The following is a 57671-nucleotide window of genomic DNA, read 5'->3' as shown; positions in this document are numbered from 1 at the left end:
TTACCTACATGCAAGCCAAACAACAGGTGGGCGATGGGCGCTGTTTTACCCTGGAAACCAACTGGCGCTCAGAGCCTGGCATGGTGGAAGCCGTCAATCAGCTGTTCAGTCAAAGCCCACAAGGCTTTTTATACAACCAGGAGATCCCGTTTTTACCGGTACGCTCGGGTCAGAGAAGCAAGCAATTATTGCTAGACGGCGAGCCGCAGACCGGCCTGGTCTTCCAACATTTAAGCAGTGACAAACCACTGGGCTTTAGCGTCGCTCAACAACCCCTGGCGGAACATTTTGCCGCGCAGATTGCTGATATGTTGGCATGGGGGCAGCAAGGTCGGGCGCAGATAAAACAAGGCAGCGAACATCGCGCTGTTCGCCCGGCTGATTGCGCGCTGTTGGTCAGAGACAGATTCGAAGCGCAACTGATGCGCGATGCTTTGGCGAAGTTGCAGATTGCGTCAGTGTTTCTGGTCAGAAAAAGTGTCTTTTCCACGCAAACCGCCGCTGATTTGTTACTCATATTACAGGCAATCCATGCGCCCAGTGAAGAAGCGCTGGTCAAATCTGCCATGCTGACCGAGTTGGTGGGACTGAGCAGTGCGGAGTTTGAAGGCTGGCTGGCAGATGATAGCCGCTGGCAGGAATTGCTTGGGCAATTTTATCATTGGCAACGCTTGTGGCAACGCCAGGGCATTGCCAGTGCTTTGGCGCAAATGCAGCAACAGCTGGGGCTGATGTCATCACTGCAGGCACGTTTTGATGATGGTCTACGACGCATCACCGATTTGCGCCATTTGTTTGAACTTTTACAACAGCAAAGCCAGATTTTACAGGGCGAAAGCCAGTTATTGCATTGGTTTGCCCAGACCTTGCTTGAACCCGATGATAATCATGAAGGTCAGCAGTTGCGCCTGGAGACAGATGACAACCTGGTGCAGATAGTCACTATGCACGCCTCCAAAGGGCTGGAATACCCGCTGGTATTTATGCCCTTTGCCTGTCGTTACCAGAAGCGGCTGGATCCCTTGTATCACGATGACGAGCGTCGTTTGTGGGTGGATTTTCTGGGCCGTGAAGACAGCCTGGCAAAAGCTAGCCGGGAAAAGCTCGCTGAAGACATACGTTTGCTGTATGTGGCCCTGACCCGGGCCGAGCATTGGTGCAGTGTGGGGGTGTTCGACACCACGGCCGGTGGCCAGAGTCGAGGCTCGGCGCTGACCTCAACTGCCTTGGGTGCCTTATTGTTCGGGCCTGGCACTGAACTGGCTGCAGGTGAATTAGGCAACCGCCTGACCAATCTGGCGGATGGAAACTATGTGCATTATCAGCCTATGGGGCAGGCCGAGCCTGAACTTTATAAAAATCTGGCGACAGCGCCTCAGCCACTGGACTGTGCCAGAGTGGGGCGAAGCTTACGTCAAAGCTGGCGGTTAACCAGTTACTCCGCCATCAGTCAGCAGCAGGATCATTTGCCCGCACCGGGTCATGATGAAGGGATGGCGCCGCTTTCTGCGGTGCTGGATAGCCAGCCAACAGAGGATCGCTTCGGTTTTATCAAGGGCGCTAAAGCAGGCTCATTCTTACATGGGGTGCTGGAACTGCTGATGATGGATGATAATCCCCAGTCAGGGGACAAAGTCACGGAAGCACGCCTATTGGAGAGTGTTCAGCAGCAGGCTGAATTATATGGCGTTGAGCCGCGCTGGCATGAGGTGGTGACGGAGTGGTTGTGGGATGTGTTGCATACCCCACTGATGCTCGATTCACCGCTCAGATTGGCGGATATTCATCAGGCGCGAGTAGAACTAGAGTTCCATCTGCCATTGCATCAAGTGCAGGCGCATAAATTTAACCATATTTTGCAAGCGCATATGCCGCAGATGTCAGCGCGTTACGACTTTGAGACCTTGAGCGGGATGCTCAAGGGCTTTGTGGATCTGATTTTTATTCATGACGGTAAGCTGTATGTGGCGGACTATAAATCCAACCATCTGGGTAATGATTTTCACCACTACGATCAAGACAGCATGCGACAGGCGATGCTTGAGCATGATTACCAGTTACAGGCGGTGCTGTATTGCCTGGCCTTACATCGCTGGCTACAAAGCCGCTTGAGTGAGTATGACTACGATAAACATGTGGGTGGCGCTTGCTATTGGTTTTTACGTGGCATGAGTCAGCACCAGCCTGGACAGGGAATTTTCCAGTTGCGGCCGGATAAAGCCATGATCCTGGCGCTGGATGCCTTGTTTGCTGGTAAGCAAACAACCCAGGGGGAAATGGAGCAGCTTAGTTTATGTTGAATTCGACCTCCTATCTTAAACCTCTGTTGGATCCCAGCCTCAGCCCCCTGGCATTTACCGGGCTGGATTTGGGCCTTGGGGATTTTATCGCCGAACGCGAGCAGCAGGTTGGTGAGCAACATGCCAGACAAATGGGGCTTTTGGCCGCCATCCTAAGTCAGCAGCTAAGCGCTCAGCATGTGTGTGTGCAACTGGACGAGCTGGTACGCCTGTACAACCTTTGTGTGCCGGTGCTGGCTGAGCCTTTACCTATGCTATTTACCTCACAGCTACAGGAACTGCTCGAAGAGGCGGTAACCCTTGGGAAGGTTGAACAGGGGATTTCTCAGCAAGCTTTGCCCCTGATCCTGGATGGTCAGGCCCTGTACCTGCAACGTTATTGGCACTATGAAGTGACCTTGGCCGAACAGCTCAAACAGTTGGCGTCGGGTCAGTTTAGTTTCGATCTGACTAGCGGTAAGCAGCTGCTGGCACAGCTTTTCAGCGAGGAAACGCAGGGCACGGACTGGCAGAAATTGGCGGTGATCTTGGCAGCCAGCAAACAGTTTTGTGTTATCACCGGTGGGCCTGGAACAGGCAAAACTACCACAGTGACGCGTCTTATGGCGCTTATTCAGGGGCTATGCGAACAAGCCGGTCAGCGTCCGCTACGCATAGTTTTGGCCGCACCCACGGGTAAGGCGGCAGCCAGGCTGAGCGAGTCCATTACCCTGGCGAAGGCGCGATTACCGCAAAACTTGCGACAGCATTTACCTAACGAGGCGGCAACCTTGCACAGGTTGCTGGGTTATCAGGTGGGTAAAAGCACATTCCGACATCATCAGGACAATCCGTTATCACTGGATATGCTGATCCTGGATGAAGCCTCCATGGTGGACTTACCCATGATGGCCAAACTGCTGGCGGCCATGCCTGCTCACGCGCGTTTGGTGATGCTTGGCGATCGCCAGCAGTTGGCATCGGTTGAGGTGGGGTCAGTGCTGGGGGATATCTGCCAAAGTTTACCGGAGGGGCTGTGGCAAGCCGAACAGGGCCAATATGACGCGAACACCACCTCAATGTTAAATCAGCTTGGTGAGGTGAATCTGTTGGCAGCTGACGCGGCGCTGAGCCTGGTTCAGAACAATCTGGTGATGCTTAGAAAGAGTCACAGATTCACGGCGGGTAGTGGCGTTGGTCAATTGGCCCGCGCCATCAATAACGGACAAACCGGGGCGGTATTCAACTGCCTCCAAGACCCGGCATTAACCGATGTCAGCTGGTTCAATCGTGCCGATACTGCCCAGGTGGTGGATTTAATCTGTCGCTTGCTGCAGGACTATATGTCTGCGGTGGCTGAGAAAAATATTCAGGCGGCCTTTACGGCCCTGATGAATCAGCAATTGCTCTGTGCCACTCGTCGCGGGCCTTGGGGTGTTGAACAGTTTAATGCGCGTATAGAACTGGAACTTACGCGCCGCGGTATGATTAAACCCATTCAGGAGCTGTATCCGGGCTGCCCGTTGATGGTCAGTCAGAATGATTATCAGGTCAGGGTGTTTAATGGTGATATCGGTATCTGTATGCCGGATCAGGACGGTTTACTGAAAGTCTGGTTTATGCAGGCGGACAGCAGTGTCAGAGCGCTGTTACCCAGCCGTTTGCCAGCCTGGCAAAAGCTCTATGCCATGACCATTCATAAAAGTCAGGGCTCGGAATTTGAGCACGCCATTATCTGTTTACCTCAAGGTCAGTCCAGCCTGATCAGTCGTGAATTGTTGTATACCGGCATTACCCGGGCCAAACAGCAGGTTAGTGTGTTTGCCGATGAAGCTAACGTAAAAGCGGCGGTCACTGCACATTGTCAGCGTGGTTCTCGCCTGGCCGCCAGGTTATCCGTGAACGGATAACCTGCAACCGTTGTCGGTGAGGACTATGCTTAAGCGTGGGACTTACAGGCGGTGGGTCATATGGTTAAGTTTGCGCTGTTGGCGTTTTTTCCAGGCTTTATTAACCGAATAGCGCCATAACAGATTCATTCCAAAGTAGCCCAGTAAGCCGAATACCACGGCACAGATCCCACAACCAAGCAGAAAGGCCGGGCCAATGGTTTCCAAGCTTTGTACTACCCACTCCCAGCTTAGCTGAAAGGTAAATTCCTGGGCCGGCTGGCCCAGCACACTGACCCCCACCAGATAAGCACCATAAAAGATTGGTGGCATGGTAAAGGGATTGGTGATCCACACTGTGGCGACCGATAAGGGCAAATTGACGCGCAGCGGAATGGCACAGGCGGCCGAGAGCCACATTTGGAAAGGTACCGGCCAGAAAGCGAAAAATAACCCGAGGCCAAAAGCGCCGGAGGCGGATTTACGGTTCAGATGCCAGAGGTTAGCATCATGTAATAAGGTTCCGAAGACTTTAAGGGCTTTTTGTTCCTTAATGGACTCATGGCTTGGTAAAAAGCGCTTAATCATTTTCTTCGGCATAGACATCTCTGATTCGGGCGCAGCCCAGGTGTAAAGGCGACATAACTATGGATGGTTGGCTTTTCAGTTTTATGACAGCTAGCGCGCTAATGCTGCTGTTCCCTGCGCTTCCTGTCGCCTGGTCGTTACCTGTTCTGCTACTTGGCGCATTCTGGTTGGCTTACCAACGCCATTGGGTTTTGTCCGGTCTACTGACCGGCGTGGTCTGGATGGCGAGTGTAGGCCATTGGCAGCTTGCCTGGCAACTCCCAAACGACAAGATCCGACAAGTCGCTATTATCGAAGGGCAAGTGGAGACGTTACTGCAAGCGGAATCCAGTCCGCGCTTCACACTGCGTCTGACAAAGTTTGATGAGCAGTCGTTGTGGCGTAGTGTGCGCGTGAGACTAAGCTGGCGGGACGCTGACTGGCACCTCGAACAAGATCAGGTGGTGCGCTTGGCGGTTAGGCTTCGCCCACCGCATAGCATGCTGAATATGGGCGGATTTAACTATCAGCAGTGGCTGTTTGCCAGCGGGATCCGGGCGACGGGCTACGTAACAAAAGCGCCGCAAAATAAGTTACTGGCAGAGGGAAACAGCGTCCGACAATGGTGGTTGAGCCGCTTTGCAGAATTGGATATTGAGCACAGAGGCTGGCTGGCGGCCTTAAGCATGGGCTATCGAGGCTGGCTTGAGGCGGATGACTGGTCAATGGTACAGCGCACCGGTATTGCCCATCTGATTGCGATATCCGGTCTGCATCTGGGGATGGTGTCGGCATTTATCTACGCTCTGGTCGCTTTGTTATTGGGCCCCGTGCTTGGCAGAGTCCGGCAACGCATGAATCTGCATAAGTTGGCCCTAGTAACGGCTTTGCTGGCAACCTTAGGGTATGCTGCGCTGGCCGGTTTCAGTTTACCGACACTACGCGCCTGGCTGATGCTGGCGCTGTTTGTCATGCTGTTAAATAGCAATTTGCATTGGCGGCCAAGGCGGATTTTATTGGTCTGTCTGGCACTTTTTGTGCTGCTTTTTCCCTTGAGTCTTTTGACGGTCAGTTTCTGGCTGAGCTTTTCTGCAGTATTGATTTTATATCTGGTGTTTTGGCGCTGGCCAACGCGCGGACGTGGCTGGGCTATTGGTGCGGCATTATCTGTAATGCTACGGGTACAGCTAGCCTTGAGCCTGTTAATGCTGCCGCTGGTGGCCTGGCAGTTTGGGTTAGTGTCCTGGGTTTCGCCGCTGGTTAACCTATTTGCCGTGCCATTTGTGACTTTATTGCTGTTACCCCTTTGCTTGGTTGCATTACTGATACTGGGATTACACAGCGAAGCAGGGCAATGGCTTTTCGCTTTGGCGGATAAACTGGTCGACTTAGGTTTATCGGCCGTTGCCTGGCTGGAAGCACAGCTGCAAAGCGCCGTGCTGCTTCCTGCTATTTCGGCCTGGGTCTGGTTATCTGTGGCATTGGCCGCCATTTGGCTATTTATGCCGCGGGGTTTAGTGCCTCGCTCATTGGGATGGTTGCTGCTATTGCCTCTTGTCAGTACCTGGCTGCCTTCGCGCAGTGACGCCTGGCATATCGAAGTGCTGGATATTGGTCAGGGGCTGGCCGTGGTGGTACATCGTCATGGCCGGGCGTTATTGTACGATACCGGGCCGGCGTATTATTCCGGTAGCAGCGCCGCATCGGCGCATGTGCTACCGGCACTGCGGGCGCTGGGGATCCGACAGTTGGATTGGCTGTTTATCAGCCATCAGGATAATGATCACGCCGGTGGTCAGGCGGATATTTTGGAGGGAGTTGCCGTTTTACAATTGATGACCAATTTGGGACGTTGCCAGGCAGGCTGGCAACAAAAGTGGCAAGAATTGGATTTGCAGGTGCTCTGGCCCCAACTGGGCGAATACAGCAGTCAGAACAATCAATCCTGTGTGCTGAAAATCAGTGATGGGCAGAATATCTTGTTACTGCCTGGTGATATTGAAAAGAAGGTGGAAAGCAGACTGGTCGCCACGGAGGATCTTCGCGCTCAGATCTTAGTTGCACCGCATCATGGTAGCGCAACCTCATCGTCAACAGACTTTATTCACGCAGTAAGGCCAGAGCACGTGGTTTTCAGTCAGGCGCGTTTTAATCGCTGGGGGTTTCCGCGCCCAGAAGTGGTCACTGCCTACCAAGCAGCCGGGGTCATAACCCATGACACCGGCAGCAGTGGACAACTACGGTTTAAAATTGAAGCCGGGCAAATTCAGGTGCAGGGACTGCGCGCTACTCGCTACAATCAATGGTTTATGCAGTAGCAATAGGGTTAGGCACTGCTATAAATTTGTACAAAAAACTATTGATAGTTGGGGAATTATTAGCTGGCGGTTACAATAGCTCGATTCGGCCCGGTGAATGCGGGCGTTAATGGAAAAGTCCGTCCTGTCTCATGAGTAAAAAAATCAGCGCTTCCGTTTTTCCGCGCTTTCTTCGTTATCTGCGCGAGTTCAAGCTGGCCTTTGTGATGGCTATTGTCGGCATGATTGGCTATTCAGCGGTAGATGCCTTTGTGATTTTCCAAATGCAGCCGCTAATTGATGAAAGCCTGGTCAAAGGCAATGTGGATTATCTGCGCCTGGCCGCTTACCTGGTGTTGCCGCTGTTTATTCTGCGCGGTTTGTTTAACTTTATGGGCAGCTACAGTTTGTCCTGGGTGGGCAATCAGGTGGTGATGCGGATGCGTCAGCAACTCTTTAATCAATACATCCATCTGCCGGTGTCCTACCACGATCAGCATTCCTCCGGGCAGATGATTTCCAAGGTGATTTACGATACCGAACAGGTTGCCAATGCCGCTGGCAAAGCCTTGCTGACCCTAGTGCGTGAAGGGGCTCTGGTGGTGTATCTGCTGGCAATTATGTTTTATCACTCCTGGCAGTTGTCACTGGTTTTCCTGCTGATTGGCCCGGTGGTAGCGGTCATAGTGTCTGTGGTCAGTAAGCGTTTTCGCCAGGTCAGCCGCAATATTCAAAAGGCCATGGGCAGTGTGACTAATGTGGTGGAGCAGGTTATCAAAGGTCACAAAGTGGTGCTGATGTTCGGCGGCCAGAAACTCGAAGAAGAGCGTTTCGCCGAGCGCAATAACCATAACCGTCAGCAGAATATGAAACTGGTGGTGTCCAGACTACTGAGCGAGTCCAGCATCCAGATTATTGCCTCAGTGGCCTTGGCTGTTGTGCTGTATCTGGCCAGTACACCGGGCATGATTGAGAATCTGACCGCCGGGGTGTTTACCTCTGTGGTGGTAAGCATGACCATGTTGCTCAAACCCTTAAAACAGTTAACCACGGTAAACGCCGAATTCCAGCGTGGTATGGCAGCCTGTGCCAGCGTATTTGAAGTGCTGGATGAACAGCGCGAGCAGGATAACGGCCAAGTGCATTTGCATCGTGCGCGCGGTGAGATACGTTTTGACAATGTGGATTTTGCCTACCCAGGTAAAAACAGCAATGCCCTAAAAGGCATCAGCTTCCATGTGGCTCCCGGCAAGAGCCTGGCTTTGGTGGGGCGCTCAGGAAGCGGTAAATCCACCATATCCAGCCTGTTAACGCGTTTTTATCAGGTGGAGAATGGGGGGATCAGCCTGGATGGCTATGAGCTCAATGATATCAGCCTTAAGGACCTGCGGCGTCAGTTTGCCTTAGTGTCTCAGCACGTAACTTTGTTTAACGACAGTATTGCCAACAATATCGCCTATGGTGCAGATAACTCGGTAAGTCGCGCCAAAATAGAAGAGGCCGCGCGTATTGCCCATGTGATGGAGTTTGTTGAGCAATTACCCGACGGACTGGATACCAATATTGGGGAAAATGGCCTGATGCTCTCTGGTGGTCAGCGTCAGCGAATTGCCATCGCGCGGGCCATTTTACGGGATGCGCCCATCTTGATTTTAGATGAAGCTACATCGGCCCTGGATACCGAATCCGAGCGGCTGATTCAGGATGCGCTGGACAAACTCCAGCAAGACAGAACCAGCATTCTGGTGGCACACCGTTTATCGACTATTGAAAATGCCGATGAAATTCTGGTTATTGATAATGGTCGGATACTGGAGCAGGGCAATCACAAGGCCCTGTTGGAAAAAGACGGTGCCTATGCGCTTTTACATAAAATGCAGTTCAAGGAAGGAATGGGCGAATCGTGAGTTGGCTGGAAAAACGTTGGTACCAACCTGATGCCCTGATTTGGCTGTTGTTGCCGCTAACCATCTTATTCTGGCTGCTCTCAGCATTTCGCCGACTGCTATTCCGATTGGGGATTAAGCGCAGTATCCGGGTGGGGGCACCGGTGATTGTAGTGGGCAACATCTCGGTAGGGGGCAACGGTAAAACCCCCATGGTGATCCGTTTATGCCAACTGCTTAAGCAACAAGGGTTTCACCCTGGCGTAGTCAGTCGTGGTTATGGCGGCAAGTCGCCTTATTATCCTTATAGTCTGACCATGAACAGCGATCCTAAGCTGGTTGGGGATGAACCTGTGATGATGCGCCATCACATTGGCTGCCCTATGGTGGTGGATCCTGATCGGGTGCGCGGTGCCAAGTATCTAATTGCCGAACATAAATGCAATATCATTGTGTGTGATGACGGCCTGCAGCACTATCGTCTGGCGCGGGATATCGAAATCCTGGTGATGGATGGTGAGCGGCGCAACGGTAACGGCTACTTGTTACCTATGGGGCCGCTGCGCGAAGGACCGTGGCGAATGAAAACTGTGGATTTCGTCGTGGTTAATGGCGGCGTGGCGCAGGAAGGGGAATATCTGATGTCACTGGAGCCAGGCCAATTGGTGAATGTGAAATACCCCAGCCAGACCCAGTCCATTTCTGAATTAAAACGTCCGGCCATCGCCATGGCTGGTATCGGTAATCCTGAGCGTTTCTTCAAGCTGCTGGCGACCAGGCAGGTAAAACTTAAAGAGCGCCTGGTATTTGCTGATCATCATCCTTTTAAAGACGGCGATATACCGGATGATTTGGTTCTGATGACCGAAAAGGATGCGGTGAAGTGTCGTGACTTTGCCCGCTCTCAATGGTGGTACTTGCCGGTAAGTGCTAAGTTAACCGAACAATTCAAACAACGATTGCTGGAAAAAATTCATGGCATTTGACAAAAAATTATTGGACATACTTGCGTGTCCAACCTGTAAGGGCAAGCTTATCTATCAGGCCGACAACGCCGAGTTGATCTGCCGTTTCGATCGTTTGGCTTTTCCTATCCGTGACAATATTCCGGTGATGCTGGAAAACGAGGCCCGCAGTTTATCCTTAGATGAGCTTGAACAAATTAAAGGCTGATACACCATGAAATTTACCTGCATCATTCCAGCCCGATACGCGTCCACCCGGTTTCCTGGCAAGCCTTTGGTGGATATTCATGGCAAGCCCATGATTCAACATGTGGTTGAGCGTGCTATGGAGTCCGGCGCCAACCGGGTGGTGGTGGCCACCGACGACGAGCGCATTGCCGAGGTCGTGAAAAGCTTCGGCGGACAGGTTTGTATGACAGGTCGGCATCATGAGTCGGGTACTGAGCGACTGGCCGAGGTGGTGGACATACTAGGCCTGGATGCCGACGAGATCGTGGTCAATGTGCAGGGGGATGAACCCTTTATTCCGGCGTCTATCATTCAGCAGGTGGCAGAAAACTTAAATCAGCATCGCCAGGCTGAAATGGCGACCCTGGCGGTACGGTTAACCGACGTGGAAGAACTTTTCAATCCCAATGTGGTGAAAGTGGTCACGGACAAACTGGGGTATGCCCTGTATTTCAGCCGTGCCACCATACCTTATGACAGAGCGCGTTTTCTCGACGCTGACAGTATTGATGAAATTGGCGATTACTACCTTCGTCATATTGGCATCTATGCTTACCGGGCGGGTTTTATTAAACAATATGTAAATATGACACCGTCCGGACTGGAACAGATTGAGTCACTGGAGCAGCTAAGGGTGCTGTGGCATGGCGAAAAAATTCATGTTGATGTGGCATTACAGGCACCACCGGCAGGTATAGATACTCCGGATGATCTGGCCAGGGTATTAACTCAGGTTTAATGCCAGGAGAAAAGACAATGGCAACCGTGGTGATTACCGGCGCAGGAAGAGGTATAGGTCTGGCGCTGGTGCAAGCGTATTTGCAACGTGGCGACAAGGTTTATGGACTTTGCCGCCATGCCACTAAGGAATTGCTGCAAAGCGGTGCTGAGGTATTGGAAGGCGTGGATGTTGCAGATATAACGGGTTTGACAGAAGCCCTCAAACCGTTAACCAGCGTACAAATCGATATTCTGATTAATAATGCTGGTGTACTGGGCAATGAGACATTTGACCGACCTGATCCTGCCAGTGTTGAATATCAGTTTAAGGTGAATGCACTGGGGCCGCTGGTGGTCAGCCAGTTACTGGCCCCGCATATGCAAAAAGGTGGAAAGATAGCCATGGTGACCAGCCGAATGGGCTCTATGGCGGATAATGGCTCTGGTGGTTACTACGGCTATCGCATGTCTAAAGCCGCTCTTAATGCGGCCGGTGTGTCCATGGCGCGAGACCTTGGCGAGCGAGGTATCGCCGTGGCGTTGCTGCATCCAGGCTACGTACAGACGCAGATGGTAAATTTTGCTGGTGATGTGTCTGCAAACGTCTCCGCCTCATGTCTGGTACAGCGTATTGATGGGTTGAATCTGGATAACTCAGGTCAGTTCTGGCATGCCAACGGCGAAGTCTTACCCTGGTAAATAATAAAAAATTCTTCATGTGCGCTTGTTCTGCCATAGTTCCTGCTATAAGTTAACAAAGTGTCACCAAGTGGTGACACTTTGTAATCGAGATATGCCCATCACAAAGCAGGATAGCCAGATTGCAGAATGTCATAATTCAAGCCTGCTCTGAGCAGGACAAAGAGTGGCTGAGCCACGTTCATAGTGGTACGCGTATTGATATTCAACTGTTGGATCAATACGACAGTCGTTTTCAAAGCGAATTGATCGGTTATAGATTTGGCCGCTATCTGATCATCCGGTTTGACGAATTTGTTATTCCTCAAAGTATGAACTGCACCGGTTTAATTGCGGTTTGTCGCTTTCTGATTGAAGACAGCCTGGGTGAGTGTTTTGCCTTTAAGAGTGAAATTGTCAACACTTTAAGACGTCCTGATAAGCTGTTGTTTATGGCGTTTCCTGCGGAAATCCACCGACGCCCGCTACGGGCTACCAAGCGCCAAAGCCTGAAGATTCCTGCCGCTATTTCGTTACGTAGTGCTCAAGGTACCTCTCCCTCCTTTAATGGTGTCCTTGTTGATGTGTCAGGCAAAGGCTGCCGCTTTCAGTTCGACGCTTCCCATACCGGGCGCAAGGTGAATTTGCTGCCAATACTGATTCGTATCGATTGGCCCGAGCGAGGGATCCAAAAGGAAGTTAGCGGTATGGTGAGAAACTCAAAAATGCAGGATGGCTTTTTGACCATAGGCGTGCAATTTGATGAAGAACAACCGGATTTGGACATTTCGCTGTGATTGCACTTAACTAAATGCTACATCCCGCCGCCGAGGGTGGTGTTTTCTTCGCACTGTCTGTCCTACCCATCACCTAAACCCTGAGGAGTTGAATCATGCAGCCAACATTCAACGAACCGGATAAGGCCGATGATCACTATTGGATCGAGCATTTGACCTTTGGCATGCGTGTTGATGTACAACTGCTTGAGCTACAAAAGCGCCGCTACCATGCCGAGCTGATGGGACTGCGTATCGGTCGTTACATTGCCTTACGTTTCGACCCGCAAAATTGGCCGCTTGGGGAACAGTTAACCGGTATGGCCGTGGTCTGCCGTTATTTGGTTGAAGATGAATTGGGCGAGATCTTTGCCTTTAAGGCCGAGGTATTGCAGCTTATGCGTTTCCCTGACCATCTGATTTTTCTGACCTTTCCTGATGATGTGGCCAAACGTAGCCTGCGCGATACCGCCCGCAATGAGGTTAATTTGCCTGCAACGGTGACTTTTGCGGGAAGGAACTATGTGGGGCAGGTTACCGATATCTCCGAAGGCGGTTGTCGGCTTTTATTGCCCCAGGTTCCCGAACTTCAAGACTGGGACAAGACTGAAGTAGCACTGGCCATAGAATGCACACAAGGTCCCAAACAAGCCCTCACTGCCCATGTACGTAATCATAGGGAAGGGCGCGAAGGTGTCAGTGTGGGATTGCAGTTTGTCGCCCCTCAGGCCTGGGTACAGAATTTATCCTGAGCATTGCCTTTTATTTACAATTATTTAAAGTGTTGGCACTTTGATTTGATGAGGAAGGGCATGGGTCCTCTGATGTTTGACTTGGCCGGACATGAGCTGAGCGTTGAAGAAAAAGAAATTCTTGATCATCCACTGGTTGGTGGAGTGATGTTAACCAGCCGAAATATTTATGATCTGAAACAGCTTGGTGAACTAATAGGACAAACCCGGACACATGCACGCAATTCGCTACTCATAGGTATTGAACAGGAAGGTGGGGCTCGTCAGATATTAAGAAGTGGTCTTAGTCCATTACCACCGCTGTCTGTCTTGTTCAGATATGCGGAAGGGCAGCTCGATAAAGCTTGTCAACTGGCTCAGCAGGTCGGATGGCTGACCGCCTCAGAGTTACTGGCGCTGGATATTGATCTGGCATTTGGTCCGGTGCTGGACATTCTCGGCCCGTCGCCACTCGTGGCCGATCGTGCCTTTCACAGCAAATCGCAACAAGTCATCGAAATGGCCGCCAGCTATGCAAAAGGTATGCAACAAGCGGGTATGAAAACCGTGGGCAAGCATTTCCCTGGTCTTGGTTATGTGCTTGACGTTGAAAAACGCATCGACCCAAGGCCTCTGGCAGAAATCCGCCACCATGATTTACGCGTATTTCAGGCCATGCAAGAGCAAAAATTGCTGGATGCGGTAATGGTTGCCCATGTGGTCTATCCGGCGGTGGACAAGTTATTGGCCTGTTACTCACGTCGCTGGTTACGGGATATTTTACGTAAGGAATTAGACTTCGACGGTGTGGTGTTCTCCGGCAATCTAAGTGCCAGTGTCAGCCATACCCGCGAGTTTTCAGAGCGTGCCCGCCAAGCATTGGATGCCGGATGCGATATGGTGTTGGTTTGTGGTAACCGGGACGGTGCTATTGCCGTTTTGGATGCGCTACCAAGTAGCTACCAGGCCAGTGGCCGCTTGAATGCGCTACGCAAGTGCGACGCTCCCGGTCTCTCAGCATTACGTACAAAAACACTATGGCAAACCGCCAATTCAGCGATGGAAACACTACATGCCGGTTAAAACCTCGTTATTGCTGTCAGGTCCAATATTGGCAGGGTTGTTGTGGGGGCTTTTGTATCAGCAAGGTTTGCCTCTACCTATTGTCTGGACCGCCAGCATCACCTTACTGACGGCGTTTTACTGGATCACTGAGGCAATGCCGATCCCGGCAACGTCTTTGATCCCATTCGCTGCCTTTCCAATGACCGGGGTGCTCACTCATCAGCAGGCGGCGTCATCCCTTGGTAGCCATGTGATTATTCTGCTGATGGGCGCGTTTATGCTCTCCAAGGCATTGGAAAAATCCAATGTCCACAGTCGTTTTGCGTTTTACATGGTTAAACTCACCGGGGCTGATAGTGCCAGGCGACTGGTGCTGGGTTTTATGCTTACCGCTGCGCTGTTGTCCATGTGGATCTCTAACACCGCCACTACCCTGATGTTATTGCCTATCGCGCTGGCGGTGATCGCCAGAGTGCAGGAGCCCCGTTTGGCGGCGGCTATTCTGTTAGGTATTGCTTATTCAGCGAGTCTGGGCGGAGTAGGAACACCCATAGGCACACCGCCTAATATTATTTTCATGAGTGTTTATAGCCAGTCCCAGGGCAAGGAAATCAGCTTCCTTGACTGGATGAGTTTTGGTCTACCCATAGTGCTTATCGCCATTCCGTTAATGGCCTTATGGCTCACCAGGGGATTAGGTGCGCTGAACAATTTACGGATGCCGGCGGCAGGTAAGTGGGACAGTGGTGAAAAACGCGTGCTTTACGTGTTTTCAGTGGTGGCCGCCGCCTGGATTTTCAGGCCCTACTGGACAGCCTGGTTGGGTCTTGAGTCTGTGGGTGACAGCACTATTGCCTTAGCGGGAGTCGTCGCCATGTTTTTAACCCCCACAGGTAAACAAGCCGGTGAGAAATTGTTGGATTGGAAAACCGCCAATGACATTCCCTGGGGCATGTTGCTTTTATTCGCCGGCGGTATTTGTGTTGCCAAAGCCTTTGATGCATCCGGCTTAAGTGCAGCCATGGGGCAATGGTTGGGTGGCTTATCTGAACTTCCGGTGTTGCTGCTAATTCTGGCCTTGTGCTTATTTGTGACCTTCCTAACCGAGATTACCTCTAATACGGCAACGGCAACCTTGCTGATGCCGATACTTGCCACCGCTGGCGTGGCTGCAGGGGTCGACCCCAAGTTATTGATGATCCCAGCGGCCATCAGTGCCAGCTGTGCCTTTATGTTGCCTGTTGCCACTGCTCCCAATGCCATTGTTTACAGCACTGAGAAAGTGTCGATTCGAACCATGGCGCGGGAAGGCTTGGTATTAAATCTACTGGTGGCGGTTATTGTCACTCTGGTGGTGTACTTGATGCTGGCGTGAACCCGATGACTGATTGATGAAGTGTAAAGAAATCGTCAAGGCCGCTAATGTCAGGTCAAAGAATAGTAAATTAACTCTCAACGCCTTCTGTTGGTCGAAGTTCAGGAGGCGTTTTACTGGACTTGCTTTATAGTCCGTTCCCGATTAAATCCAAATATAAGCAGCTTGCGTACTAACGTGAGCAGATAACTACGTATCAAGGATATTTCATGAAGCTTTCCATGCCTGCGGCGGTATGCGGGTGTTTGCTGGTGCTGGCCAGCTATTCCAGTTCTGTGATTGCGCAAGGCGCGCCGGGTGGTCCAAGGGCAGCCAGAGTGTTGGCCACTGACCTTCAGTTTGAACATGAAACCAGTCGGGTTGAAGCGGTAGGCACAGCCGAGGCACTGCACTCTGTGGTGTTGTATCCGGCGGCGGCAGACCGGGTGGTAGCCGTGCATTTCAAACCCGGTGACAGGGTTAGCAAAGGGCAAGTGCTGTTAGAGCTGGATGCCAGGCGCCAAAAAGTGGCCGTTGAAAGGGCCACTATTTTACTGGCTGATGCTGAGCGCACCGTGGAACGATTAACCGACAGCCGCAAGCGTGGTGCTATTGCGCAAAGCCAGTTGGATGATGCGGTAACCCAGCGCGATCTGGCCAAAGTCCAATTGGAAGAAGCCAAAGTGGAGTTGCAGGACCGCTCGGTACTGGCGCCATTTGATGGGGTAGTGGGTCTCACTGAGGTGGAAGTCGGCGACCGAATCAATCTGCAAACGGCTATTACCAGCATAGATAGTCGAAAACAGCTCTATGTAAATTTTCGCGCCCCTGAAGCGGCTCTTGATATGCTGCAAGCCGGAGCCACGTTAACCCTCAAGCCATGGCAAAGTCAGGGTACTGAGATTAAAGCCCAGATTGCCGAACTGGATTCGCGCATCGATACCACCAGTCGTACCCTGGCGGTACGCGCCATTATTGATAATCACAACGATGTTTACCGCCCTGGTATGAGTTTTCGCGTTGAGCTGAATATGCAAGGCGACAAGCATGCCGTGGTACCCGAAGTGGCGCTGGCCTGGGGAGCCAACGGCGCTTATGTGTGGGTGGCCAGAGATGGCAAAGCTAAGCGTGTTGAAGTGCAGATTAAGCAACGTCTGAAAGGCCGCTTGCTGGTATCTGGTGCCTTGGGAGAGGATGAGCAACTGATTACCGAAGGGATCCAGAGTTTGCGTGAAGGCCAGGCCGTCACTATCGCCAAAGGGTAAGCAGCATGAGTTTCAAACAATACTTACAAACCAGCGATCTGCCTTCGCTGTCCATTCGCCGCCCGGTTCTGATTGTGGTGCTCAACTTGCTGATCATTATTGCTGGTTTTGCTGCCATCAATGGTGTTGAAGTGCGAGAACTGCCGGATGTTGACCGGCCGATTGTAACCGTTACCGCCAATTTCCCTGGTGGTTCACCGGAAACCGTGGATACCGAAGTCACCAGTCGTTTGGAAGGGGCGGTGGCCCGGGTTAGCGGAGTAAAAAGCATTCGTGCCAATTCCGAGGAAGGCAACGCCAGGGTGATGGTGGAGTTTCGTCCTGGTATCGATTTGGATAATGCCGCCAACGAGACACGCGAAGCGGTCAGCCGGGTGCAGCGCCAACTACCCGATGATGTCGAGCGTTTATCTATTATTAAGGCCGATAACGACGCAGAATCCGTGGTGAGCCTGGCGGTATCCAGCGACAAACTTGAACTTGAAGCACTGACCGAGCGGGTTGAAACAGACCTGGCGCCGCTGTTCTTAAGTATTCCTGGGGTCGCCGATGTGCGCCTTAACGGTGACCGTGAACGGGTACTCAGGGTTATGATTGACCCATTGCGTTTGACCAGTTTTGGCCTGACCGTACCTGATGTAGCCGCGGTGCTGCGTCAGGCCCCCTTTGATGTGCCGGCAGGTAGCCTGCGCTCCACCGACCAAACTTTGATTGTACGTGCTGATGCCACCTCGGTGACCGCCGAACAGGTGGAAGATATAGTAGTGCGCGGTGATACCCGTATCGGTGATATTGCCTCAGTGTATTTTGGCCCAGCGGATGCGCAGAGCTTTGTGCGCCTGGATGGCAAGCCGGTAATTGGCCTGGAGATTATTCGTCAGGCCCGCTCCAATACCATAGAGATCTCAGACGAAGTGCTGGCCATGGTCAAGCGCCTGGAAGTGCGGTTTCCAGAGCTTAAGTTTCAGATTACCTCGGATGATGCACAGTTTATCCGTGGCTCGGTTGAAGAAGTTATCACCTCATTGGGGCTGACCATTTTGCTGGTTATTGCCACTTTGTGGGTGTTTATTGGTTCATGGCGCGCCACTATTGTGCCGGCCTTGTCGATTCCGGTGGCTTTGGTCGGGTCACTGGCCATTATCTGGGCTTTGGGTTTCTCCGTGAATATTTTGACCCTATTAGCCTTGGTACTGGCGACCGGGCTTATCGTCGATGATGCCATTGTGGTATCGGAAAATATTCAGCGTCGCCGTGGAATGGGGCTCGGCGCCCGCGCCGCCGCGGTGATTGGCAGCCGCGAGGTGTTCTTTGCAGTGGTGGCTACCACTGCAGTGCTGGCTGCGGTATTCGTGCCTATTGCGTTTTTACCGTCAACGGCCGGGAGATTGTTCCGCGAGTTTGGTGGGGTGCTGGCTGGCGCGGTGATCATTTCATCTTTTGTGGCGCTGTCCCTGGTACCGGCATTAACGGCCAGATTGCCGGTGAAAAACGGTGGCAGCCATTTGTTTAACGGTATGGGTCAACGTTTGCTCAATGGCTACAGTCGCAGTTTGCACTGGGTGCTTGAGCACGCCTGGCTAACCTTCTTTGCTTGTATTCTGGCGGCTGGCGCGGCCAGTGCCTTGTATCAGCAATTGGAGAATGAACTATTGCCCAGTGAGGATAGGGGCAAGATACGTATTTTTGCTCGGGGTCCGGATGGAGTTGGTCTGAACTTTATGGACAGACAAGCCAGGGCCATGGAAGAAGTGCTGCTGCCTTATGTGGATGCCGGGGATATTGACTCTATTTATACAGTAGTGGGGCAGTGGGATCCCAATATCGTATTTATTACCGTGCCCCTTAAAGATTGGAGTGAACGTAGCCACAGTCAGCAGGATATTATTAACGAAATTCGTGGCCCTCTTGGTCAGAATCCCGGTGCGCCAGGGCGCGCCTTTGGTTCCAACAGCCTGAATTTACGTGGCCAGGGGGGCGGCATTGAACTGGCCCTGACAGGTGAAAACTACACAAGCATTTATGCCGCCGCACTGGATTTTGCCAAGGTTATAGAGCAAAGCATGCCGGATGTGGGTAAGGTGAATATTTCCTATAAACCGACCCAGCCGCAGCTTAGGGTGAATATCGACAGACGCCGGGCAGAAGAGCTGGGTGTGTCATTGTCGGATATTTCCACCACCTTACGCAGCGCCATTAATGGCGACGATGTGGCGGACTTAAATGTGGGTGACCAATCCATTCCTATTATGCTGCAGGCACAGAATCACACCATCAATGATCCCAGTGATTTATCAAACCTGTATGTGGGCTCGCGCAGTGGCCAGTTGGTGCCCTTATCCAGCCTCGCCAGTATCAGTGAGGAAGGGGTGGCAGCGGAGCTTGAACGCCATGCCCAGCGCCGTGCTATTGGTCTGGATATGGAACTGCCCGCAGAAATGACCATGAGTGATGCGGTGGAAAAACTCAGAGGCCTGGCCGAGCAAAGCCTGCCAAGCAATATTGCCTTAGTGTTTAAGGGCGAAGCGCTGACTTTTGAGGAAACGGCCAACGAGGTGGTGCTCACTTATGTGCTGGCCTTTGTGATTGTTTTGCTGGTATTGGCCGCGCAGTTTGAAAGTGTCAACAGTGCCATAGTGGTGATGCTGACCGTCCCTTTTGGTATTGCCGCGGCGCTGCTGGCGCTGTTTTTAACTGGCACCTCCATCAATATCTACTCGCAGATAGGCCTGGTGATGTTAATTGGTCTGTTGGCGAAAAACTCCATTTTGTTGGTGGAGTTTGCCGACCAGTTGCGTGACAAGGGCTTGAGCGTGCGTGAAGCAGTGGAAAAGGCCGCGGTGATCCGTTTGCGCCCCATTGCCATGACTTTGTTCTCCACTATTCTGGGTGGTTTGCCATTAATCCTCTCGGTAGGTGCAGGGGCCGAAGCGCGTAATGCCATCGGCTGGGTCGTATTTGGTGGCCTGGGGCTGGCGGTGGTGTTCACCTTGTACTTAACCCCTGTGTTGTATCTGGCTCTGGCCCGCTTTACCAAACCGCGTGCGGATGAAAGCCTGCGTCTGGAACGTGAACTTGATGCTGTCGAGGCACTGGAGCACTGATAAAGGGCCCGGCACTTTGTCGGGCTTTTTTATGCTGCCTTACTAGAGCGTGTTGACCTTTTGAGTATGATTTTTCAGCAGTTTGTGGGCCCTTTATTCAAGGCAGAGCGAACATGGTGTAGTGATTCTACATGAGTGAGTAATAACGCCGTAGAAAGGACCCACAAGCGCTGCCCGAAGGGTTCAACCCAACCCCTCCTGCTCGGTGTTGCCGGGCTTTGACTTAGACCCACTAGGCCTGCAGCTCGGCGTCGTGACCAGAAGGGGCTGGATTTGAACAAAATCTATACTCAAAAGGTCAACACGCTCTAGTTTGTAATGGATAATGTTTGCACAGCGCCCGTTTACCTGAAGGGCTGAACAACAACGCCCTTGAGTCCGGTTGACGGGTTACCCAGCCTTTACTCATCACATCCTGTAAAAGCCAATAGCCCAGACTACCGGCCAGATGATGGCGGCGTTCACTCCAGTCCAGACAGGCCCGACATAAAGGGCGTTTGCTCCGCCTAAGGCGCTCGACATCGCAGCCTTTTCCTTCAAAAAAGCGAACGCCTTTCTCGGTCAGGCTGGCCTGCGTGTCCTGCTCCGTAATCAAGCCCTCTGTCAGCAGTCCGGCATAGAGTCTCACGCCCAGTTCTCCGGCCAGGTGGTCATAGCAGACTCTGGCGAAGCGCAGAGCAGGATCTTGTGGGCCGGTGCTGACATTCAGCGGTGTCAGGCTGACTGACAGGTTCAGCAAGCTCTCCAATAAAGCAGCCACTTCAGCACTGTGTAAACGAAAATACTTATGTCGTCCTTGTTTCAGTACCTGTAACAGGCCTGCATTAAGTAGTTTGGCCAAATGGCTGCTGGCGGTCTGACTGCTGATATCGGCTTCCAAGGCAAGTTCGGTGGCTGTGAGTGCCTTACCTGCCATTAACGCTGTCAACATGCTGGCCCGGGCAGGTTCACCAATCAGGGCGGCAATCTGGGGAAGAGAAGGCGTCAGAGTATGCATAGTTCGATGGCCGTCGAAGCATCAGGTCAGGTAGCCCGTTAGACTGCCGCAAATTCACCAAGGAGACAAGCCATGACCCTGACCTGTTTTATTCGCTATAAGCTCGACCCGGCCAAGCTAGAGCTGTTTCGCCGTTACGCTGAGAACTGGGCGCAAATTATTCCCGCCTGCGGCGGCGACCTGCTGGGGTATTTTCTGCCCCATGAAGGAACCAACTGTGAAGGCTGGGGACTCGTGAGTTTTACCAGCCTGGCTGAATACGAAGCTTATCGTCGGCGTTTGAGTGAGGATGCAAAGGCAAAAGAGAATTTTGCCTTTGCCCGCCGCGAAGGATTTATTTTTGAGGAGTACCGAACCTTTCTGGCCGCAGAACCGCAAAGTTATCTGCGCACTGTTGCGTTAAAAGGATAGGCAGATGTACGCCGTTATTTTTGAACTTGAACCGGCGCCTGAAAAACTCAGCAATTATCTGCAAATGGCGCAAAGTCTAAAAGACGAACTTGCCCGGATTGAGGGCTTTATCAGTGTTGAACGCTTTGAAAGTCTAAGTTGCCCTGGGCGCTATTTGTCGCTGTCTTTCTGGCGTGATGAAAAATCCCTGACGGCTTGGCGTAATTTGGCTTCGCATCGGTATGTCCAGCAATTAGGGCGGGATGCGTTATTTACCGATTATCGGCTGCGCGTCGCTAAGGTTGCACGTGATTATGGGTTGCACGAACGCGAGCAGGCCCCTACTGACAGCCAGCGCTGGCATAGTGGAGAACGACTGTGAATATTCAGGATTATTTGCAAAGCCGTTTTCTTAACGAAGAACAATTGCTGACTGCGACAGAATGTACGTTACTACAACTGCAACAATGGCAAGCAGAACGGATGGCACCCCAGCCCTCATATTATGTCAGTTTTAGCCTCAATTGCCGTTCGGTACTGGCTGAACATCAGCAGCACAGGCAAGTTCGTTACTATGCCATTGCGACAGCCGACTGGCTTAGGCTACTGACGAAGCACAACAACGCGAGGGCTGCTTTTGGCCACTTTAAGGCGCAATATAAAAAGCGGCTGCAAGCCTTGAATGTGCTAGGTGTTAGTACCAGTGACGGTCGCTTTAACCATGGGTTGGATGCGCATATTCAGCAGGAGTGGCAGCACTTTTTACAGGGAACCTATGGACTTTGTACTCAAACCGGCCGGATAGCTGAAATTGTCGACAAAGAACTGGCTATTGCCGTGATTGATGAGCTAAGTGCTAATATCGACCTGCCAGACTGTGACCGTCTAAAACAAGCCAAAGTGCTGCTGGATAAGGCTTGTGCACCTTTCCCGGAACATGAATATCCAGGTAGTTCCAGGCAAAAATACTTACACCCTGAATTTACGACCTAAAAGCCAGAGTTCGGCCCTGTAACTGGCTTTGCAGGGCTGATTCTATTATTTCTATGCCCATCAAGGCTTGTTCCGCATTTACTTGTAGCGGTGCGTTATTGTTGATGGCATCGGCAATATTACTGAATAAATGCTGGTATCCTCCCATTTGGGTTGCAATAACTTTGCTTTCGTTTGGCAGATACAAAGTACCGAATTGCTGCACGGTTTCCCCAGCCCAGTTACTTTCAATTGGCAATATACCCGCTCGCAGCCGCTCCTCCTGAGGATCCAGGCCGAACTTTATATAAGTCGCTTTATCACCTTGCACCTTGAACCTTGGATTGGGGCCTGCCTGATAGGGATCGGCATGCAAAACAACTTCCTTATCCGGGTAATGCAGTTGCAAGTGGAAATAATCTACCGCCTGAGCATCAGGTCGCATTGCCAATACCCTGGCCGTTATCGCCTCTGGCGGCCCGAACAGCGTGAGCGTTTGATCGATAAGATGCGGCCCCAGGTCATACAGTATCCCTGAGCCCATTTGGGCATCTTCCCGCCAGCGCTGCTGGGGAACGGGGCGGAAGCGGTCGAAGTGGGATTCAAACAGTTTTATCTCACCAAGCTGACCTTGTTGAATAAGCTGTTTGACGGTTAAAAAGTCACCATCCCAGCGCCTATTGTGAAAGGGTGCCAGTACTTTACCTGTGTGTTTTACCAATTCAATAAGTTGCCGCGCTTCCTGACTGGTCACTGTGAGCGGCTTTTCAACCAGCACATGTTTGCCTTGTGATAATGCATAGTGGGCGAGGGCAAAGTGTGCCTGGTTGGGGGCTGTAATGACCACCAGCTCGCAGTCCGCCTGATCAATCAGTTGCCTGGCGTCACTAAAACAAACTATGCCCGGATAGGCCTCCCGCACCGCTTCATATTGAGAAGAACTGATGGCAGTCAGATTAAAGCCTGCTAATGCTTGGATAAAGGGTAAGTGGAATACCCGGGCAGACAAGCCAAAGCCGATAACGGCGGTACGAATGGGGTTTGACATAGGGACAATAGTTCTGAGCAAAAGGTTATTAAAACAGGGAGAAGACTGACTGCCAAGTGTGAACCACGCCAAAACGCGGGCTGGCAACTCGACCCAAAGGATAATAAAAGACGCATGCCGTGTTTAGCCACAGTATTTTCTTAACATCTTGATTACAGTAGACTTCATGCCCCTCAGCCAACAGCGACTCAAACGGACCCAAAAATGGAAGATGCGGTGAATTTGCTCAAGCAGGACAAACCAAAGGTACTTACATCGTTCTGGCAGACCCTGTCACGTCGCTGGAACTGGCTAACCCTAAGTCAGAAGCTATACCTGCTGGCTCTGGTGATACTGCCATACCATCAAGGCTGGATGGTGGCACTGCCTACGGGTATTGCTTTAATGCTGGAGTTTTGGCCTAAATTTGTGCGCTGGTGGGAGTCTTTGGCAGGCAGGGCTTTGATTCTGCTGTTTTATGCCGCAATCGCTAATTTTGCGGTGGCCGGTGCAGCAGGGCTGGTGAATGATGTCACAGGTGTGGCAGCACATAACCTTAGCTACAGCCATAACTTTGCTATTTTACTGCTGTTTCCAACCTGGGCTATTAGTGTCAGCTTAGTCATGCTGCTACTGTTTCAGGTTTTGCTACCCATTTATTTGCTAGCCATCTTACTGGCCAAGCCTTTTGGTGAAAAAGGCATGCGGCTGTTTAGCCAGTGCCGTTACCCCATTAGTACCACCTTGGTGAGGTTACTGTTGTCGACTATGGTGCTGGTTAACCTGATGGAAGCCGTGCAGGACTCCAGCCAGTTTGCAGAAGGTCGTCAGATGTCCTCCAGTCTGATGAGTAATTTTGCTGACTTTATCAAAGAGCAGGGCGCTGAGACTCCGGCTGAAAATGCGTCCATGCCTAGTGGCAATAATGTGTCTACCGATGTCCCTGCAGCGTCAACACCTGCTAAGCCCGAAGAGAACAGCAGTACCAGTTTCGGTTTGCATATCAAGTCGGGTGATAAGCAGATTTCCTGCAGTGTAAAAAGTTGTGATTACCGTAGCTTTACCCGCCTGGCGGTGGCAAATTTTGTGTACTTTTTTGAGTCAGACAGCTTTTCTCGTTGCCAACTGGATGAGGGTGCCCGGGTAGTGGAACTGAATGACTATGAAATTTTGCAGGTTATTCAGCAGCCTAACGCTCCGCTTGGTTTCTCCTTTGAAGTGAAGAAGTGCATCTCTCCGGCTTTTGGGCATTAAGGCAATAACACTTTTCCTTTGCCCGGCAGACAGACCGGGTAAAGTGGGGCAGGGCAGAATATCAGAGCGACTAAGGATTGAGCACTTGTCTGCCAGCCATCCCAAAAACAGCCTGATTGGATTGTCGCCGGAAGCTGGTTAGCCAGCGATTTTGTGGGTATCAGGCACAGTCAGTCCTGGGCGTTCATCATCCCAAATCATATTGGCGATTTTCCAGCCATGCTTGCTGTTAAATAGCTGCTTTTAGGCCTATTGCCTTATCTGGCGGGATTAGTATGGCTGCTGGTATGGCAGTTAAAGGCCGAGCACTCTGCCTGGCAACTGGTATTGAGTGTTGCTGTGGCTGTGGTGGTACTAGCCGTCTGGCTAAAATGGTTGCTGTCGCCCTTTAGCCGCAGTGCGCTGGCAATTAAACACGGCTTACTGGCCCTTAAGGATGCAGATTTCAGTATCAGTATTCATAATCAGCGCTACCTCGAAATGCTTGAGCTGGTGGATGCCTACAATCAGCTTACCCAGGTGTTGCGCGCGGAACGCATGGCCTTGAATCAGCGAGAGTTGTTGCTGGATAAGGTGATCCAGCACGCCTGGTTTGATCCGGCGCAGATTGAGCAGGTGATGGTAAACCTGGTCAAAAATGCCCAGGAGTCAGGATCCGATGCACAGGAAATCGGCTTTGAACTGCGCCAGCATGGCCAGCATCTGAGCTTTATGGTGTTTGACAGAGGCACTGGCATGACTGAATCTCAGCTTAGTCAGGCGCTTTTGCCTTTTTACACCACTAAATCTGCGGGTAGCGGCATAGGGCTGACTTTATGTAATGAAATTATTAGCGCGCACCAGGGTAAATTGCGTTTATACAATCGTGATTATGGTGGCTTGTGCGTTTCTTTTTCTATACCTCTTCACCCCCAAAGTTGAACTGCTTTTGTTATGGGACTGAGGACGGTTAATATAAAGTTACTTGAGCTTAGCGGTTTTCTCGTATGAAAAATTTGTATGTTGTTTACTTGATTTTGGTGTTGGTTGGCCTGGTGGGTTGCACGCCCACCGCAAAATTAACCGAACACACGCGCCAATCTGGGGGGGCTCTGTCGTCATGGCAGGACAGCCTGCGTATTGAGCATGTCCGGCTGGACTTACAGGTTTTTCCTGACCGTAAATCCATTGCAGGGCAAGCTCAACTGCGCCTGGTCAGTAGTCGAAGCATTCAACGTCTGGCCCTGGACTTGGATGCTAACTACCATATTGAGCGCGTATTGGTTAACCAGCAGACATTGGCGTTAACTGCCTGGTCAAACCCGACTGGTCAGCTACAGATCGAACTTCCCAGTGAACAACCAGACAACCAGCCATTTACGCTAACGGTTTTATATCAGGGCGAACCCCATGTTGCCGAGAATCCTCCTTGGTTGGGCGGTTTTGTTTGGTCCACAACAAAAGACAATAAACCCTGGATAGCAACGGCGGTTCAGGGGGAAGGCTGCGATATTTTCTGGCCCTGCATTGATCATCCCACGGCGGAACCCGGACAAGTGGATTTATTTATTAAGGTGCCTGCCGGGTTAGCAGCACCGTCTAACGGCACCCTGATCAATCTGATTAAGGAGCCGAAATGGCACACCTATCATTGGCGTACCGACAATCCCAACACCTATGCTATCGCGTTGAACATAGGCCCTTATGCGCTTTTAGACGATATTTATGATAGTCGCTATGGAAACCGGTTCCCCCTGCAATACTGGTACTTGCAGGGTGAGCAGGCGTCAGCGGAGAAACTTTTTACTGAGTTTGCCAAGCAACTGGATTTTTTTGAACAGGTCATTGGGCCATATCCTTTCGCCTCGGAAAAAATGGGGGTTGTTCATACCCCGCATAAAGGCATGGAACACCAAACCATCAATGCTTATGGCGAGGATTATCGTCAGAGTCCTTATGGCTACGATGGTCTTCTGCAGCATGAATTGGCCCATGAATGGTTTGGTAATCAACTGACTAACAAGGATTGGGATGATTTCTGGTTACATGAAGGTTTTGGAACCTATATGCAACCTCTGTATGCGGAATATCTGCGCGGTAAGATGGCTTATCATGCCCATCTGTTTGAAATGCGCAGTCAGATTGTTAATAAGCACCCTCTGGTCAGCAAGCGCAGTAAGAAGGAGCACGAGGTGTATGATCCCAAACTCGGACCTGGGCAAGACATCTATGTTAAGGGCGCATGGATATTGCACACCCTGAGGCATTTGGTGGGGGATGAAGTCTTTTTTAACGCAGTCCGGCAACTGGTTTATGGCACAAGCACGCCAGAACCTGGCAATTTTACCCCGCGCTTTAGCTCTAGCGAGGAGTTTATCCGGATCATCAGCACAATGTACGGACAGGATTTGCAATGGTTCTTTGATGCATATCTTTATCAGGCCGCACTGCCTGTATTGCAGAGTGAGACCGAGAACGGCCTGCTCAAGCTTAGGTGGAAGAGTGACAAACCTTTTTATATGCCACTGGAAGTAATGATTGACGGTACGCTTTATCGCCTGGCAATGTCAGATGGTACGGCTGACATTCCGGTGAGCCAAGCACGTCAGATTTTGCTTGATCCGGAAAATAAAATACTCAGGCAAGAACAACATATTGACGATTATCAACAATGGCAACGTCAGCAGCAGAGTCACTGACCAGCAGCATTACCCTGGTGGCAGAGTGTAAAGCCGACAAGCAACGTGTAGAAGCCTTTGTTAGCAAGATTCGTTAGCGTTTTTAACAGCCCTTGACTCAAGCGAACAAAAGGTCACCTGAAGGTGACCTTTAGATTTGTGATTAGTAGCCCTTTTTGTTGTGCCGTATAACCGGGGCTAACCTTTTGATCATCTTGCCAAACTCTTTGTCCTTGGCGCGCCGCTCCTGTAGCGAACTGGTGTTTCTGCGAAGCTCGGCCTGCAACTTATGGTAGTTAGCCAGGCGGCGAGGATCCAGTTCACCGCTATTAATGGCCAGTTCCACCGCACAACCCGGTTCGCCCATATGCTGACAGTCTTTAAAACGGCACTGCTTGGCAAGCACATCGATATCAGCAAATGTGCGGCGTATACCATCTTCACCATCACTTAACTGCAGCTCCCGCATTCCTGGCGTATCAATCAGTACTGCACCTGAAGGCAAAAAGTGCATGGAGCGAGCCGTGGTGGTGTGACGTCCTTTACTGTCATCCTCACGAATAGCCGCGGTTTTCTGTCCATGTTCACCGCTTAAGGTGTTTACCAGGGTGGATTTTCCTACCCCGGAGGAGCCCATTACTGCCAAGGTCTTGCCCGGTTTGCACCAGGACAAAAGCGACTTACAACTGTTGTCATCCAGCGCATTGACCGACTCCACGATCAACAAGGGATCTAACTGCTGTACCATACGGCGTTTATCTTCGGCGTCGTCGCATAAGTCCAGTTTGGTGAGCACTACTACAGGGTCGACGCCAGCCTCATAAGCGAGGGTCAGATAGCGCTCTATGCGACTAAGTTTAAAGTCCTGATTCAGCGAGCTGACAATCAGTAAAGTATCCACATTGGCGCTGATTAACTGTTCCGCTAGCTGGCTGCCAGCGGCCTTGCGTTTAAACACCGACTTGCGCTCCAGCAGCCGTACAAACTGTCCATCAGTATTGAGCAGTAGCCAATCACCAATAGTCATGGCTGGCAGGGCCACAGTGAGCGGCAAGTGATGCTTGCCTTGCTCAGACGCCAGTACGTATTCATTACGATGATGCGCAATCACGCGCGCGATATTAAGTTGCTCAAATTCTTGCAGGCTAAGTTGTTGTTGAAAAAACGCCTGCCAGCCCAGTTGAGAAAGGGATAAATTCATATGATTTCCTTATGCGCACCGCAAAGGCTCTGCACACAGAGATAAAATGCATAGGAACCACAAGACACCGGTTTGAATAAAACCGAGTTTATTAATAGTCAGAGGTCCCGGTTAAAACACACCGGGCAAAGGCAGAAAATGGGCCGAGGAAAGCGACAGCAGTGACGTTACTCAGCAACCTTTGCCGGGCGGGTAAAAACGACAATCATCAAACTCTCCTTTAAGAATAGTGTTACTCAGCGGCTTTCAGCATAACAACTATTATGGGCATTGGCGACAGAGTTTTGACCCAACTATAGCTTGCTGATGCTTGGTGATATCTTTTGGCAGCATGTTTATTAACTTATCACCGTAGCGGTAACTGATGCCGTAACCACCCAAGGGTATAAGAAAGCCTTTTATTTAAACCCTATAGAGGTTTTCACAAGTTCTACTCCTCAACCCTGAGGCTTGTCACTCAGAGCGTATTTTCTGTCTTATACTGTGCAACCCAATGAGATAAAGGCATAGGTTTGCCAAACAGATATCCTTGAAAACGCTGGCATCCAAGCGATTTAAGTAGTGCCAACTGCTCGTTGGTTTCTACTCCCTCCGCGATCGTTCTCATGTTTAATTTGTTGGCCAGTTCCAGTGTGGCTTGGACGAGTTTTAAATGTCTCTGGGAGTCGGTAATTCTATCGATAAATTCGCGATCAATTTTCAGCGTCGAGGCTGAGATATCGATCAGCTGCGATAGGGAAGCATGGCCTGTTCCAAAATCGTCAATGATGACACATACCCCCAGTTCGGAGAGACAGGTGAGGCGCTTACGGGTTTCGTCATGGCGTGCCATGGCGGATGTTTCAGTTATTTCCAACTCCAGTCGCCGTCTTAATAAGTGGCTTTCTGAATAATAGCGAAGCAATTTCTCATAAAAAGCGTCATCGAGAATTTCAGGTCCAGCCAGGTTAATAGCCACGGGCACGGAAGGCAACACAGCAGGCCAGTTTCGCAATATATCGATGGTTTTATTCAGAACCTGAGTAGAAAACTGCACATGCCAGTCATGTTGATCGATTTGCGGTAGGAATTGTTGTGGCGTCAGCACACTTTTATGACCTTGCTGGCGAATGCGAGCCAATGCCTCATACCCGGTAAGTTCGTTTTGGTCATTGAATTGAGGTTGCAGCCACAGTTCCAATGCCCGCTCGTCGAGGTATTGTTTAACCTTGTCACGTAGCAGACTGTTCCTGTGAATAGTACGGCTATAAATTTGCTCATATTCCACCACGTGATGCTTACTGTCAGCGCGGCTCAAGGCAATAGCACATTCCTCTATCAGTAGGTTGGCAGCTACCCCCTCTCGCTGCCGGCTAATTCCTACCCGCCAATCCAGCAGTAAGTCCAGGCAGCCTTCTGACATAGGTAAACTGATAAAACTCGGTAAGTATTGGGAAAGCCATTCCTGGGGTGTTTGACTCTGAAATGAGCTAACTGGTGCTGCCAGCATCAGTTTTGCGCCCGGAAAACGATAAAGGTGAACTTGCTCGGGCAGCTTACGGCGTAACTGTCGGGATAGTTCCACCAATAATTGATCACCTGTATTCAGACCGTGTTGAACATTCACTTCACGTAAATTGGCCAGTTTAAGAAGCAGCAAAACTTTGGGGTGTTTTAAACGTGAAAAAGCGCGCTCGTACCAGAAGTTGTGATTACGCAGGCCGGTCAGGCTGTCCAGAAAATAGAGGCGCTTGAAACTGTCCTGTTGTGAAATATTGTGGCAATGAATCAGCTGTTTCTTGTGATGTACCAAACTGGCTGGATGCAGTTCATAGTGGTCGTGAGGAGGAGCTTTAAGCTTACCGCGTATTTTTTTGCCAGGACTTAATGCTTCTTCAAAGTGAAATATTTGCGACAAACTTTGGCATGTTCCGCCCACTTGTCGGATTAGCTCACGGGCAGTCTGATTGCTTTGCAGAATGTTGCCTTGTTGGTCACAGAAAAAAGAGGCGGTACCACCATTGTCAAAAATCTCCTGATAACGATTTACTACTGCGCCTAATTTTCGGCTTTGTAAGGTCAACGCCTTGGATTGTCTGTCTAAGGTGGTAAGCAGACGCATCACAGCTAAAGGAAGACAAAAGTTGAAAAAGAGAAATACCAGACTACTGAGATAAGTGTGTGTCTGCGGCAAGCTAGCTTGCAGATTGAATAATTGTGGCAGTGGCGTATTACGAATAAGCAGGGCGTAGGGAATAATATTTAGCAGCATTGCCACAATGGCAGCCTTATTGCCGAAAAACAGGCGTACAAACAGGGGTAAAGTGAACAGAAACAGCAAACCGAATTTAGCTGACTCAAAATCAGGCACAAATAACAAGATGCTGACGCCAGCCAATACCACCGTAAACAACAGTCCAGCTGCGGCCAGATTTGTAGCAGATTTACCCAGGCTAAGCATTAAAACCAGCAGCACCACAAAGGTTGAGGTAATAGCCAGCACAAAGTGCCTATCCAATTGGTAGGCTGAATACGAAGAATGCAAAAGAATCACGAACGTCAGCAGTGTACCGCTAAGTAAAATGACCCTGAGTGCGCTTAGTTTCCAAATTCGGTTGTCGGCATCGGTAAAGTGCTCTTTTTCCAACAACAGATAATGTTTTATATGTTGATACAAGGTGTTCAACTTATTATTTCAACCTGTCAATACAACCAAACAGATAGAGCGCTAAACCATTGCATAACCAGCATGGCTGTGCAACCTTTTCGTATAAATGGTTTTCTCCTCGCCCACTCTTATTGCAATTTGGGTCGTCGCAGGTTTCACCAAATGCTGGATACGGCCGAGTCATGTAAATTTGAAATTAAGGGGAAAGTTACTGTGCCTATCTGCTAGGTGACGTCAGAAACTCGGACAGAGATGTTGTGCCGTCGTTTTGCGGCAAATTTTGCGCTCGCTGGCTGTTAAACAAAGGATATGTGAAAGGGGAGTGCTACACTCTCGATTCGCTCATTCCCGCCTGGAAATTGATAACTCTGGCCAGTACAAATAACCAGTCAGATAAACGGTTCAGATAGCGTAAACAAACGCCGGGCACCTCACGTTGATGGCTTAGTTCCACCATTCTTCGCTCGGCACGCCGGGCAATAGTCCGGCATACATGGGCTTGCGCTGCACTATGACAGCCGCCAGGCAAAATAAAACTGGTTTGCGCTGGGATGTCGCTTTGCCACTGATCGATTTGCTGTTCCAATCGTTCAACGTCGGTGTCGGTCAGTTTACTGCTGGCTGACAGGGCAAAGCCGATTTGAAACAGCTCTTGCTGCACTTGCTGAACGGCGGTTAGCTGGTCCAGCTCTTTAAGACCGGACGCCAGTAATCCCAGATGGGCATTGAGCTCATCCAGGGTGCCATAGCACTCCAATACAATATCCTGCTTACCAAGACGTTCGGGTTTATCTACGTATATCTGTGTAGTGCCTTTATCGCCACCTTTAGTGTAAATCTTCATTGTGCATCCTCATCCTTGGGGGGCGTTGGTGGATGGTAACGTCGCACTTCTACCACCATACCGAACATAGGGTGGTCAAAATAGTGCAGTTGTTTACTGATAATGCGGCGCAGTTGGTCAAAAGGCATGCCATAGAGTTGAAACTGAGCGGGTATCGCGTCGGCTGGCGCCATCTTGCCCTGTTCAGGCAAGGCAATGTGCATGGGGGCCGTGCCCATCAGGCCTGGCTGTCCTTCTTTACGGTACACCATATCGGCATCTACGTGCAGGTAAGGAACACGATTGATGTACTGCAGGTAAACTTTGAACAACCCATCCAGCTCCCAGAGTTCGTCGCTGCGTTCACCTGCTTCGCTATGCCTGCTGGGCTGAGTGTTAAGCAGTAAAGGTTCTGCCAGTGCTTTGTCTATCTGGGCCATCAAATCCAGTGCTGCATCCGAGGTATCATCTGTAGTCAGGTCATTGGACAAGGTGTCATCCTGAACGGGATAGCCGTTTATATCGTAGCTTCTGGCAAAGTTGCGTCCGGCAAACAGACGAACAGCTTTGGCTTTGCTACGACCAAATTGCACATTCTGGCGCCAGGCTAGATGCATTAAAGGCTCAATGCCGCGCTGGCGGTATAGGTCTCGAGCTAACTGACTAAGTTGTAATTGGTCTGTGGGCAACAGGTAGGGTGTCTGGCTGTAAGGCTGCTCAGTGCCATTTGGCCAAACCGGGGCTTGTTCGACAAAATTTTCCGGGCGGGGATGGGATACCAGCAAGTCTTCCAACCAAGCCTGTTCGAACTCATACTGACAGCCAACGCGTTGTAAGGAATACAAATCGACAAAATCTTCTGCTTGCCAGGCCGCTGAATTGGCCACTGGCACGGCGCCAACAATTTGTGCCTGGTCGGCCAACGCCTGTGGCTCGCTGGCAAAAATATCGTTGTCATTCGCTGAGCTGGCGAGGGCCGCTAATTGGGACTGCAGGGTATCAAGCAACTGAGGATCGCCAACATCAAATGCCTTATCCTGCGCAGGTACGGCAGGCCTACAGGTCGGCAGTGCAGCCCGTAATCCAGACGTATCTGGGTGCAGGAGCGGACTTAACAGGTCTATGGCGCGCTTATCACGTGGCGTGACAACCGGCTGGGGAAACTGCTCATCCAGGTTTTCAACCGCTTGACCTTGCTTATACAGCAGTACTTCAACCTCAAACCACCAATCCTGATTCTGGGCTTGGCCTGACGTGGTCGAAAGCGCCAACATCAGTCCTATCAGTGGTGCACGTCTTATTTGCATAGTCAGGCTGCCTGCAGTCGTTGTTTGAATTCATCCAGCATCGAAGCGATGAGTGTAACACGCTCCTGATGGGCTTCGGTTTTAATCGCAAATTTAAGTTTTTGCGGGCCGTCCAGCCGGTAAATTTTCGGCTGCGACTGAATGAGCTTGATAATAAAACCAGGATCGATGCGAGTATCCTGAGCAAACTCGACAAAACCGCCCACCGCACTGGCTTCGATTTTGTTAATACCGATACTGCGTGCCGCCAGCTTCATTTGGGTCAGTTTGATAAGGTTACGCGTCGCATCGGGTAACAAGCCAAAGCGATCAATCAGCTCAACCTGCACATCATCCAGATCTTCATCAGACTTGCAGTTGGCAATCTTCTTATACAGCGACAAGCGGGTGTTCACGTCGTTGATATAGTCTTCTGGCAGCAGGGCCGGAATGCGCAGTTCAATCTCGGTATGTTGCGACAAGGCCTCATCCAGGGAAGGTTCTTTGCCGTTTTTCAGCGCTTCCACAGCTTGCTCTAACATATCCATATACAGTGAGAAGCCGACACTGGCGATTTGTCCGGACTGATCATCGCCTAAAAGCTCACCGGCGCCGCGGATTTCCAAGTCATGGGTAGCCAGGGCAAAGCCTGCGCCCAAATCTTCCAGAGAGGCAATGGCTTCCAGACGTTTTTGTGCGTCTTTGGTCATGCGTTTAGGGTGCGGCGTGAGCAAATAGGCGTAGGCCTGATGGTGTGAACGACCGACCCGGCCACGTAACTGGTGCAACTGGGCCAAACCCAGATGGTCAGCTCTGTCCATAATAATGGTATTGGCCGAAGGCACGTCGATACCTGTTTCGATAATAGTGGTACACACCAGCACATTAAAACGCTGATGGTAGAAGTCCGACATAACCCGCTCCAGCTCCCGTTCTCGCATCTGGCCGTGACCTATGGCCACTCGCGCCTCCGGCACTATCTCGGCAATCTCGGCGGCGGTTTGTTCTATGCTGTCCACTTCGTTGTGTAGGAAATACACCTGACCACCACGCAGGATCTCACGCATAATGGCTTCGCGGATAAGCTGCTTGTCGCGCTGACGGACAAAGGTTTTGATGGCCAAACGTTTGGCCGGTGCGGTGGCGATAATGGACAGATCACGCATGCCCGACAGCGCCATATTCAGGGTGCGTGGAATCGGGGTGGGGGTCTGGGTCAGAATATCCACATCGGCACGCTGGGCCTTGAACTTCTCTTTCTGGCGCACACCAAAACGGTGCTCTTCATCGATGACCACTAAGCCTAAGTCGGCAAATTTCACATCATCCTGCAAAAGCTTATGGGTGCCGACCACAATATCCACCTTGCCGTCAGCCAGCGCTTCGAGGGTTTGCTTTTGGGCCTTGGCACTGGAAAAGCGCGACATCACTTCAATACGAAACGGCCAGTTGGCGAAACGGTCACGGAAGTTCTCAAAATGCTGCTGGGCAAGCAGGGTGGTGGGCACCAATATGGCCACTTGTTTACCGGCATTAGCGGCCAAAAAGGCGGCACGCATGGCGACCTCTGTTTTACCAAAACCCACATCACCACAAACCAGACGATCCATTGCGGTAGGGCTGCCCATGTCCTGAATCACGGCATTAATGGCCTGCTCCTGATCAGCAGTTTCCTCAAAAGGGAAACTGTCAGCGAAGCTCTGGTACTCATTCCAGTCGATGGGGATGGCAAAACCCGGTTTTGCGGCGCGCCGGGCATAGACATCCAAGAGTTGGGCGGCCACATCGCGGACTTTCTCTGCGGCCTTTTTACGCGCTTTGGCCCAGGCGTCGGTGCCCAGGTGGTGCAGCGGTGCATGGTCCAAATCACCACCGCTGTAACGGCTAATCAAATGCAGGGATGACACCGGCACATAAAGCTTGGCGCTGTTGGCATATTCAATGGTCAGGTATTCGGTGGTGACGCCGCCGGCATCCAGGGTTTGTAAACCCAGATAACGGCCCACCCCATGCTCCAGATGCACCACTGGCTGGCCGATAGACAGCTCGGCCAGATTGCGGATCACTGCCGCTTCGTCGGTGGCCTGACGTTTATCACGCAAACGCCGCTGGCTGATCTTATGCCCCAGCAACTCGGTTTCGGTGATCATCACCAGTTTGGCATCGGCCTCGGCGAGGGCAAAGCTGTGCTCGGCAATGTTGAGCATAATGCCCAGGGGCTCATGGCTGGCCAGGAAGCTGCTGAGGTTATCGAACACCTTAGGCTTGCAGGCAATCTTTTTTAGCAGCTCCAGCAGGCTTTCACGCCTACCTTGTGATTCCACACAAAACAGCACTTTATAGGCACTTTGCTGCCAGTTGGTTAACTGCTGGCTGAGGTTTAAAAGCGGCGTTTTGCTTTGTGGATTAACCGCGATATCGCTTACGGCCTGTGTGGCAAAGTTAACCCGACCGGCTTTGTCTTCCAGTGCCTGATGTTGGATGCTGATCCGCGGCCAGTCTTTAAAGCGGGCGAACAGCTCTTCCACTTTCAGATAAATCTCGGCTGGCGAGAGCAGGGGACGCAGAGGATCGTAACGATGCTGCTCAAAGCGCTCATGCAAATCCGCCCAGTAAAACTCGGCGGCATTGACCAAATCCCCTTGCATAAACAGCAGGCTGTCTGGGTGCAGGTAGTCAAACAAGGTGGCGGTTTGCTCGAAAAACAGCGGCAGATAGTATTCAATTCCGGCCGGCATAATGCCTTTGCCGACCTGATAGTAGACAGACTCTTTGGCGTTACTGGCGTCAAAACGGTCCACAAACTGGCGCCGGAACAGCTCAATAGCCGGTTTATCGGTGGGGAATTCACGCGCCGGTAACAACCTTATCTCCGGTACCTTATCGCCTGAGCGTTGGCTGTCGGTGTCAAACAAACGGATGCTGTCGACTTTATCGTCAAATAAGTCAATCCGGTAGGGCTCGCGGCTGCCCATAGGATACAAGTCAATAATACTACCGCGAATACTGTATTCGCCGTGGCTAAGTACCTGATTGACAGCGCTGTAGCCAGCGCGCTCCAGCCCCTGACGGAAGCTGTCTAAATCAAGACGTTGCCCTTGCTTGAGAATCAGCAGATACCTGGCCAGATAGTCCCTCGGTGCCATACGTTGCAGCAGGGTGTTTACCGGTACCACATACACACAAGGCTCTGGCTGGGTGAGGTGATAAAGGGTCTCAAGTCGCAGCGAGATAATGTCCTGGTGGGGCGAGAAGGTGTCGTAGGGCAGGGTTTCCCAATCAGGAAAGACCTTCACTGCGACCTTTCTTTCACCTTGCAGAAAACCTTCCACTTCGCGGGACAGTTTCAGCGCGCTGGGGGTGTCGGCCGTGACCAACAAAATCGAACGCTGACTGGTTTTGGCTGCATTGGCAATGGTCAGGGCCAGGCTGCTACCATGCAGATTGCCCCACTGAAGATGATCGCCCGGCTTTTTCGGCAGGGACGGTGCAAAAATACTGTTGGTCATGCTTACGTAGACGGCTTCTGTAAAGTCAGTCGATAGTCCACCTGGGGTGAACGTCCTATTCGCTGTCGCTGCGCTGTTTGGCCCGCTTGCGCAACTGCATAGTTTGCAGATGCAGGCTGGCACGCACCAGTAATTCCTGGTCTTCTTCGCGCAGTCGGTTGAAAAACAGGGAGATATGGTACTGATCAGCAACCTGCTCGCAAGCAATTACTTCACCGTAGCAAAATACCGCCGCCGCTTCTTCTTCTAAAAACAGCCTGAGCTCGCATTGCTGGCCTTCGTCGATGGAGTGGTCAGAACACAGAACTACGCCGCCACCGCCAAAGGCATGGCTGATATATTGCTCATCCTGCGACATTTGCTCATGCAGAATGTACGACATCATCAAGTCAATTTTGCGCGACTGGTGGTTCAGAAAGGTTACCAAATCCGCAGCATGCTCACTAAGATTGCGCAGCGGACGCAAGGCGGCGACTTCCAGCGCCGACATTTCACTGGCGATGCGAAACGCATAAGGCATGTGCTCGGTCAGTTGCTCGACAGCCGGTAACACAAAATCTGCAGCTAACTTGCGCACATTCACCTTAATAGGGTGTTTGATGCGGAAAAACTCGTCGAACTGCTGGCGTTTTTGCTCGAGGCTAGGTAACTCCATCCATACTCCTTTGCGGCTAATCCGGTCTTGCCGGTTCGGCCCTTGATTGTCCCTTAGCTTACACCTATTATCGGCCAACGATAAACAGGGCCTGCGTCGAAAGGACTGGTCGGGGTGTTTATCAGTCAAAATATGACCAATGCCTTCTAAGTATTGGCCTGAGGAAAATAACAAACCAGATGTTTTATCCCATTTCCGCTTATATTGGCCTGCGTTATGCCAGGGCCAGTAAAGGTAACCCCTTTATTGCTTTTATTAATGCCTTCTCGGTTGCCGGCATTGCCTTAGGTTTGACCGCCTTAATCACTGTATCGTCCGTGATGAACGGTTTTGAAGGCGAATTAAAAAAACGTATCTTGGGCATTAATCCACATATTCTGGTGGATACCACTGACGCCGTGACAGTGCAGCAAATCACTGCGCTTAATCATGTCCATGCAACCACGCCCATGCTGGAGTCCCAGGGGCTGTTACAATCGCCCCGCGCCTTACATGGCGTGATGATTCAGGGCATTGACCCGGATACCATGCCTAGCGATGCCATCATCAGTAACCATATGATGCTGGGTGAGTTAACCGAACTTAAAGCGGGAGACTATGGTTTGGTGCTGGGCCGGCCGCTGGCGGCCATGTTGGGATTGGGCATTGGCGATAAGGTGCGGCTGCTCAGTGCCGATGCCAGCGTTTATACCCCGCTGGGTAGAATGCCCAGTCAGCGGCAGTTTCGTATTACCGGTATTTTTGATGTGGGCTCTGAGCTGGACGATAAGGTGGTACTTATTCATCTGAATGACGCGCTCAAGCTATTGCGCGGTAAGTATGATGAGCTGGCTAAAACCCGACTGTTTCTGGATGACGCCTTTGCCTGGCAGTCGGTAACTGCCGAGCTTGAGACTATGGGACTGACGTCCAGCAACTGGCGTCAGCGTCAGGGACCGCTATTTGACGCGGTAAGTACCGAAAAAAATATGATGGCGCTGATGCTGGCGCTGATTGTCGCTGTGGCAGCCTTTAATATTGTGTCGGCCATGGTAATGGTGGTGACTGAAAAGCGAGGCGATATCGCTATTTTGCGCACTCAAGGCATGCTTGGCCGGGATTTGATTAATGTCTTTTTAATTAACGGCTTGTATAACGGCGTTAAAGGCACGCTGCTGGGCTTAGTCGGTGGTTTGCTGCTTGCCAGCCAGCTTAATAATGTACTGGATTTATTCGGTATTCACCTGCTTGCGACGCCCGATGGCTCAGGCTTGCCGGTTGATATTCAATGGCATCAGGTTGGTGTGATGCTGTTGATGTCTTTATCACTAAGTTTGGTGGCAACATTATACCCAGCCATTCGCGCAGCCCGCGTGCAGCCGGCCCAGGCTCTGCGTGATGAGTAATTGCTGTCAGTTAGAAATCGAAGGAAAAGTATGAATCCGTTATTAAGTTGCCAACACCTGACCAAGGAATATGACGAGGGTCCACAGCCAGTTAGAGTCTTGGAGGATGTCAGCTTTGAGGTCGGTGTGGCAGAGCAGTTGGCCATTGTCGGTAGTTCGGGTTCAGGAAAAAGTACCTTGTTGCATTTGCTTGGCGCTCTGGACAGCCCAAGCTCGGGTACTGTGCTGTTTGAAGGGCAGGATATTTTTGCCTTTAACACGGCCCGTCAGGCGGCTTTTCGTAATCAAAGTTTGGGCTTTGTATATCAGTTCCATCATTTGCTACCCGAATTTTCCGCGCTGGAAAACGTGGCCATGCCGCTGTTGATTGGCGGACAAGGGCATCAGCAAGCCAAGGCGCAGGCGCATGAGATTTTGCAGCGGGTGGGATTGGCAGCCAGGGCGGAGCATAAACCGGCCCAGCTTTCAGGTGGTGAGCGTCAACGGGTGGCGATTGCCAGGGCGTTGGTAAACCAGCCTAAGCTGGTGCTGGCCGATGAGCCTACGGGTAACCTCGACAATAAAACCGCCGAATCTATCTATATGTTACTGCGTGAGCTGACCCGGGATTTGGGCACCAGCTTTGTGGTGGTGACTCATGATTTACATCTGGCTGAGCGCTTAGACCGCACCTTGAGCCTGCACAACGGCAAGTTGGAGCAAAGGCCATGAATGGCAATTGGCGCCTTAGCAGTCAATTAGCCTGGCGATTCAGACGCAGTCGTGGTCAAAGCGGCTTTACCTCCTTTATCTCGGCGTCCTCTACTGTGGGGATCGCGCTGGGCTGTTGCGTGATGATTTTGCTGCTGTCGGTGATGAACGGCTTTGAGCGGGAATTGAAAGACCGCTTGTTGGCGGTGTTGCCCCATGGTGAACTACTAGCGGTAGCGCCCGAGGGTATCAGTGACTGGCGCAGGCAGCTTGAGCAGCTCAAGGAAGACTCCCGAGTGGCCTATGTGGCGCCGGTAACCAAAATGGCTGCCATGCTACAAAGTGCAGGCAAGATGAATGCGGTGCAGGTCACGGGTATAGATCCTGGCTTTACCCGCCCCTCAAGAATTAGTCTGATGACAGATCCCCAGCAGTGGCAGCAGTTTGAACTGCAGCCCAATGGGATTTTGCTGGGCCGAGGCATTATGAAAAAGCTTGGGGTGGAAGTCGGTCAGAAGGTGCAACTGCTAATGCCTCAGCAAAGTGACTCGCAGAGCTTTAAGCCACCAAAATCTGTATGGTTTGATGTGGTTGGCGCAGCGGGTATCGGCGGCGAACTGATCGATAATCACCTGGCCTTAGTGCACTTGAGCAAAGCGTCCGATATTTTGGGGGTAACCTCTGGTGCACAAGGATTGGAGTTTGGTTTCGCAGACCCGTTTCGCGCGCCGTTTTTAATGCGCGAGCTTGGCATGGCTTTTGAACAGTATGTGTATATTTCCGACTGGACTCGCACACACGGTCATTTATATCAGGATATCAAGCTGGTGCGGGCCGTAGTCTATCTGGTGCTGACCCTGCTGATTGCGGTGGCTTGTTTCAACATCGTGTCGACCCTGGTGATGGCGGTCAATGAAAAACGCCGGGAAATTGCCATGCTTAAAACCATGGGGGCAAAAGACAACCTGATTATCCGGGCCTTTATGTTGCAAGGTTTGTTCAACGGTTTGATTGGCACGGCATTCGGTGTTTCGGCCGGCTTGCTCTTGGCCTGGCAACTGTCATTTCTGGCTAAAGCGCTGGAACGGCTCGCCGGTATTACCTTACTGTCTGGTGACATCTATTTTATCGACTTTTTACCTTCGCAAATCCATTTAACGGATGTAATGGTGACAACATGTATTGCCCTGGGGCTTAGCACAGTGGCGACCTTGTATCCGGCCATTAAAGCGGCGCGTATCGAACCTGCTAAAGTGCTTGGGCACTAACCCCAAGCTTCGGCCGGCAAGGTAATTGCTGGTTCTGCTATTTACTGTATCTAAATGGCAACAGTGCTAAGAGAGATGAGCGTTATAAAGCTTACTTTGTCATTTTCTTGACGCTTTATTACGCAACCACCGCCAGTTTTAACCCGCCTCGTTTCCTTTTCTGGCGCGGTTTTTCCACAATTTCAACTAGATAGGTCAATGTTTCTAGCAAGTTGGTTCAATTCTTGCTCTGTTTTAGTTTTCTACATATTGCACTGGGTGGGTGAACAAGGTGGGTCAACTCGCTGTCGGGGCCGAGAATATGCTTAAATGGAGTCATAAGGCGGCCAATATCTGGATCATGTTGGTGGCTGCTGGATGTTTTGTTATTGAAGGGGTATTAATTAACCTATTGTTTCCATGGGTTATTTCCCCATTAATTGTGGCCTTTTTGTGGCTCAAATATTTACGTGCACATGGATTTCCAGGTGCCACAGCGGCGGCTAACGGATTTTTATTTGGGGCCAGTCTCTGTTTGTTATATGTACATATTGATTGGTTATTGTCCGGAGCTGTAAACCCTTCAATATCAGGTACACTAGCTCAAGTGTTTGTACTGGCACCGCTACAGGCCTTTGTTGTAGGTGGTTTGGTGTCTTTGCTGAGCTATTTTGCAAGTCGAATTAGGCGCTGGTAAGGGCGTTTTCACTGTAAAAATCAGTGACACTCTTTCAGCGCTTTCAATACCTTGGAATGGAATTCCCGTTGGTACATGACCATCATAGTGACCACTGACGCCAGCATGAACAGCCTTGGGTCGATAAACCAGGATAAGGTGGACAACGAAAAATAGGTCGCGCGCAGGCCGTAGTTAAATGAGTGTGCGGCCTGGTCAATAACTTTAGCCGTGCGGTTAGCGTAAAGATTCAGCTCTTCTTCTGTCATTTTGTTGCCGTTTGGCGCAGCACCTATTAATACACCACCAAAGCCATACTGACGTAATGACCAGGTAAACTGGAAAAACGCAAAGACAAAAATCCCAATCAGCAACAGCAGCTTGATTTGGATCTGCTGATTAGACTGCTCCGACAGACTTAACTGGTGGATCATAGCGTTAATTTCTTCCACCGATGCGGTGGCGGTGAGCAAACCCGCCAGAATCAGCAAGCAACTGGATGCAAAGAAAGTGATGTTGCGTTCCAGAGTCGAGATAATCGATACATCCGCTACCCGGTTTTCTCTTACCAGCATTTCGCTCATCCAGCGCGTGCGTTTGGCACGCAACTCACTGGCTAAGCAGGACGTATGCTTGGCTTTACGTTTGGCAAACAAGGTGTAGCCAATCCAAATGGCCAAAAACCAAAGTAGGGCGAGAGTATCAATTAAGGTCATAGAATGGATTTACTGATTACAATATTGAGGAATCTGCTAAACTGCGCGGCCCGAGCCTAGGGGCGTTTTCCCCCAAATACTACCGGCAAAAGATTACCCCGAATTCATGACAAAAGAAACGCATATTGCCTTAGCGCCGATGGAAGGTGTGGTGGACCATCTGATGCGCGACATGCTGACCCGTCTGGGCGGCTTTGATCTGTGCGTAACCGAATTCGTCAGGGTGGTAGACCAACTACTTCCGGCGCGGGTATTTCATCGTTTGTGTCCTGAATTACTGGATGGCGGCAAAACACCCGCAGGTGTGCCGGTCCGGGTACAATTGCTGGGACAAGATCCTACTTGTCTGGCCGACAATGCCGCGCGCGCAGTGGAGCTAGGCTCCCCCGGCATTGATTTGAATTTTGGCTGCCCGGCCAAAACCGTGAATAAAAGCAAGGGTGGGGCGGTATTGCTCAAGGAAACCCAAAGCTTGTATGAGATTGTGCATGCAGTCAGACAGGCTGTGCCCAGCGCTTTTCCGGTAACCGCCAAGATGCGTCTGGGCTTTGAAGATAAGAGTCTTGCCATCGACAACGCGTTGGCGCTGGAAGCCGCCGGTGCCAGTCTGATCACCATTCACGCCCGGACTAAGGTGGAAGGCTACAACCCGCCAGCGTATTGGGACTGGATTGCCAGAATCAAGCAACAGGTAAAAGTGCCGCTGGTGGCAAATGGTGAAATCTGGTCTGCGGCAGATGCGGCACTTTGTCAGGCGCAGTCCGACTGTCACGCCATTATGCTGGGACGAGGGGCATTATCTTTGCCTAATTTGGCGGCCGTGATTAAACAGCATCAGGCACCGATGAGCTGGGACGAAGTACGCAAGCTGCTGACCCGCTACTCCGGCTATGAGATATACGGTGACAAGGGTAAATACTATCCCAATCGCATTAAACAGTGGCTGGGCTACCTTAAACGCCAGTACGTGGAAGCTGATGCTCTGTTTGCCCGTATCCGCGCCATGCAGTCTTCTGAGCAGATTGTTGAGGCGTTACAACAGCCTTAAACCGATGGTCTGTATCAGTCAACAGACTGTCGCAATGAGCTTGATCCGGTTTAGTTAATTTGTTGTAGTGATTTTTCCTAAAACCATAAGCGGTCAACCCGCGCGGACTTACAGGGATATCATGAAAAAACAACAAACAGGGCGCTTGTTATTGGCCACCCTGACCATGGCGGTGCTCGCTGCCTGTGGTCAGAAAGCCGATAAACAACCTACCGCACCCCTGGTAGAAATCAATAAAGACCCTTACCCCAGCACCTATAAAGCCTTACCTTCACCGGCAACCTTGATCACTAATGTCAGTATTTTAGATGGTATTGGCGGCCAGATTGAAAAGGGCTCGGTGTTGTTCCAGGATGGCAAAATCGTCGCGGTAGGTACCCAGGTTGAGGCCCCGGCAGATGCTGTGGTGATCGACGGTAAAGGTAAATGGCTGACCCCTGGTATTATTGATGCCCACAGCCACTTGGGCGTATATGCCACGCCTGACGGTCCATCCCATTCTGATGGTAATGAAGCAACCAAGCCGGTTACTGCACAGGTGTGGGCCGAGCACTCTATTTGGCCGCAGGATCCCGGTTTTCGCCGAGCATTAGCCGGTGGTGTTACTTCGCTGCAGATTCTACCTGGCTCGGCCAACCTGGTGGGGGGGCGTTCAGTAACAGTGAAAAATCTGCCAGGGCGCACTATTCAGGATATGAAATTCCCGGATGCTCCTTATGGTTTGAAAATGGCGTGTGGCGAGAACCCAAAACGGGTGTACGGCAATAAAGGTGGTCCATCAACCCGAATGGGTAATGTGGCTGGCTACCGCCAGGCGTGGGCAGATGCTCAGGACTATCAGCGTAAGTGGGATAAATATGCCGAGGAACACAAGGCAGGTAAGAATCCCACGCCTCCTAAACGTGATTTGACGCTGGATACTCTGGCTGGTGTGTTGAATGGTGAGATCCTGGTGCATATGCACTGCTACCGGGCTGACGACATGGGCACTATGCTGGATTTGATGAAAGAGTTTGATTATAAAATCGCCTCCTTCCAGCATGCCGTTGAGGCTTATAAGATTGCTGACCGTTTAGCCACAGACAATGTGTGCTCGGCCATGTGGGCTGATTGGTGGGGCTTTAAGATGGAAGCCTATGATGGCATTCGTGAAAATATTCCCATGGTTCATCAGGCAGGTGCGTGCGCCATTGTTCACTCCGACAGCGACCTGGGTATTCAGCGCTTGAATCAGGAAGCGGCTAAAGCCCTGGGTGATGGTCAGCGTGCGGGTATCGACATCAGTAAAGCGGTGGCCTGGCAATGGCTGTCGGCCAATCCGGCCAAATCACTGGGCATTTTTGACAAGACCGGCTCGCTGGAAGTGGGTAAAAATGCTGACCTGGTGCTATGGAGTGCGGATCCCTTCTCAACTTATGCGCAGGCTGAGCGGGTTTATATAGACGGTGGACTGGCCTTTGATCGTCAGAGCCCTGAGAGTTGGCCGGTATCTGATTTCGAATTGGGTCAACCAGGTGAAGGAGACGTAAAATGAAAAAGACCAGTTTAGCTTTACTCACCGGCCTGTTGAGCCTCGCTGCACAAGCAGAAAATATCGCTGTGGTGGGTGGTTTCGTACATACCATGTCTGCGCAGGGCAGTGTGGATAACGGCACGGTGCTGATTCGTGACGGCCGTATTGAAGCCATTGGTCAGGGCATTGAGATTCCTGCACATTTTCGTGTTATTGATGCGAAAGGAAAAATTGTCACCCCTGGCCTGATTGGCGCCTATACCTCGGTTGGCCTGGTGGAAGTCGGCTCGTCTGCGGGTACCGTAGATGCCAGTTATAAGCCGCAGGATTTTTCTAAAGCGGGTTCGGCATTGGATGTCTCTTACGCCATCAACCCTGACAACTCGGTACTGGATGTTAGCCGCATTGAGGGCTTTACCCTGGCAGCTACCGGTATGTCCAGCACTCATACGCTGTTTGGCGGCCAGGGGGCTATTATCAGCCTGGGTGATAGTGACAATCTGGTTAAACCTAAGGCCTTTATGAGCTTGTCGGTGAATAACGGTGGGGCCGATGATGCTGGCGGTAGTCGCGCTTCGCTGTGGCCACAAGTGGAAAATGCCTTTGCCGAGGCTGAAGCCCTAAATGGCAAAGCCCTGTCAGCGAAAGACGAATGGCACGGTTATCTCAGCAAGGCTGATGTGAATGCCCTTATTCCGGTGGTAACCGGCAAGATGCTGCTGGTCGTGGATGCACGTCGTGCCTCGGATATCCGCCAGGTGCTGGCCTTTAAGGCCCGTCATCCTAAACTTAATCTGGCTTTGCTGCGCGCCACAGAGGGCTGGCGGGTGGCCGATGAAATTGCCAAAGCCGGTGTACCAGTGATTCTCGACCCTGAACCAAACCTGCCTTATGCCTTTGATATGTTGGCTTCAACTATGGCCAACGCCGGCCGTTTGGATGCCGCAGGAGTACAAGTCTCTATTGGCGTGGAAACCCATAACCTGCGCCTGGCCACTCAGCATGCCGGGAATGCGGTGGCCAATGGTTTACCCTGGCAGGATGGCCTGGCAGCCCTGACTATCAATACCGCGAAATTGTTCGGTATTGATAAGGACTACGGTAGCCTGGAAAAAGGTAAGGTGGCAGATCTGGTCATTTGGTCAGGCGACCCACTTGAAGCCATGCAGGCTCCCGAGCAGGTACTGATTAACGGTGAAGCTATTAAGATGGAATCCCGTCAGACCAAACTGCGTGACAGGTACCTAAACCTGAAACGTGATACACCACACCAGTATATGCGTCCTTAAATCAGAAAAGCGCCATTTGGCGCTTTTCTTCTTTTCAGACCCAAAGCCTTATCAGGCCTGGGTATTAATCTGGCTGCCAACCCGCTGATTAGGATCGGGCTCGCTGCGTTGAACTTCCAGCTCAGCCTGACGTTGCTGTTGGTCAGCCTGGCGTGACTCTGGCTGTTCCTGCCGCGGTTGCGGCTGAATATTTTGCACATTAGTACCGGATGCGGATCCAATTTCCATGTTCACCTACCTTTTTGTTCAATCCTGATGGTTGATAAAGTGTAGTTCAGTTTATGCCTACTTGATCAAGAAGGGCTCAAGTTGTTTACGCATAAATTCAGCGATCAGAGGTTGTGCTTCCTCGTTGGGGTGAATACGGTCTTTTTGCATCAGCTCGGGGTTTAAGGCAACATCTTCCAGCAGAAATGGCAGAAGCGGTACATCATGGGCTTCGGCCAGTTGGCTGTAGCTATCGGTGAACATTTGGGTGTAGCGCCTACCGTAATTGGTTGGGATTTGCATTTGTTGCAGCAATACCACCACCTGTTCTTGGCGTGCGAGCGCAATCATGGCCTCGATGTTGGCTTTGAATTTATCTACCGGATAGCCTCGCAGTCCATCATTGCCGCCCAGTTCAATCAACAGGTGGCTGGGCTGATGTTGCTCGAGTAATCGGGGTAGGCGGGCTAAGCCACCGTCTGTGGTTTCGCCGCTGATTGCCGCGTTAATCACATCAATGCCTTTACTCTGCCACGAATTTTGTAACAAACTCACCCAGCCTTGTTCTTGCTTCATGCCATAGGCTGCGCTTAGGCTGTCACCTAACACCAGTAATTTGACCTGCGCCGCCTTCAATTGATCCGAAAAGCACAGCAGGGGTATAACAATCAGGATAACCTTGAGAGTTGAATACACGATGACGTTGACCTCCAATATGATAAGTACCAAGGCGATTACCAAAACTGTGACTACCAGCCAGGGCGAGTTACAGATCCTTCAACCGATCAGTTTTGATGTCAAGGCTGGTGAGACTGTTGCCATTGTTGGTGCGTCAGGTTCGGGAAAATCCACCTTATTGGGCCTGCTGGCCGGTTTGGATCAGGTATCCAGTGGCGAGATTTATCTGGATAATCAGCCGCTACATAGCATGGATGAAGAACAGCGGGCACGCCTGCGTGGTGAGAAGGTCGGCTTTATTTTTCAAAGCTTTATGCTGGTACAAAGCCTGACCGCACTGGAAAATATTATGTTACCGGCCGAGATTGCCGGGCTGAGCGATGCGCGCAAACGCGCTCTGGAAGCCTTGGAACAAGTGGGCCTGTCCCATCGTGGCAGCCACTATCCTAACCAGCTAAGTGGCGGGGAACAGCAGCGGGTGGCCATTGCCAGAGCATTTATAACCCGGCCTAAGATTTTATTTGCCGATGAGCCCACCGGCAATCTTGATGCCGCCAATGGCGATAAAATTGAAAACCTGCTGTTTGATTTAAATCAGCAGCTTGGCACCACCTTAATTCTGGTCACTCATGACAGCGAATTGGCCGCTCGCTGTCAAAGGCAACTGAAAATGCACGGCGGCGTGCTGGAAGATACCTCAGTGACAGCACTGGAAGGACAGCGTCATGCGGGGTAATGCCATGGCTCTGAGCCTGTCATGGCGCCTATTTCGTCACGAGGCGCGGCGCGGTGAGCTGACGGTTATTCTGCTGGCGATAGTGTTGTCTGTGGCCTCGGTGCTGTCGTTGTCACTGTTCAGCGAACGTTTGCAATCGGCGCTATCGGACAAAAGTGCTGAGTTTCTGGCCGCAGACCGTATGCTGGGCTCGGATAAACCCGTTCCTGATAGCTGGTTGGAGGAGGCTCGCCAGCGTGGATTGGCGGTCTCTCAGCGTAATCAGTTGCGCTCTATGGCATTTGCTAATGACAAGATGATGCTCACCGATGTCAGAGCGGTGGACGCTTTCTATCCCTTGAAAGGTGTAGTCAAAGTATCAGATATGCCATTTGGTCTGCCACAGGAAACCCGAGACTTACCCGCACTAGGCGAGGTCTGGATCGGTTCGCGCTTGTTTCAGGTACTGGGCATATCCCTGGGTGATGAACTGGAAATAGGCGATAAAGCCTTTGTGGTGAGTAAAGCCGTGATTGAGTTGCCGGATGGCGGCTTTAACCTGTTTGGCGGCGACCCTGTGGTGTTGATGAACCTGGCCGACCTGCCAGCGACTAATGTGACCGGGCCGGGCAGTCGTACCGACTATGATTATCTGTTTGCCGGAGAGGATAGTGCGCTGGATGATTACTACGCCTACCTTAAACCTCAACTAAACCGTGAGCTGCATTACTGGCGCTCAGTGAAAGACGAAGACTCACCTCTGGGGCGCTCGGTTAAACGTGCCGAGCAGTATTTTCTGCTGGCCAGTTTGCTGGCCATCGTGCTGGCGGCCGTGTCCATTGCGGTGGCCGCGCAGCGTTATAGTCAGCGTCATTACGACCCGGTCGCTATTATGAAAACCCTGGGCGCACCGGCGGCCATGGTACGACGGGTATATTTGCTGCAAATTCTGTTTATTACCTTGCTTGGTATCGTGGTCGGTGGTGTGGTGGGATTTGGCATTCAGCAACTGATTGCCAGTCTGATTGCCGACAAAGTGCCGGTGGCACTGGACACCTGGTACTGGCGACCGTTCTTTATTGCCATTTTTACCGGCTTGGTGTGCGCCATGTTGTTCTCCTTGTACCCTTTGTTGAAGCTCTTTTCTGTGCCACCGCTACGCGTACTGCGTCGGGACTTAGGTGCCAGTATGGGCTCCAGAAGTCTGCAATTCGTGGCAGCGGGTCTGGCCATTTTCCTGCTGATGTGGGCCTACAGCGGTAATCTGACCATTAGCGCTATCTTGCTGGCCTGCGGGCTGCTGCTGGTGGCCTCATTGATGCTGGTTACCCTTGGGCTGATTGCCGTCGGGCGCAAATTGGGGCAAGGCAGAATGGGAGCCTGGCAGTTGGCCTGGGCACGCATATCCCGCCGGGCGATGGACAATTCGGTACAACTGATCAGCTTCGCGGTGACTATTATGCTGCTGCTGGTGGTACTGGTGATGCGCAATGACATGGTGCAGCAGTGGCGGGATCAGTTACCTGAGGGCACACCTAATTACTTTATGATCAATATTACCCAGCAGCAGTTGCCAAAACTGGAGCAGCATTTTGTTGAGCATGGTGTTGATATCGAACATTTCTATCCTGTGGTGCGCGGGCGTTTTGCCGCCATCAATGAGGAAACTATACGTACCGATGTGAGCAAGGAAGAAGACAGCAACAGTCGTGGTCGCCAGGGCCTGGGGCGTGAAGCCAATCTGACCTGGAGTAACCAGTTGCAACACGAGAATCATGTGGTGGAAGGAACCTGGCATGGTGAACAGAGCAGTGAAGGTGAACCTCGGGTATCAGTGGAAAAGGAAGTAGCCCTGCGTTTAGGCATTAAGATGGGGGATTTGCTGACCTTTAATATTGGCAGTGAGGTGGTTAAGGCCAAAGTCAGCAGCGTTCGGGAAGTAAACTGGCAGACCATGCAGCCGAATTTTTTCTTTGTGCTTGAACCTCGCAGCATGGCTAATTTCTCGCCCACTTATATCACCAGTTTCCACTTAGACAGTGATAAAAAGCCAGAATTAGCCGGATTAATGGCTCCTTTTCCTACTGTCAGCCTGTTTGATGTGGACGCGCGTATTAACCAGTTGCGCAGCATTGTGGAACAAGTATCCATGGCCGTGGAATTTATTTTGGTACTGGTGCTCTGTGCCGGTACCTTAGTATTGGTGGCGCAGGTACAGTCTAGTATGGATGAACGGATGCAGGAGCTGGCGATACTGCGTACGCTGGGGGCAAAAGGCTTGCTTATTCGCATGAGCGTGATTCTGGAGTTTGTGATAATCGGCATGGTGGCCGGGTTAATGGCAGCCATGGCTAATGAACTGGCGCTTTATTTGCTGCAAACCCAGATATTTAATATGCAGGCTAGTATTCATTGGGATTTCTGGCTCTTAGCGCCGCTGGTTGGCGCTTTGGTGGTGGGGATCCTGGGGGCATTAAGCTGTTGGCGGCTGTTGTCCTTTAACACCAGTGAGCTGTTAAGACGCATGATTTAGCAAAAAACGGGCGAAAGCCCGTTTTTTTATAAATCCGTCACAACAAATTCAGCTTTTCAGCAAGTTCTCAAGAGCTGGTTTCAAGTGTTGAAACTGAAAATGGAAACCGGCTTCTTCCAGGCGGGTGGGGATGACCCGTTGGCCGGTTAGTAGCAGCTCTGACATGTCGCCAAACAGCATTTTCAGTACAAAGCCCGGCATGGGGAAAAGACAGGGACGTCCTAGCACGCTGGCCAGAGTTTCAGAAAATTCCTGATTAGTAACCGGATTGGGGGCGGTCAGATTATAGGGGCCCTGACAGTCGGGGGTTTCCAGCAAAAAGCGAATGGCCGCCATCATATCGCTGATATGGATCCAAGACATAAACTGCCTGCCGTCACCCATGCGGCCACCTAAACCGGCCCTGAAGGCGGGCAGCATTTTAATCAGCGCACCTCCTTTGCGGCTGAGCACAATACCGGTGCGCAGCAAACATACGCGGGTGTGTTCACTTTGCGCCTGCAGGGCTATCTGTTCCCAACGATGGCATAGCTGATGACTGAACTCATCATGGGGAGTGCGATGGTATTCGCTGATCAGCTCTTCATCCTGTCGCCCGTAATAGCCTACGGCGGATCCGCTCAGGAAGACTTTGGGCGGAGTTTGGCTGCGTTGACATAGGTCTACCAGTTTCTCGGTGATCTGCCAGCGACTCTGACAGATTCTGTCCTTTTGTTCCTTGCTCCAGCGTTTATCGGCGATGGGTTCACCGGCTAAGTTGATAACAGCGTCAAAGCCATCCAGATTCGGCAATTCATTAAAGGAGGATATCCAGGTGGCTCTGCGGCCAAGGGCCAATTCGGCTTCGGCCAGATTCCGGGTCAACACGGTGACATGGTAACCCTCAGGCAACCTTGATAACAGGCGCGTGCCAATGAGTCCCGTTCCACCCGTCATCAATATCTGCATGCTAAGAAAAATCCTTTACAGCTCAAAGCTTACTACAAGATAAGCACAGAGAGACTGAATCAGCAAAACGCAGTGCATGGGGTTTGTCTACTTCGGCTTCGGCACGAATGACCCAAGGATGCTCTGCAGCGATGGCCAAGATGTCCGAGGTGAGCTTCTCCAATAAGGAGAAACGGTTGTTTTCAACCAGATCGATAATTCGCTTGGTGATGGTGCGGTAGTTCAACGCATCCTGCATATCATCAGTGTTGGTTGCCTGCTCAGCCTGATAATGAATAGTTACGTTGATCAGTACGTCCTGTTTGTTTTCAATTTCGTCCTGCTTGATACCTATATAGGTGCGCAGACGCAGATTTTTAATTCGAATAATGGCAGGGTTCAACTTCATTGAGCACATCCGTTTTCTTGATTTTGTTTCAAACACATAAGGCTTTTGGTAATTTTGCCACAAGCTGAGTCTGTTCACCTTGGAATATGGAAATAAAAAACTCTTCATCCAGCAAAGTCTTGCTGACCATGGCGGCCCTTGTTGTGATTCTGGCGGGGGTAAAAGCCGCCAGTAGCATATTAGTGCCTTTCTTATTATCGGTATTTATCGCTATGGCCTGTAATCCGCTGATTACCTGGGCTAGCCGTTACCGCGTACCACGTTGGCTGTCAGTCATATTGGTTATACTGCTGATTGTGATTTTTGGATTTATGCTTGCCGGATTAGTGGGAAATTCCATGAACGAATTTTCCCGTAACTTGCCTGAGTATAAAGAGCAACTGGCAGGCGAATTAAACTGGCTGGTCAGCCAACTGGCGGCCTTGAATATTCATCTGGACAGAACGCAGTTGCTGTCTTACCTGGATCCCGGTCTTGCCATGAACATGGCCTCTAACCTGCTCTCTGGAGTAGGGGCGGTAATGACCAACTTCCTGCTTATCCTGTTGACCGTGGTGTTTATGTTATTCGAAGCGGAGTCTGTGCCGCGCAAGGTACATATTGCCCTGGCCGATCCGGCCATGAAAATTCAGCAGATCGACAAGTTTTTATCTTCTATTAAAGACTATCTGGCGATCAAAACCCTGGTGAGCCTGGCAACGGGTTTTCTGGCGGGTCTGATGCTTTATTTACTCGGCGTAGATCATTTCATGCTGTGGGCGGTGTTGGCCTTTTTGCTCAATTACATCCCTAACATTGGTTCCATTATCGCTGCTGTGCCCGCTGTGCTGCTGGCACTGGTGCAGCTTGGCCCGGCGACCGCAGGATTGGTGGCCCTGGGTTATGTGATGATCAATACCCTGATGGGTAATGTGATTGAACCGCGTTTTATGGGCCGTGGCTTAGGCCTGTCGACCCTGGTGGTATTTTTATCTTTGATTTTCTGGGGCTGGTTGCTCGGTACTGTGGGGATGTTGCTGTCGGTGCCGCTGACTATGATTGTCAAAATTGCTCTGGAGTCCACCCAGGGCGGTCGCTGGTTTGCGTTATTGCTGGCCGATGACGTTAAGGCAAAGGAAAACGCAAGCTGATCCTGGCACCACCCAGTTCTGAATCACGAATTAACAGGGTACCGTTATAGGCGGCGACCAAATCGGACACCACTGCCATACCGATGCCCTGCCCACTGGCATAAGAATCTAAACGGGTGCCCCGACTGAGTAAATCCTGGCGTTTTTCAGCCGGGATCCCGGGGCCGTCATCTTCAATATCAATACAAAGCTGTTCATTGGTATGCAGGCTGACTCTAACCTGATGCTGAGCAGCTTTACAGGCGTTGTCCAACAGGTTGCCAAACAGTTCCATTAGATCCGTTTGATCACCGGGCAAGGATAAGGCATGAGGGTCGATTAGCTGTATGTTCAAGTGCTTATCTGCATGTACCTTGCTCATGGCATTGATTAGCTTATTTAGCAGTGGTGCCAGAGGCTCAGCTTGTTGCCAGCCGCTGCCTATTCCGGCTACCGCCCGTTTAAGCTGACGGGCAATAATACTTTCAATTTGCTCCAATGGCTCTTTGGCACTGAGGGGTAAATCCGGGTTACCTTTCAGTACCGCCAGGGGAGTTTTAAGGTTGTGGGCCAGATCGCCCAGGCTATGATGATAGCGACTGCGCTGCTGCTGTTCTGAGTCCAGCAGATGGTTGAGACTGGCCTTCAGGTGTTCAAGTTCGGGAGGGAAGTCCCCTTCAGCCCGGCGCTGTTTCCCTGATTCCACTTCACTAATTTGTCTTACCAGGCCACCGATTGGCTTCAGCGCGGCATTTAAACTAAAAGCAAGCAGTGCAATTAGCAACAAGGCAACAAAAGCCAGCCACTGCCAAAGGGTATAACGAAAGGTCGACAGCTCACTGTCGAACAGCCTGCCTTCCATCAGAATATGAAAGGTAACCGGGAACATCAGGCTTCTGTCTTCAAATTCCGCTGTGTAGCTGAATTGAAAAAAAGTACGGCCGTTAATTTGCTTCGACAGAAAAAGCTCGTCACCCACACCGGGGCGTTGCAGGTCCGGCAGCTTTTGCCAATGTAACGTGGACTCGGATTGCCAGAGCGGCAACATATGCATGGAAATAAGCGCATAGGTGCCAGAGTCGGGAATGTTCAGGCTGTTGTTGAATAAGGTCTCCGGCATCTGAATAACACCGTTAACCACTTCAAACTCAGAAATCAGCCCCAGATTCTGAATGCGAAGTTGATCCTGCATGGATTGGGTCAGACTGTTGGTGTATGCCTTTTCAAGGGTGAGTGCGGTCAGTGGCAAAAAGACCACCAACACCAACATGGCCGCAGCAAAACTACGGCCTTTTAACGACCATCTGCGCATGGAAATCAAAGCTGGCGGCTAATGCGATAACCACGCCCACGCAACGTGTCTATGGGTTTGATATCACCATCCGGGTCAATCTTTTTACGTAATCGCCCGATAAACACCTCAATCACGTTACTGTCCAGGTCAAAGTCCTGATCATAGATATGTTCGGTTAGCTCGGTCTTAGACACTATTTTGTTGGGGTTCATCAACAGGTACTCCAGTACCTTATATTCGTAGGCGGTCAGTTCCACATACTGATCCTTGACAAAAACTTCTTCTGACAGCGTATCCAGGCGGATGGGACCGCGTTCTATGGCAGGGTTTGGCTGCCCGGCGGCCCTTCGGATAAGCGCCTTGGCGCGTGCCAGCAATTCTTCATTGTGAAAGGGTTTGGTCAGATAGTCATCGGCACCGGCTTCCAGGCCTTCGACCTTTTCCTGCCAGCGATCGCGGGCAGTGAGGATCAAAATTGGGCTGGTAATTTTGTCTTTACGCACCTGGCGGATCAAATCCAGACCGTCCAATACCGGCAGGCCGATATCAATGATGGCTAAATCGTAAGGATATTCCCGGAACAGAAACAATGCTTTTTGTCCATCGTCAGCCAAGTCCACACTGTAGCCATTTTGCTGCATCAACTGATCTAACTGGGTCAGTAGTCTGGCATCATCTTCAACAATTAATACTCGCATTGCGCTTACTTCCTATCTTTGTTGTCCTTGCTTGGTCTGACTTTTCCGGACTTTTTATCCACATCCACCGTCACCACCCGGCCGTTTTTCTGCAACACTTTGACTCGGTAGTTGTCCTTTTGCGGCTCGACTTTCAATACCCGACCATCCACCTGTTGTTTAGCGCGCTTGGCTGCTTGGGCCTCGTCCAACTGTTCCTTGTTCTGAGGGTAAGCCTGAGACGTCGCAGCCAATATGCAACCTAATGTGAATATCAGTATTTTACCCAGTTTCATCATTGCTACCTTCGACTTGCCATATTGCCTTCAAGTCTACCTGTAAAGCCCATATCAATAAAATGCGGGGCTAACATTTATTTTAACTTTCAGGCGTTTGCCAGGGTGGTGCTGGGTGACAGTATGGTACAAGTCGCCTTTGTACTGGTACGTCACATCATAACCTGTCAGCTCGCGGATGCGGCGCTGTTCCCCCGGACGGGTTTCGCATACCTGACGATAGCCGTTTTTACCAACATCGTGGCCAATGGCACCGCCCAGCGCCGCACCCGCCACCATGCCGACCTTTTTATTCGATGAGCTGTGACCCAATGCATGACCTACTGCACCGCCGATAATAGCGCCGACCACCGTTGGTGTCGCATCGTGGCGACGGCTGGTGGTGTAGCACACGCGTTCAGGCTCGCTACTGACCAAAATGGTTTCGTAGATAGGACTAACCTGCTTTACTTTTGCATAAGCATAACGTTCTGCGGCTTGCACATTGGCTGATAACGCCAACAGGGATAAAGGAATAATCCAGGCTTTCATATTTGCATCCTCTTCGTCGTTGTTATGCACAGAGTAGGACGACCAGGATGAATCTTGCCTGAACTTTTACTTAAGCCGGGGCATAGCGCTAAACAAACAAAACAGGGGCCAAAGGCCCCTGTTGTAGTGCTACGCCTGAATATTCAGGCTAGTGGGTTAGTACATTCAGCGTGTACGCTGAACTTCTTATTAAAGGTGTAAATGTGCACCGACAAGGACAACGGCCCCATTCCCTGCCAGAATTCCTGCTGTGCGGCTGATGGGCACACAGACTGGCGAAGATAGTTTCGCTGATACTCCAACTCCATATCCAGCTTGGCTGGAATCTGGATGTAGGCGTTGATGCCACCTTTGACCACCTGCGCACCTTGATAATACCAGTCGCCCATCATAAAGGAGGTTTTGAAGCTATGATTGACGCGCTTAAGGGCCTGTTCTACCAACTGCGGGTCTTGAGAGTCCACCGCAGTGAGGGATTGGCTTTGAATACAGGCAGACAGTGACAAGGTGGCCAGCAGCGCCAATGCCGAATAAGACAACGTGCGAATAAGGGTACGGGGCTGTGTGGACATAAATGGTCTCCGTCTTGCGTTTACATATGAGGTATCGGCTGCGCCGAAATATCCTTTAGTTTGCTAAGTTGAATGCATGTAAAAAGGGTTACTGGCTAATGTTGAGGAGAGTGAATCGTTGAAGTTGTTCAGTTTTCTGTTAATGGGTGGGGTAAAGTTTTTATCTCACTGCTTCTATCGCGGCAGGCCGAACTGGCTGAGTGAAGAACAGGAAGCCGCGCTGGGAGAGGTAAGGCTGGTGGTTTTTTTGAACCATACCAGTTTGTTTGAGCCGCTGTTTATTCGCTTTGCCCCCTGGTCATTTGTCTGGAATATTGCACATAAGGTCATTGTGCCTGGTGCTGACGTGACCTTAGAGCGCCCCCTTGCAGGTCGTGTGCTTAAGGTGCTGCTGCCAGGTGTGATACCCATTACCCGTAAAGCGGATGAGAGTTGGGAGCATTTTTTGTCATTGGTAAATGGTGATGTGATCACCGCTATTTTGCCAGAAGGGCGGATGAAAAGACGCAACGGACTGGATAAGGACGGTAAACCCATGAGCGTGAGAGGTGGGGTGGCGGACATACTGGAACGGTTAGAGCAGGGCAAACTGCTGTTTGTTTATAGTGGAGGGCTTCATCATATTCAATGTCCGGGAGAGCGCTTGCCCAGAGTGTTTCGTACGCTAACCGCCAATTTGGAAATATTGGACATCGCTGATTACAAACGACAAATCGAACAGCGTCATGAGTCTGGATTTAAAGCCAAGGTGATGGGGGATATGAATCATCGCCTTGATGCATTTGTGCCTTAATTTGTGTCTGGTTAATTTCTTACTGAACGATTAAAAAATCGATGTGATCAGAAAAACGAACATGCTTATTATCAAAAAGAGAGTCAAAATAAATAAAAAAGCCGCGTAATGCGGCTTTTTTCTTCGACTGATTTTTTACAGTACGGCAACCAGTGCTTCAGCAATATAGTCAACGTTTTGGTGACTGATACCGGCGATATTGACACGGCTTGAATCAACAAAATATACAGCATGCTCGCTACGCATTCTCTTCACCTGCTCAGGACTGATACACAGATAAGAGAACATGCCTTTTTGGCGGGTAATGAAGTCAAAATCTTTACCGCTTTTCTCTTTGATCTTGTCGGCCAGTAAGCGACGTAGTGTTTGCATCCTTTCGCGCATCTCGGTTACTTCATCCATCCACAGGCTCTTCAACTCGTCATTGTTGAGAATGATGTCAACCAGTGCACCACCGTATGAAGGTGGCATAGAGTAAATGGCACGGGCAATAGCCTGGATCTGGGTTTGCAGCGCATCGCGGCTTTGACGGTTGGCGCTGATAATGGCGGCCAGGCCAACACGCTCACGGTAAAGACCAAAGTTCTTCGAACAGGAAGCTGCAATAATCACTTCCGGCAGGTTATCTGCCAGCAGCCGCACGCCATAGGCGTCATCTTCAATGCTGTCACCGAAACCTAAATACGCAATATCAAGGAAAGGCAGGAAGCCGCGCTGTTGGGCTAATTCCAGCACTTTATTCCATTGCTCTTTAGTCAGATCTGCACCTGTGGGGTTATGACAGCATCCATGCAGCAGCACGACATCGCCTTTATTCACTTTTTCCAGACAAGCGACCATTTGGTCAAACTTGATGCTGGCGGTGTTTTTGTCGAAGTAGGGGTAGGTTTCAATTTTAAGACCGGCGCTACCAATAAGTGGAATATGGTTAGCCCAAGTCGGGTCGCTTACCCACACGGTCAGATCGCCGTTAGCACGCTTCAGCAGTTCAGCAAGGATTCGCAGCGAACCACAACCGCCCGGGGCTTGAACTGCAGCAACACGCTGTTCAATCAGGGTCTTATGACCTTTGCCCAGCAGTAGTTCCAGCATCCCATCAATAAAACCTTGTACGCCCTGAGGGCTGATATAGGTTTTGGAATCC

51 protein-coding genes (2 of these 51 cut by a window edge) are annotated in these 57671 nt (G+C 51.1%); 31 read left to right on the top strand and 20 right to left on the bottom strand.

Annotated elements, in window-relative coordinates:
* Together recB and recD are read left to right on the top strand one after the other, a co-directional pair.
* Window positions 1-2300, top strand: partial view of an exodeoxyribonuclease V subunit beta gene (gene recB, locus J0A65_RS08740; protein ID WP_206593783.1) — the 3' portion only. 1243 nt of this gene lie to the left of the window's left edge; only the last 2300 of its 3543 coding nucleotides appear in the window; its start codon lies off the left edge, out of view; it ends in the stop codon at window positions 2298-2300.
* The gene (recD, locus tag J0A65_RS08735) at window positions 2294-4189 is read left to right on the top strand and encodes an exodeoxyribonuclease V subunit alpha (RefSeq protein WP_206593782.1); all 1896 of its coding nucleotides are present in this window, start codon (window positions 2294-2296) and stop codon (window positions 4187-4189) included. Before recB ends, recD begins: the two co-directional genes overlap by 7 nt.
* A 42-nt stretch (window positions 4190-4231) precedes the next feature.
* On the opposite strand, the gene J0A65_RS08730 is transcribed toward recD, so the two are convergent.
* A complete protein-coding gene (locus J0A65_RS08730) occupies window positions 4232-4768 on the bottom strand; it encodes a DUF2062 domain-containing protein (RefSeq protein ID WP_206593781.1) in 537 nt (178 codons plus the stop codon).
* Window positions 4769-4815: 47 nt separating this feature from the next.
* On the opposite strand from J0A65_RS08730, the gene J0A65_RS08725 reads away from it, so the two are divergent.
* From J0A65_RS08725 to J0A65_RS08670, 12 genes are all read left to right on the top strand, one after another.
* Window positions 4816-7053: a DNA internalization-related competence protein ComEC/Rec2 gene (locus J0A65_RS08725; RefSeq protein ID WP_206593780.1), complete on the top strand. Its 2238-nt coding sequence runs from the start codon at window positions 4816-4818 to the stop codon at window positions 7051-7053.
* Between the two features lie 131 nt (window positions 7054-7184).
* The gene (gene msbA, locus J0A65_RS08720) at window positions 7185-8939 is read left to right on the top strand and encodes a lipid A export permease/ATP-binding protein MsbA (RefSeq protein WP_206593779.1); all 1755 of its coding nucleotides are present in this window, start codon (window positions 7185-7187) and stop codon (window positions 8937-8939) included.
* Window positions 8933-9904 carry a tetraacyldisaccharide 4'-kinase gene (lpxK, locus tag J0A65_RS08715; RefSeq protein WP_206593843.1) on the top strand — a complete coding sequence of 324 codons (972 nt, stop codon included), beginning with the start codon at window positions 8933-8935 and terminating at the stop codon, window positions 9902-9904. The genes msbA and lpxK overlap by 7 nt, the downstream gene beginning before the upstream one ends.
* Complete coding sequence (locus J0A65_RS08710) at window positions 9894-10091, top strand: Trm112 family protein (protein WP_206593778.1); 198 nt, start codon at window positions 9894-9896, stop codon at window positions 10089-10091. The genes lpxK and J0A65_RS08710 overlap by 11 nt, the downstream gene beginning before the upstream one ends.
* Before the next feature lie 6 nt (window positions 10092-10097).
* Window positions 10098-10850 (top strand): 3-deoxy-manno-octulosonate cytidylyltransferase, encoded by a 753-nt coding sequence (gene kdsB / locus J0A65_RS08705; protein ID WP_206593777.1) that lies wholly within the window; start codon window positions 10098-10100, stop codon window positions 10848-10850.
* 17 nt (window positions 10851-10867) lie between these two features.
* Window positions 10868-11530, top strand: coding sequence for an SDR family oxidoreductase (locus J0A65_RS08700; RefSeq protein ID WP_206593776.1), 663 nt, complete (start codon window positions 10868-10870; stop codon window positions 11528-11530).
* Between the two features lie 122 nt (window positions 11531-11652).
* A complete protein-coding gene (locus J0A65_RS08695; protein WP_206593775.1) occupies window positions 11653-12306 on the top strand; it encodes a PilZ domain-containing protein in 654 nt (217 codons plus the stop codon).
* A gap of 95 nt (window positions 12307-12401) precedes the next feature.
* A complete protein-coding gene (locus tag J0A65_RS08690; protein ID WP_206593774.1) occupies window positions 12402-13037 on the top strand; it encodes a PilZ domain-containing protein in 636 nt (211 codons plus the stop codon).
* 60 nt (window positions 13038-13097) lie between these two features.
* On the top strand, window positions 13098-14099 hold the full coding sequence (gene nagZ, locus J0A65_RS08685; RefSeq protein WP_206593773.1) for a beta-N-acetylhexosaminidase: 1002 nt from the start codon (window positions 13098-13100) through the stop codon (window positions 14097-14099).
* Complete coding sequence (locus J0A65_RS08680; protein WP_206593772.1) at window positions 14089-15456, top strand: SLC13 family permease; 1368 nt, start codon at window positions 14089-14091, stop codon at window positions 15454-15456. Before nagZ ends, J0A65_RS08680 begins: the two co-directional genes overlap by 11 nt.
* Before the next feature lie 209 nt (window positions 15457-15665).
* Window positions 15666-16700, top strand: coding sequence for an efflux RND transporter periplasmic adaptor subunit (locus J0A65_RS08675; protein ID WP_232849824.1), 1035 nt, complete (start codon window positions 15666-15668; stop codon window positions 16698-16700).
* Window positions 16701-16705: 5 nt separating this feature from the next.
* Window positions 16706-19804, top strand: a complete 3099-nt coding sequence (locus J0A65_RS08670; protein WP_206593771.1) for an efflux RND transporter permease subunit — start codon at window positions 16706-16708, stop codon at window positions 19802-19804.
* 298 nt (window positions 19805-20102) lie between these two features.
* Here the strand turns inward: J0A65_RS08670 and J0A65_RS08665 are convergent, their stop codons facing one another.
* Window positions 20103-20801 (bottom strand): ArsR/SmtB family transcription factor, encoded by a 699-nt coding sequence (locus tag J0A65_RS08665; protein WP_206593770.1) that lies wholly within the window; start codon window positions 20799-20801, stop codon window positions 20103-20105.
* A 72-nt stretch (window positions 20802-20873) separates the two neighbouring features.
* On the opposite strand from J0A65_RS08665, the gene J0A65_RS08660 reads away from it, so the two are divergent.
* The 3 genes from J0A65_RS08660 to J0A65_RS08650 are packed head-to-tail and all read left to right on the top strand — an operon-like array spanning window position 20874 to window position 22184.
* Complete coding sequence (locus tag J0A65_RS08660; protein ID WP_206593769.1) at window positions 20874-21212, top strand: NIPSNAP family protein; 339 nt, start codon at window positions 20874-20876, stop codon at window positions 21210-21212.
* 4 nt (window positions 21213-21216) lie between these two features.
* Window positions 21217-21573 (top strand): antibiotic biosynthesis monooxygenase family protein, encoded by a 357-nt coding sequence (locus tag J0A65_RS08655; protein ID WP_206593768.1) that lies wholly within the window; start codon window positions 21217-21219, stop codon window positions 21571-21573.
* Window positions 21570-22184, top strand: a complete 615-nt coding sequence (locus J0A65_RS08650) for a DUF6058 family natural product biosynthesis protein (RefSeq protein WP_206593767.1) — start codon at window positions 21570-21572, stop codon at window positions 22182-22184. The genes J0A65_RS08655 and J0A65_RS08650 overlap by 4 nt, the downstream gene beginning before the upstream one ends.
* Here J0A65_RS08650 and J0A65_RS08645 read toward each other — a convergent pair.
* The gene (locus J0A65_RS08645) at window positions 22174-23211 is read right to left on the bottom strand and encodes an oxidoreductase (RefSeq protein WP_206593766.1); all 1038 of its coding nucleotides are present in this window, start codon (window positions 23209-23211) and stop codon (window positions 22174-22176) included. The genes J0A65_RS08650 and J0A65_RS08645 overlap by 11 nt on opposite strands.
* Before the next feature lie 204 nt (window positions 23212-23415).
* Here J0A65_RS08645 and J0A65_RS08640 point away from each other — a divergent pair, with 204 nt between their 5' ends.
* The 3 genes from J0A65_RS08640 (at window position 23416) to J0A65_RS08630 (ending at window position 27122) form a co-directional block, all read left to right on the top strand.
* Window positions 23416-24444 carry a hypothetical protein gene (locus J0A65_RS08640; protein WP_206593765.1) on the top strand — a complete coding sequence of 343 codons (1029 nt, stop codon included), beginning with the start codon at window positions 23416-23418 and terminating at the stop codon, window positions 24442-24444.
* 252 nt (window positions 24445-24696) lie between these two features.
* Window positions 24697-25365: an ATP-binding protein gene (locus tag J0A65_RS08635; protein WP_206593764.1), complete on the top strand. Its 669-nt coding sequence runs from the start codon at window positions 24697-24699 to the stop codon at window positions 25363-25365.
* A gap of 65 nt (window positions 25366-25430) precedes the next feature.
* A complete protein-coding gene (locus tag J0A65_RS08630; RefSeq protein ID WP_206593763.1) occupies window positions 25431-27122 on the top strand; it encodes a M1 family metallopeptidase in 1692 nt (563 codons plus the stop codon).
* A 142-nt stretch (window positions 27123-27264) separates the two neighbouring features.
* On the opposite strand, the gene rsgA is transcribed toward J0A65_RS08630, so the two are convergent.
* The 6 genes from rsgA to J0A65_RS08600 form a co-directional block, all read right to left on the bottom strand.
* Window positions 27265-28302 (bottom strand): ribosome small subunit-dependent GTPase A, encoded by a 1038-nt coding sequence (gene rsgA, locus J0A65_RS08625; RefSeq protein ID WP_206593762.1) that lies wholly within the window; start codon window positions 28300-28302, stop codon window positions 27265-27267.
* Between the two features lie 457 nt (window positions 28303-28759).
* A complete protein-coding gene (locus J0A65_RS08620) occupies window positions 28760-30967 on the bottom strand; it encodes a GGDEF domain-containing phosphodiesterase (RefSeq protein ID WP_206593761.1) in 2208 nt (735 codons plus the stop codon).
* A gap of 307 nt (window positions 30968-31274) precedes the next feature.
* Window positions 31275-31793, bottom strand: a complete 519-nt coding sequence (locus J0A65_RS08615) for a cob(I)yrinic acid a,c-diamide adenosyltransferase (protein WP_206593760.1) — start codon at window positions 31791-31793, stop codon at window positions 31275-31277.
* Window positions 31790-33079, bottom strand: coding sequence for a CsiV family protein (locus tag J0A65_RS08610; protein ID WP_206593759.1), 1290 nt, complete (start codon window positions 33077-33079; stop codon window positions 31790-31792). The genes J0A65_RS08615 and J0A65_RS08610 overlap by 4 nt, the downstream gene beginning before the upstream one ends.
* A 2-nt stretch (window positions 33080-33081) precedes the next feature.
* Window positions 33082-36567 (bottom strand): transcription-repair coupling factor, encoded by a 3486-nt coding sequence (mfd, locus tag J0A65_RS08605; protein ID WP_206593758.1) that lies wholly within the window; start codon window positions 36565-36567, stop codon window positions 33082-33084.
* A gap of 55 nt (window positions 36568-36622) precedes the next feature.
* A complete protein-coding gene (locus tag J0A65_RS08600) occupies window positions 36623-37222 on the bottom strand; it encodes a PilZ domain-containing protein (protein ID WP_206593757.1) in 600 nt (199 codons plus the stop codon).
* 179 nt (window positions 37223-37401) lie between these two features.
* Between J0A65_RS08600 and J0A65_RS08595 the strand changes: the two genes are divergently transcribed.
* From J0A65_RS08595 to J0A65_RS08580, 4 genes are all read left to right on the top strand, one after another.
* Window positions 37402-38607, top strand: a complete 1206-nt coding sequence (locus tag J0A65_RS08595) for a lipoprotein-releasing ABC transporter permease subunit (RefSeq protein WP_206593756.1) — start codon at window positions 37402-37404, stop codon at window positions 38605-38607.
* A 30-nt stretch (window positions 38608-38637) separates the two neighbouring features.
* Window positions 38638-39318: a lipoprotein-releasing ABC transporter ATP-binding protein LolD gene (lolD, locus tag J0A65_RS08590; RefSeq protein WP_206593755.1), complete on the top strand. Its 681-nt coding sequence runs from the start codon at window positions 38638-38640 to the stop codon at window positions 39316-39318.
* On the top strand, window positions 39315-40565 hold the full coding sequence (locus J0A65_RS08585) for a lipoprotein-releasing ABC transporter permease subunit (protein WP_206593754.1): 1251 nt from the start codon (window positions 39315-39317) through the stop codon (window positions 40563-40565). The genes lolD and J0A65_RS08585 overlap by 4 nt, the downstream gene beginning before the upstream one ends.
* 271 nt (window positions 40566-40836) lie before the next feature.
* A complete protein-coding gene (locus J0A65_RS08580) occupies window positions 40837-41241 on the top strand; it encodes a hypothetical protein (RefSeq protein ID WP_206593753.1) in 405 nt (134 codons plus the stop codon).
* Between the two features lie 20 nt (window positions 41242-41261).
* Here the strand turns inward: J0A65_RS08580 and J0A65_RS08575 are convergent, their stop codons facing one another.
* A complete protein-coding gene (locus tag J0A65_RS08575; protein ID WP_206593752.1) occupies window positions 41262-41936 on the bottom strand; it encodes a DUF599 domain-containing protein in 675 nt (224 codons plus the stop codon).
* A 106-nt stretch (window positions 41937-42042) separates the two neighbouring features.
* Between J0A65_RS08575 and J0A65_RS08570 the strand changes: the two genes are divergently transcribed.
* The 3 genes from J0A65_RS08570 (at window position 42043) to J0A65_RS08560 (ending at window position 45786) form a co-directional block, all read left to right on the top strand.
* Window positions 42043-42984, top strand: a complete 942-nt coding sequence (locus J0A65_RS08570) for a tRNA-dihydrouridine synthase (RefSeq protein WP_206593751.1) — start codon at window positions 42043-42045, stop codon at window positions 42982-42984.
* Between the two features lie 121 nt (window positions 42985-43105).
* Entirely contained in the window at window positions 43106-44518 is a 1413-nt protein-coding gene (locus J0A65_RS08565) for an amidohydrolase (RefSeq protein WP_206593750.1), read from the top strand.
* Window positions 44515-45786 carry an amidohydrolase family protein gene (locus J0A65_RS08560; protein ID WP_206593749.1) on the top strand — a complete coding sequence of 424 codons (1272 nt, stop codon included), beginning with the start codon at window positions 44515-44517 and terminating at the stop codon, window positions 45784-45786. Before J0A65_RS08565 ends, J0A65_RS08560 begins: the two co-directional genes overlap by 4 nt.
* 51 nt (window positions 45787-45837) lie before the next feature.
* Here J0A65_RS08560 and J0A65_RS08555 read toward each other — a convergent pair whose 3' ends face one another.
* Both J0A65_RS08555 and J0A65_RS08550 read right to left on the bottom strand, forming a co-directional pair.
* The gene (locus J0A65_RS08555; protein ID WP_206593748.1) at window positions 45838-46014 is read right to left on the bottom strand and encodes a hypothetical protein; all 177 of its coding nucleotides are present in this window, start codon (window positions 46012-46014) and stop codon (window positions 45838-45840) included.
* 57 nt (window positions 46015-46071) lie between these two features.
* Window positions 46072-46689, bottom strand: a complete 618-nt coding sequence (locus J0A65_RS08550) for an arylesterase (protein WP_416135303.1) — start codon at window positions 46687-46689, stop codon at window positions 46072-46074.
* A gap of 1 nt (window position 46690) precedes the next feature.
* Here J0A65_RS08550 and J0A65_RS08545 point away from each other — a divergent pair, with 1 nt between their 5' ends.
* Complete coding sequence (locus tag J0A65_RS08545) at window positions 46691-47407, top strand: ABC transporter ATP-binding protein (protein WP_232848411.1); 717 nt, start codon at window positions 46691-46693, stop codon at window positions 47405-47407.
* Window positions 47397-49919, top strand: coding sequence for an ABC transporter permease (locus J0A65_RS08540; protein WP_232849823.1), 2523 nt, complete (start codon window positions 47397-47399; stop codon window positions 49917-49919). The genes J0A65_RS08545 and J0A65_RS08540 overlap by 11 nt, the downstream gene beginning before the upstream one ends.
* Before the next feature lie 48 nt (window positions 49920-49967).
* Here the strand turns inward: J0A65_RS08540 and J0A65_RS08535 are convergent, their stop codons facing one another.
* Together J0A65_RS08535 and folX are read right to left on the bottom strand one after the other, a co-directional pair.
* Entirely contained in the window at window positions 49968-50867 is a 900-nt protein-coding gene (locus J0A65_RS08535; protein ID WP_206593747.1) for a TIGR01777 family oxidoreductase, read from the bottom strand.
* A gap of 22 nt (window positions 50868-50889) precedes the next feature.
* Entirely contained in the window at window positions 50890-51255 is a 366-nt protein-coding gene (gene folX / locus J0A65_RS08530) for a dihydroneopterin triphosphate 2'-epimerase (RefSeq protein WP_206593746.1), read from the bottom strand.
* An 86-nt stretch (window positions 51256-51341) separates the two neighbouring features.
* On the opposite strand from folX, the gene J0A65_RS08525 reads away from it, so the two are divergent.
* Window positions 51342-52385, top strand: coding sequence for an AI-2E family transporter (locus J0A65_RS08525; RefSeq protein WP_206593745.1), 1044 nt, complete (start codon window positions 51342-51344; stop codon window positions 52383-52385).
* Here J0A65_RS08525 and J0A65_RS08520 read toward each other — a convergent pair.
* The 5 genes from J0A65_RS08520 to J0A65_RS08500 form a co-directional block, all read right to left on the bottom strand.
* The gene (locus J0A65_RS08520) at window positions 52360-53676 is read right to left on the bottom strand and encodes an ATP-binding protein (RefSeq protein ID WP_206593744.1); all 1317 of its coding nucleotides are present in this window, start codon (window positions 53674-53676) and stop codon (window positions 52360-52362) included. The genes J0A65_RS08525 and J0A65_RS08520 overlap by 26 nt on opposite strands.
* Before the next feature lie 5 nt (window positions 53677-53681).
* Window positions 53682-54356 (bottom strand): response regulator transcription factor, encoded by a 675-nt coding sequence (locus J0A65_RS08515; RefSeq protein ID WP_206593743.1) that lies wholly within the window; start codon window positions 54354-54356, stop codon window positions 53682-53684.
* A gap of 5 nt (window positions 54357-54361) precedes the next feature.
* Entirely contained in the window at window positions 54362-54634 is a 273-nt protein-coding gene (locus J0A65_RS08510) for a PepSY domain-containing protein (protein WP_206593742.1), read from the bottom strand.
* 51 nt (window positions 54635-54685) lie between these two features.
* The gene (locus J0A65_RS08505) at window positions 54686-55162 is read right to left on the bottom strand and encodes a glycine zipper 2TM domain-containing protein (RefSeq protein ID WP_206593741.1); all 477 of its coding nucleotides are present in this window, start codon (window positions 55160-55162) and stop codon (window positions 54686-54688) included.
* A 143-nt stretch (window positions 55163-55305) separates the two neighbouring features.
* Window positions 55306-55734, bottom strand: a complete 429-nt coding sequence (locus tag J0A65_RS08500) for a hypothetical protein (protein WP_206593740.1) — start codon at window positions 55732-55734, stop codon at window positions 55306-55308.
* Between the two features lie 118 nt (window positions 55735-55852).
* On the opposite strand from J0A65_RS08500, the gene J0A65_RS08495 reads away from it, so the two are divergent.
* Window positions 55853-56527 (top strand): hypothetical protein, encoded by a 675-nt coding sequence (locus J0A65_RS08495; RefSeq protein ID WP_206593739.1) that lies wholly within the window; start codon window positions 55853-55855, stop codon window positions 56525-56527.
* 135 nt (window positions 56528-56662) lie between these two features.
* Here the strand turns inward: J0A65_RS08495 and J0A65_RS08490 are convergent, their stop codons facing one another.
* On the bottom strand, window positions 56663-57671 hold the 3' portion of the coding sequence (locus tag J0A65_RS08490; RefSeq protein WP_206593738.1) for an amino acid aminotransferase. 179 nt of this gene lie beyond the right edge of the window; the window shows 1009 of its 1188 coding nt (coding positions 180-1188); its start codon lies beyond the right edge, outside the window; its stop codon occupies window positions 56663-56665.

Source organism: Bowmanella yangjiangensis (assembly GCF_017255015.1).
Taxonomy (GTDB): Bacteria; Pseudomonadota; Gammaproteobacteria; order Enterobacterales; family Alteromonadaceae; genus Bowmanella; species Bowmanella yangjiangensis.
The sequence above is the reverse complement of the archived record's forward strand: the minus strand, read 5'-3'. Positions and strand labels throughout refer to the sequence as shown.

Bases quoted from the DNA above. Each gene is read 5' to 3' on its own strand.
- recD (WP_206593782.1), top strand. From the start codon at position 2,294: ATGTTGAATTCGACCTCCTATCTTAAACCTCTGTTGGATCCCAGCCTC.
- J0A65_RS08730 (WP_206593781.1), bottom strand. From the start codon at position 4,768: ATGCCGAAGAAAATGATTAAGCGCTTTTTACCAAGCCATGAGTCCATT.
- J0A65_RS08725 (WP_206593780.1), top strand. From the start codon at position 4,816: ATGGATGGTTGGCTTTTCAGTTTTATGACAGCTAGCGCGCTAATGCTG.
- msbA (WP_206593779.1), top strand. From the start codon at position 7,185: ATGAGTAAAAAAATCAGCGCTTCCGTTTTTCCGCGCTTTCTTCGTTAT.
- J0A65_RS08710 (WP_206593778.1), top strand. From the start codon at position 9,894: ATGGCATTTGACAAAAAATTATTGGACATACTTGCGTGTCCAACCTGT.
- kdsB (WP_206593777.1), top strand. From the start codon at position 10,098: ATGAAATTTACCTGCATCATTCCAGCCCGATACGCGTCCACCCGGTTT.
- J0A65_RS08700 (WP_206593776.1), top strand. From the start codon at position 10,868: ATGGCAACCGTGGTGATTACCGGCGCAGGAAGAGGTATAGGTCTGGCG.
- J0A65_RS08690 (WP_206593774.1), top strand. From the start codon at position 12,402: ATGCAGCCAACATTCAACGAACCGGATAAGGCCGATGATCACTATTGG.
- nagZ (WP_206593773.1), top strand. From the start codon at position 13,098: ATGGGTCCTCTGATGTTTGACTTGGCCGGACATGAGCTGAGCGTTGAA.
- J0A65_RS08680 (WP_206593772.1), top strand. From the start codon at position 14,089: ATGCCGGTTAAAACCTCGTTATTGCTGTCAGGTCCAATATTGGCAGGG.
- J0A65_RS08675 (WP_232849824.1), top strand. From the start codon at position 15,666: ATGAAGCTTTCCATGCCTGCGGCGGTATGCGGGTGTTTGCTGGTGCTG.
- J0A65_RS08670 (WP_206593771.1), top strand. From the start codon at position 16,706: ATGAGTTTCAAACAATACTTACAAACCAGCGATCTGCCTTCGCTGTCC.
- J0A65_RS08665 (WP_206593770.1), bottom strand. From the start codon at position 20,801: ATGCATACTCTGACGCCTTCTCTTCCCCAGATTGCCGCCCTGATTGGT.
- J0A65_RS08660 (WP_206593769.1), top strand. From the start codon at position 20,874: ATGACCCTGACCTGTTTTATTCGCTATAAGCTCGACCCGGCCAAGCTA.
- J0A65_RS08655 (WP_206593768.1), top strand. From the start codon at position 21,217: ATGTACGCCGTTATTTTTGAACTTGAACCGGCGCCTGAAAAACTCAGC.
- J0A65_RS08645 (WP_206593766.1), bottom strand. From the start codon at position 23,211: ATGTCAAACCCCATTCGTACCGCCGTTATCGGCTTTGGCTTGTCTGCC.
- J0A65_RS08640 (WP_206593765.1), top strand. From the start codon at position 23,416: ATGGAAGATGCGGTGAATTTGCTCAAGCAGGACAAACCAAAGGTACTT.
- J0A65_RS08630 (WP_206593763.1), top strand. From the start codon at position 25,431: ATGAAAAATTTGTATGTTGTTTACTTGATTTTGGTGTTGGTTGGCCTG.
- rsgA (WP_206593762.1), bottom strand. From the start codon at position 28,302: ATGAATTTATCCCTTTCTCAACTGGGCTGGCAGGCGTTTTTTCAACAA.
- J0A65_RS08615 (WP_206593760.1), bottom strand. From the start codon at position 31,793: ATGAAGATTTACACTAAAGGTGGCGATAAAGGCACTACACAGATATAC.
- J0A65_RS08610 (WP_206593759.1), bottom strand. From the start codon at position 33,079: ATGCAAATAAGACGTGCACCACTGATAGGACTGATGTTGGCGCTTTCG.
- mfd (WP_206593758.1), bottom strand. From the start codon at position 36,567: ATGACCAACAGTATTTTTGCACCGTCCCTGCCGAAAAAGCCGGGCGAT.
- J0A65_RS08600 (WP_206593757.1), bottom strand. From the start codon at position 37,222: ATGGAGTTACCTAGCCTCGAGCAAAAACGCCAGCAGTTCGACGAGTTT.
- J0A65_RS08595 (WP_206593756.1), top strand. From the start codon at position 37,402: ATGTTTTATCCCATTTCCGCTTATATTGGCCTGCGTTATGCCAGGGCC.
- lolD (WP_206593755.1), top strand. From the start codon at position 38,638: ATGAATCCGTTATTAAGTTGCCAACACCTGACCAAGGAATATGACGAG.
- J0A65_RS08585 (WP_206593754.1), top strand. From the start codon at position 39,315: ATGAATGGCAATTGGCGCCTTAGCAGTCAATTAGCCTGGCGATTCAGA.
- J0A65_RS08575 (WP_206593752.1), bottom strand. From the start codon at position 41,936: ATGACCTTAATTGATACTCTCGCCCTACTTTGGTTTTTGGCCATTTGG.
- J0A65_RS08570 (WP_206593751.1), top strand. From the start codon at position 42,043: ATGACAAAAGAAACGCATATTGCCTTAGCGCCGATGGAAGGTGTGGTG.
- J0A65_RS08565 (WP_206593750.1), top strand. From the start codon at position 43,106: ATGAAAAAACAACAAACAGGGCGCTTGTTATTGGCCACCCTGACCATG.
- J0A65_RS08560 (WP_206593749.1), top strand. From the start codon at position 44,515: ATGAAAAAGACCAGTTTAGCTTTACTCACCGGCCTGTTGAGCCTCGCT.
- J0A65_RS08555 (WP_206593748.1), bottom strand. From the start codon at position 46,014: ATGGAAATTGGATCCGCATCCGGTACTAATGTGCAAAATATTCAGCCG.
- J0A65_RS08545 (WP_232848411.1), top strand. From the start codon at position 46,691: ATGACGTTGACCTCCAATATGATAAGTACCAAGGCGATTACCAAAACT.
- J0A65_RS08540 (WP_232849823.1), top strand. From the start codon at position 47,397: ATGCGGGGTAATGCCATGGCTCTGAGCCTGTCATGGCGCCTATTTCGT.
- J0A65_RS08535 (WP_206593747.1), bottom strand. From the start codon at position 50,867: ATGCAGATATTGATGACGGGTGGAACGGGACTCATTGGCACGCGCCTG.
- folX (WP_206593746.1), bottom strand. From the start codon at position 51,255: ATGAAGTTGAACCCTGCCATTATTCGAATTAAAAATCTGCGTCTGCGC.
- J0A65_RS08525 (WP_206593745.1), top strand. From the start codon at position 51,342: ATGGAAATAAAAAACTCTTCATCCAGCAAAGTCTTGCTGACCATGGCG.
- J0A65_RS08520 (WP_206593744.1), bottom strand. From the start codon at position 53,676: ATGCGCAGATGGTCGTTAAAAGGCCGTAGTTTTGCTGCGGCCATGTTG.
- J0A65_RS08515 (WP_206593743.1), bottom strand. From the start codon at position 54,356: ATGCGAGTATTAATTGTTGAAGATGATGCCAGACTACTGACCCAGTTA.
- J0A65_RS08510 (WP_206593742.1), bottom strand. From the start codon at position 54,634: ATGATGAAACTGGGTAAAATACTGATATTCACATTAGGTTGCATATTG.
- J0A65_RS08505 (WP_206593741.1), bottom strand. From the start codon at position 55,162: ATGAAAGCCTGGATTATTCCTTTATCCCTGTTGGCGTTATCAGCCAAT.
- J0A65_RS08500 (WP_206593740.1), bottom strand. From the start codon at position 55,734: ATGTCCACACAGCCCCGTACCCTTATTCGCACGTTGTCTTATTCGGCA.